The sequence below is a fragment of the Ruminococcus sp. zg-924 genome (genome assembly GCF_024433635.1).
In the GTDB taxonomy this organism is placed as follows: Bacteria; Bacillota; Clostridia; order Oscillospirales; family Acutalibacteraceae; genus UBA7067.
This window is the reverse complement of the sequence record NZ_WNJZ01000001.1, coordinates 57,672-115,342: the sequence shown is the minus strand read 5'-3', so window position 1 is coordinate 115,342 and position 57,671 is coordinate 57,672. Positions and strand designations below refer to the sequence as shown.

The following is a 57,671-nucleotide window of genomic DNA, read 5'->3' as shown; positions in this document are numbered from 1 at the left end:
TGTAAAAGCTGTTGTAGCACTCATATAGCTTCGCCGGTGTGATTGCAGCAATTGACTCAACGGTTCCCGCTATATCAACCTTTACAGGGTGGTTGTGGTACATTCCGCCAAGCAGGTTGAACATAACTCGCCAATCAGGCGCATCGTCATACATTCTTATTTCCTGCCCGATAATGCCCTGCTCCTTAGCAACTGTTTCATCTGTAAAATAAGGGCTTTGAACAAAGCTTAAGAGTATTCTCAGGTTCTCCTCAAGCTTAGTTGAGCAGGAAAAAAGGTAGCAGGTTTTTTCAAACGAAGTATAGGCATTTGCATTTGCTCCGGTCTTTGCATATTTTGTAAAGGCGTCGCCGTCCTCGCTTTCAAAAAGCTTATGCTCAAGATAATGTGCAATACCGTCGGGCGAGATTATCTCTTTGCCGTCTGCAACAAAGTGAGTGTTCACCGAGCCGAAGTTCGTGCCGTACACAGCATAGGTGGACTTATAACCCTCCTTTGGAAACACATAGACGGTAAGCCCCGATTCATGGTCTATCTTATAGTATTTTTCATTAAGTCTGTCATTTTTAATCTCGGTTATCTTTGCGCTCATTCTATACCCTCCTTGCCGTCAGTCAGAACATAAACAGCCGCAAGCTCTACGCATTTAGCCGCTTCAACAATCTGCTCCTTTGTAACGGCACTTATCCTCTGAGCCGCCTGAGCAGGCGACAAAATTTCCTTTTCAAAAAGCTGTGAGGAATAAAATTTATCAATGCCCGAAACACTGTCTGTCACCATTCCTGCACTGTCGCCAACCGCAAGCTTTGCAGCGCTTATCTCAAATTCAGTAATATTGCCAAGCTTAATCTGCTCAAGCTGATTTAAAATTTCCTTCTTTGCCTTTTCAATATTCTGCTTTTCAACTCCGCTGTCAACAAGAATTATACCCTTCTGGCGGTTGTAGCTTGCCGCACAGTAATAGCACAGGCTCTCTTTTTCACGCACGTTTGTAAAAAGCTTTGAGCTTGGCGTTCCGCCCAAAACAAGCGTCATAAGCTTTGCGTGGTCGGCTCTTTCGTCCCCTGCCGTAATATTACAGCTAAAGCCCAAAACAAGCTTTGACTGCATTACCTCCTGAATTTCGGTTTCCTGTTTTACCTCGCCGTCAAATATATACGGCTTTATCACACCGTTTACAGGCTTTCTTTCAATCCTTTTAAACTCGGCATTTAGCGCCTCGCCTATTCCCTCGCTGTCAAGCTCACCTACTACTACAATATTTACAATCGCAGTTTCAAGCACTCGCCTCCACGCCTTGTAAAGCTGCTCAGGCGTAACGCACTGCACCTGCTCATAAGTTCCAAAGCGGCTTATACCAAATCTGTCATTCTCACACATCAGCCTTATGCACTGCTTTATAGCATAGCCCCTCTTTTCGTTAGCCTCAGCCTCAATAAGCTCCAAAAGCTGTCTGCGTTCCTGTTCAACATCATATCCTGCAAAAGCCTCCCCCTCAAGCTTCGGCTCAAAAATCATCTTGCACAGCAATTCGGCAAGCTCCTTTGAAAGCACCTCGCCGTTAAGCGTGTATCTGTCGTCAAGTCCCGAAACCGACAGCGTAATAGCCTGGAAATCGCCCATTTTAACACATTCGGCTGTCAAGGCGGCTCCGTAAAGCCTGCTAACCTCACGGTTCAGGCTGATATAATCGGGGTAATCCTTGCAGCTTCTGCCCAAAAGCTGAGTGAGCAGTGCATTTTCAGCGGCTGTTTCCTCCTTAAGCGGAACAAACATATTTACCGAGATTCTGCCGGATTTAAAACGGTCATCTCTGACGCTGTTTAAATAGATACCGTGACTAAGCTCACGGCGTATTAATTGTTCCATATTTATTATCCTTTCAAAATTTCTTATTTAAACTCTATTATAATATAACACAAATGTACCAAAGATAAAAGACGAGATTTTAAATTTTTACAAAAAGTAACCGCCCGACTCACATTCAGGTAAGCCGGACGGTGATTTGATTTTTATTATTTAATTAAAAAAGTTGTTGAAGAAATCCTCAAAACTATCTCCACTTTGGCTGTTTCCGCCGTTGTTTATATTATCGTCATTAAAGCCGTTCGATGTATCCGCAGATTCAGGAGTGTATTCTTCCAAAACCAGCTGAATATCCGCTGTTTCTCCGTTGCGGCTAACAGTAACCGTTACGGCGTCTCCAACGCTCTTATCCTTTATAGCTGCGTCGAACTCAGAAGATGTGCTGATTTCCTTTCCGTCAACCTTAACGATTCTGTCGCCTCTCTTGAAGCCTGCCGATTCAGCCGCACTTCCTTTTTCAATACTCTGAATATATACGCCAATTTCGTTTACACCGTACATCATCGCAGTCTGGGAATTAGAAATATCAAGAAGTGAAAGACCTGTTTCTACAACACCCTTTACATAGCCGTATTCGGTAAGGTCACCGATAACCTTTGCAACGTCGTTTACAGGAATAGCAAAGCCAATTCCTTCAACCTCGGTAGCAGAGGATTTTGCAACAACAATGCCTATAAGGTTGCCGTGGTCATCAAAAAGTCCGCCACCTGAGTTACCCGGGTTAATCTCAGCATTAGTTTGCAGAAGGTTCATTGTTACTCCGTCTATTGAGATGTCACGGTTGAGTGCGCTTATTATACCCTCTGTTACAGTGCCGCCGAGCTGACCGAGCGGATTGCCGATAGCAACAGCCTTTTCGCCAACCTTAATCTCGTCGCTGTTGCCCAGTGTGGCAGGTGTAAGACCCGTTGCCTCTATCTTGATTAGTGCAATGTCAAGCGTAGGAGCGGCTGTGCCTACAAGCTTAGCGTCATAGCTTTTGCCGTCCTTGGTAGTAACTTTAATTGTACTTGCGCCGTCAATAACGTGATTGTTTGTAACAATATATCCGTTTTCACTAACTATTACGCCGCTGCCGGCTCCCTGCGTGATATAGTTTCTAAGGTAGTCTCCTGTTGCAACAGACTCTGTAATAATCTCAACAACGCTGTTTTCTGTTTTTGCAACAATTTCCTCGGTTGACATTGAACCGCTGTCAGTAGAGCCTGTTGAAACGGTTTCGACCACCTTCTGAACTTTCATACCGCTGTCCGAACCACCGTCACCGCTGAGTGTTGTCGCAAGCATTCCGCCGCCGAAACCAAGCACGCCGGAGCCTAAGACGCACACCGCAACAACTGCTGCCATAGCGCCCTTGCCGTGTTTCTTCTTCTCTTTTTTCTTCTTTTTGCCTGTATCGGCATTTTGCGTTGGCGTGTAGTAGCTCTGCGGTGTTGTGTAATAACCGCCTTGTTGATTAGCGCTTTGCTGTGTACTTGAATATGGGTTCTGATTATTGTTTATATACTTTGTGCTTGAAAAGCCGCCTGACGGCTGGTCACTTGGGGTATATCTTCTTCGGTAGTTACCGTCTTCATCAAAGAAACCTCTTGAGGCTGTACTGCCCTCACCGCTTGCAGTATTATCACCGGAATAGCTTGAACTGCTGTAAATATTGTTGTCGCCATCAGCGGCTGAACTGTAACTGACGTTATCTGTTTTTTCACTTTCACTGTTGCCATTGCTGAAGGAATTAAAATTATCATAGTTATCGTTATACTCGTTGCTCATATTAAGCACCTGCACTTTCATTGTTATTATTTGCCGTTTTCCTTTCGACGAGATAATAATACCCCGTTTTAATTACATAATTTTGAAAGTAAAATTAATTATCACTAAACATAATAATAACAATTTATTAAGTTAGGGAAATTTGTTCAAAAACAGCTGTTCTTATATTCTCGCAACGCCTGTTTTTCTTGCAGCATCAACCACAGCGTCAGCAACAGCCTTGCCTATTCTGCTGTCAAAAGCCTCAGGCAGAATATACTCTGCGCTAAGCTTATCATCAGCAACCAAAGCCGCAATCGCCATTGAAGCCGCAACCTTCATCTCCTCGTTAATCTCCCTTGCACGGCAGTCAAGTGCGCCTCTGAAAATACCGGGAAATGCAAGAACGTTGTTTATCTGATTTGGGAAGTCCGACCTGCCTGTGCCGACAACCGCCGCACCTGCCGCTTTCGCCTTGTCCGGCATAATCTCAGGCGTCGGGTTAGCCATAGCGAATACAATCGGCTTTTCAGCCATTGATTTCACCATTTCCTCACTTACTACATTCGGAGCAGAAACACCAAGGAACATATCAGCTCCCTTCATTGCATCAGCAAGAGTACCCTTGATTTTATCTTTATTAGTAAGAGTCGCCATATATGCCTGCTCGCTGTTAAGCTCGTCCATACCCTCGCAGATAATGCCAAAGCGGTCAACCATAATAAGGTTTTTAACGCCCATATTGAGCATATGCTTTCCTATTGCAATGCCTGCCGAGCCTGCGCCGTTAATAACAACCTTTATCTCGTCAATCTTCTTGCCAACTACCTTAAGCGCATTAATTAAAGCTGCCGCAACAACAACCGCTGTTCCGTGCTGGTCATCATGGAACACGGGAATGTCGCAGATTTCCTTAAGGCGTCTTTCAATTTCAAAGCATCGAGGCGCTGAAATATCCTCAAGGTTTATGCCGCCGAAGCTTCCGCTTATAAGATACACCGTCTTTACAATGTCCTCAACATTTTTTGAGCGCACGCAAATCGGAAATGCGTCAACGTCTGCAAACTCCTTGAAAAGCGCACACTTGCCCTCCATAACAGGCATACCTGCCTCAGGGCCTATATCGCCAAGGCCAAGCACTGCTGTGCCGTCTGTTATAACGGCAACAATATTGTTTCTTCTTGTAAGCTGAAAAGACTTATCATAGTCCTTTTGAATTTCAAGACACGGCTGAGCAACGCCCGGAGTGTACGCAAGCGACAAATCCTTTGAGCTGTTGATTTTCACCTTTGATACAACCTCAATTTTCCCGTTCCATTCATAGTGTTTTTGAAGTGATTCTTCCCTTATATCCATAATTACAAATCCTTTCGCAAATAAAATAGTCTTTTAAAAGTATATACCAAATACAGCCAAAGGGCAATACAAATTTGACTTTGTCCTAATAATATATTACAATAAGCTATGCGAGCAGGCTGAACAGCTGCGGACAGATGCGAAAGCTACTGCCCGAGGAAAGTCCGGGCTCCTCAAGGCAAGAATAACGGCTAACGGCCGCCGGGGGCGACCCCAGGGAAAGTGCAACAGAAATAAACCGCCCGCAAGGGTAAGGATGGAAAGGCGAGGTAAGAGCTCACCGGCGCTGCGGAGACGCAGCGGCCATGTAAACCCTATTCGGAGCAACACCGTGGAAGACATATACGTGCCTTGCGTGTCTTAGGAGGTGGCGTTGAGCAGATTCGGCAACGGTCTGCCAAGATAGATGGCTGTTCTCGACAGAACCCGGCTTACAGGTCTGGTCGCATACTAAAAAATAATGGCTTAAGGAACAATTTAAACACAACTGTTCTTAAGCCCTTTTCTTTTATGCAGAAATAACCGCCCAACTACCAAAAGTGGTTGGGCGGTTATAAAGTTATTTGTTCAAAAATGATTTAACAAGGGTTTCAAGCAAGTCATCCCTGTCAATCTTGCTGATAATGTTGCGAGCATTGTTGTAGGTGGTGACATATGTTGGATCCTCAGAAAGAATATAACCTACAATCTGATTAATCGGGTTATACCCCTTTTCCTTAAGTGCGTCATATACAGTTGTCAATGCTCTTTTTATTTCCTCATCCTTTTCACCGCCAAGTGAAAAAACCATTGTCTTACTGTACACTTTAATTCCACCTCCAAGCTATTTTCTCATATACAAGTATTATAATCTATTTTTCCATAAAAGACAAGCTTTTTGTTTGGAAATTTATATATTTTATCTCAACTTTACGCCGATTTCTCCGAGCTTGCCGATAATGCCGTCCATAATCTGCTGAACCTCAGCCGAAGAAAGCGTTCTTTCGTTGGACGAAAACTCAAAGCGAACCGTAATGCTATGAACCGTTTCGCTGTCATAGGTATCGACAATCTTAGTGTTCTTCAGAATATCTCCTGCATTCTCCCAGCAGCGCTTTAAGCTTTCAAAGAACATACCCTGCGGAATTTCAAGGCTTAAATCGTAATCCATCGGTGGGAACTTTGACGGCTCCTCGTATGAAATACTAAGGTTCTCTGAACGTGCAAGCTTCTCCATATCAACCTCAGCAAACACAACGCTTGCCTTCTTGTCGATTTTCTTGCCTACCGACGGGTGAACAATACCCATAGTGCCGATAACTTCACCGTTCATAATAATCTCGTTGCAGTTAATCGGGTGAACGTAGCTGTGAGCAGGCTCGACCGCCTTAAATGAAAGAGCTGTGTGCTTAATATCATCAACCGCAACAGCAAGCATATCTCTAAGCTCAAGATACAGGCTCTTTAAATCCGTTGTCTTGCTGAAAAGCGTAACAGCAAGCTTCTTCTTCTCAATGCAGAGGTTGTTTTCATCAAGTCCCTCTACAACTCTGCCTATTTCAAAAATACCAAACTCAGGCGCATAAGATGAATTCAATTTCACCTGACAAAGCTGCGTCGGAATTATTGAATTTCTTATTGTTTCAATATTCGGGTTTGTGGCGTTTGCAAGCTTAACATTGTCCTCAACAGGAATACCCAAAGCCTTAAGCTCATCATTATACGCCCAAACATATGAGTGAACCTCATGCAGGCTGTATCTCTTAACAAGAATATCCTTTATTCTGTCCTCAGCGCTCTTAACAACGTCTGCTCTGACAGGATAAAGCGGTGAGCGGGTTGTATTTATCTCGAAGTTGTCATAGCCGTAAATTCTTGTTATTTCCTCAATAATATCCGCCTTTAATGTAACGTCCTTTGTCGCTCTCCATGACGGAACGGAAACCTTGAAGCTGTTATCATTCAGCTCAACGCCAAAGCCAAGACTTGTAAGAGTTTTTACAATAGTATCATTGTCAATCTCGATTCCCGTGTAGCGGTCAACAAATGCCTTGTCAAATTCAAGAGTTACCTTATTATATGAAAATGCGTATTCATCAGTAAGACTTGAAACAACCTTAACGCCGCCGTCGTATTTCTTAAGAAGATATAAAAATCTGCCGATAGCAACCGTTGTCATCTCAGGGTCAAGGCACTTTTCGTATCTTATTGATGCGTCCGTTCTGTGTGAAAGGCGAACAGTTGATTTACGAATAGAAACAGCGTTGAATGTAGCTGACTCAAGAGTAAGCGTTGTAGTATCGTCAACTATCTCAGAATCAAGACCGCCCATAATACCTGCTATTGCAACAGGAGTATCGCCGTTACAAATCATAAGCGTATTCTCGTCAATATTTCTGTCAACACCGTCAAGGGTTTTGAACACAAACGGCTTGTCGAATCTCTTGATTCTTATCTTCTCAACCTTGCGTGAGTCAAATGCGTGCATCGGCTGACCCATTTCAAGCATTAGATAGTTTGTCAAATCTGCAAGGAAGTTTATCTTTCTCATTCCGCAGTAGTAAAGCCTTATTCTCATATTTACAGGGCTAACATTTCTTTTGATATTTTCAACCTGCAAGCAGCTGTACCTTTGGCATAGAGAATCCTCTATCTTCATATCAATTTTTGCAAGCTCATTGTAAGCGTTCAAGTCCTCAATTTCAAGAGGCTTAAGCGGTCTGCCGGCTAAAGCGGCAAACTCTCTTGCAATGCCGTAATGACCCCAAAGGTCAGGACGGTTTGTGAGGGATTTGTTGTCAACCTCAAAAACAATATCGTCTATCTGATAAACGTCCTTAATGTCCGTTCCGTTCGGAATATCGTCCGTTATCTCCATAATACCTGAGTTATCGTCACTTATGCCGATTTCAGACTCGCCGCAGCACATACCGTTTGATACATAGCCTGCAAGAGGACGAGGTGCAATGGTTATTTCACCAAGCCTTGCGCCAACCTTTGCAAAGGCTGTTTTCATACCTACTCTTACATTCGGTGCGCCGCATACAACATCAATCAGCTCCGGCTCGCCTGCGTCAACCTTTAACAGGTGAAGCTTCTTTGAGTCCGGGTGATTTTCAACCGACTTAATCTCTGCAACAACAACACCGCTTAAGTCTGAGCCTTTGAAAAAAATCTCGTTTTCAACCTCTGCGGTGGAAAGAGAAAATCTGTGGATAAGATCAAGCTTGTCAAGACCGCTCAAATCAACGAAGTCCTGAATCCAGTTCATAGATAAAAACATAATTATTCTCCTCCCTTATTCGTCATCGGTAAACTGTGAAAGCGACTTTAAGCTTCCGCTGTTCAAATCTCTGATATCCTTAACACCGTACTTCATCATTGCAAGTCTTGTAAGTCCAAGACCAAACGCAAAACCTGTGTACTTCTCAGGGTCAATTCCACCCTCTCTTAATACGTTCGGGTGAATCATACCGCATGGGCAAAGCTCCAGCCAGCCGCTGTGCTTGCACGACGGACAGCCGTCACCGCCGCAGATAAGGCAGCTTATATCAAGCTCAAAGCCCGGCTCAACGAACGGGAAAAAGCCCGGACGAAGGCGAACCTTAATATCCTTCCGGAACACCTCTGAGAGCATTGTTTTCATAAAGAAAATAAGGTTGGAAATTGAAATATCCTTGTCAACCATAACACCCTCCATTTGGAAGAAGGTGTTTTCGTGGCAGGCGTCTGTTGCCTCGTTTCTAAAGCAGCGGCCGGGGAAAATGGCCTTAATCGGAATATCGTTCTCAATAAGGTTCTTTCCGTATTTTTTAAGAATAGCGTTCTGAGCCGCTGATGTCTGCGATTTCAAAAGCTGACCGTTTTCAAGGTAGTAAGTATCCTGCATATCTCTTGCGGGGTGATGCTTAGGAATGTTGAGTGATTCAAAGCACTCATAGTCCGTTACAACCTCAGGGTAGTCCTCAACAGTAAAGCCCATTGACTTAAATATAGCCTCGCACTGTCTTTGCACAAGAGTAATCGGGTGATAAGAACCTCTTTGTGCGTTGACCGGCGTTGAAACGTCAAACCTCGGCAAAGACGCAATTTCACGCTCAATCTCCTTTTCCTTTAGCTGAACGATTTTTTCGTCAATCTTATCCCCTGCAAAGGCTTTAAGCTTGTTCACCTGAGCGCCAAGAGTCTTTCTCTCCTCATGAGTTAAATCCTTCATACATTTTAACAGCTGCGTAATGCTGCCCTTCTTGCCGAGAAAAGCTACCCTTACCTTGTCAAGCTCGGCAAGGTCTGATATTTCTGAAAGCTGCTTTTCCAATTCGCTTTTTAAGCTAATAATTTTGTCGTCCATATAATACCTCCTAAAAAAATAAACCCCTGCGTAAAACTACGCAGGGACGGAAATTCCGTGGTACCACCCTGATTTTTGCTAAAGAGCAAACACTCCTGCGGCATATAACGGTGCCAACCGTTGCGGCCTACTTGCCAAAGCGTTAAGCCGCACCGCTCAAAAGTGAACTTCACCGACCTTGCGTGCAAGAGCAATCACAGCCTTAGTTGCTCTCTCTCTGCCCACGGCGTATTAGTACGGCTACTTTCTTTATCAATGCGTTTTGAATTTCAAAAATAAATATAACATTAATTCAACAAAAATGCAATAGCTTTGTGTTATATTTGTTGAATTTGGGCAAGTATTGTGATATGATTTAATATATCGTGCATATGCACAATACAGCTATTAAAATAAAATAAGGACGGTAACGCTATGGACACAATGGTTGAACAGGTTGTAAAAAAGAAAAAGGACAAAAAAGATTTGCTGATTAAAATAATTACAATTTCAGCACTTATACTCATACCCTTCACCTGCTTTATGCTTGCGCCTATTATCAATTTTTACTTTATTATGATAGGCTTCTTTCTGCTTCTCGGCGGAATCTACGTTGCGTGGTTCATTTTTTCAAATCTCAAAGTTGAATACGAATACAGCTTTGTCAGCGGCAGTATGACAATTTCAAAAATTATGTCAAAGCGCAAGCGCAAGAATATAATTTGCTTTGAAACCTCAAAGATTGAGGAGCTTATCGAATATGATAACAGAGATTTTGACACACGCCTTTACTCACATATTTATAGTGCCTGCGGTGTTGACAGTACGGATTACAAAACCTATGCCGCAGTAATTACCACTGAAAAGCACGGCAGAAGTGTGTTGCTGTTCACCCCAAACGAAAAGCTTTTGCAGGCAATGAAACCGCATTTGCCAAGACAAATTGTAGTAAACCTGTTTTACAAGAGATAAACTTAACTAATAAGGTGTGGGGTACTCCCGCACCTTATTTATATATAGGACAAACTTTAAATCCGCTTATGCCCTTTCAACAAAACCTACACTTTTTCTTTGTGCAAAAAAACATTGCTTGTTTTCAAATTTGTATGCTTAACCAAAAATTTATCCTCAAGCTATGCAATACGCCCCTAAAAACTCAAAGCTTTTATTGGTAAAATAAATAAATTAATTGAAGCTGAAAACTCTTTTATTGTATGACAAACAGAAATTTTCTCAAATCGTGTATTTTATGTTAATTTTAGTTTGACAGACTAAAAAAAGGGGAATATAATACTTCACATAGTCGGTTAGACAAATGCACTTACCGTATTTATAGAAAGGAAGGCACAAACTACCATGGCAACAAAGAAGACAACAGATACAGAAGAGAAGAAGACAACAACAAAGGCAGCTGCTGCTAAGACAACTGCTGCTAAGACAACTGCTGCTAAAGCAACAACAGCTAAAACAACTGCTGCTAAAGCAACAACAAAGACAGCTGCTAAAACAGAAGAGAAGGCAGCTCCGGCTAAGAAGCCTGCTGCAAAGAAGCCTGCTGCAAAGAAGACAGCTGCTAAGGCAGTTCCGGCAAAGGTTTATATTGAGTTCAACGGTGCTAAGGTAGCAGTTGATGAGATTATTGAGAACGTAAAGGCTACTTACAAGGCAAACAACGGCAATGACGATATCAAGAGCCTTGAAGTATATGTAAAGCCGGATGAGAGCGCAGCTTACTTCGTAGTAAACGGCGAGCTTGAAGGCAACAAGATGGACGTTTATTTTTGCTAATTGACAAAACTAATTAATGTTAATTAAGTAAATTGTTAACCGACACAGGGATGGAGCTTTCCATCCCTTTTATTTTTATAACAAAAACTCCGCACGAATAAACGCACGGAGTTTTTGTATTGATTGTCAAAGGGGAAAAATATTAAGAAAATGTCAAAGTTAATATGTGGAGTTACTGCTTGGTTCCCTCAACAACAACATCGTTGCCACCGAGAGTAATTTTCATAGAAGTACCCACCTGTGTGGTTTTTGAAAATACATTTGTCTGCACTTCCTCGAAACCGTTTTGAAGCAAATATTCGCCGTATGTGCTTAAATCGCTGTCTGTAAGATTTTCATACTTATACGTGTATTTAGTAGTGGTTATATTATTAATTGTCGATTTGTCTGATGAAAGCTCTAAATACACCTTGCTGCCAACAACAGCTGTAATTGAATCTACCGAAATATCTTCGTATTCATATTTTGCAGGCGCATTATCAACCACCGTACTGCTTTGCTGCGATGATTCTAAGGACGAATTTGAGGTGCTGCAAGCGCAAAGTGAAAACGCCATTAAAACAACTAAAGCAAAAGCAATAACTCTGCCGAGGCTTAGTTTATTGAACATTGCAATCACCCCTATCTTTTTCATCTATATAATATCACAAACAAAATTGTAAATCAAGAGTTTTTTTGTATAATTTTGTCATTTTTTAAAACTTTTAAGCCTTTCGTACATACTCTCGTCAACAATTGCCTCAATTTCAAGACCGTTTTCTGTGTAGCTTTCCGATATCAGCGTGCCGTCACGGCGTATCTCAGCTGATAATCCAACCTTGTCAAACGGCAAAACCCAACACCCTTTTTTCACCCTTATCGGCAGATTTTCGTCAATGACCTCAAGCAGACGTTCAACGCCCTGCCCTGTTTTTGCGCTGATACGAACACTTTTTCCTATAATCGGAATTTCGTCAAGTCCCTGCACCCTGTCACATTTATTAAGCACAGGAATTATCGGCGAGCCGCTGCACCCGAGCGATTCAAGCAGGCTTTGCGTTACCTCAAGGTGAATTGAGGCTTCCGCCGACGATGCGTCACAGACATTCAAAATAATATCAGCCTGTGCCGCCTCCTCAAGCGTTGACTTAAACGCCTCAACAAGGTGATGCGGCAGACGTCTTACAAGACCAACGGTGTCGATAAGCATTACCGTAACGCCGCTTGGCAGCTTAAGTGCTCTTGAGGTCGGGTCAAGCGTCGCAAACAGTTTGTCCTGCGCCAACACACCTGCGTCAGTCAGATAATTCATAAGCGTTGATTTTCCGGCGTTAGTATAGCCGACAATTGCAACAGTTATAACGCCGTCCTTTTTTCTGCGCTTTTTAAGCTGTTCACGGTGATTTTCCGACTCTTTCAAGCGTTCCTTAATCTTCTCCATCTTTGTGCGAATATGGCGTTTGTCTGTTTCAAGCTTAGTTTCACCCGGACCTCTTGTTCCGATACCGCCGCCAAGCCTTGACATAGCCGTACCCTTACCGGTAAGTCTGGGCAGCATATATTTAAGCTGAGCCAGTTCAACCTGAAGCTTACCCTCTTTAGACCTTGCTCTTTGAGCAAAAATATCGAGTATGAGCATTGTACGGTCAATAACTCTTACATCTGTCTTATCCTCAATATTTCTTATCTGAGTCGGCGTAAGCTCACGGTCAAAGATTATCAAGTCAATGTCATTGTTTTTGCAATACTCCGCAATTTCCTCAAGGCAGCCGCTGCCAACACAGGTAGCTGTTTTAACAGCCTCTCTCTTTTGGATTATATGCGACAGCACGTCTGCACCGGCCGTTTTTGCAAGCTCATAAAGCTCTGCCATTGACGACTCGGCATCATATTCGCCTGTGTCAACCGCAACAAGCAGCGCTTGCTGTCTTATTTCTTCGTTCTCGTAAAATTCCATTTATTACTCCTTGTTTTTGAGTGAATTTGCAATAAAATAAATTAGGGCTTAGTAACATCATAGAAAACATTATTTTCTGAAATCAGTTTAACACAATATCGCACTATTAGCAAACAAGTTTTTAATAACAAGCACAAACTATACGCATCTTTTTTTAACGGTTGTGGGCAAAGCCCACCTTTATTGCAAAGCCCATCTTTATTGCAAAATCGGGGTTTACAAAATTGTATTTATATGGTATAATTTCAAATTGAACGCCGCCGTTCGGATTTTGGCGTATGCCCAAACGGGAGTCACCGACCTTAACCTGAGCTGTTCGGCGAAATATTAAAAAAGGTGGAATACAAAATGCTTAAAGAAGAAAAGCAGGCTATAATGGCTGAATACGCAACTCATGAGGGCGACACAGGCTCACCTGAGGTTCAGATTGCTCTTCTCACAAAGAGAATCAACGACCTCACAGAGCACCTCAAGGTTCACAAAAAGGATCATCACTCAAGAAGAGGCCTTCTTAAGATGGTAGGTCAGAGAAGAAGCCTTCTCAACTACCTTACAAAGGTTGACATTGAGAGATACCGTTCAATCATTTCAAGACTTGGCATTCGTAAATAATTGCCTTTTTCAGGGCAGTCGGCTCTTCGTCGTCTGCCCTGTTCGTCTAATTTTAATTATTACAGGGACAGCCCGTTAAATCACTTTTCGGCGGCACCCGGTTAGCAGTGAAACACAGGCTTATTACACTGAACCCGTGTTTTATTGCTAAGCGGTGCTCCCTGTAAAATATATTATAACCATTACAGGAGGAATTCTAATGTTTGAAAACTATAAGGTTTTTAAGACAGATTTTGCCGGACGTCCGCTCGTAGTTGAAACCGGCAAAATTGCACAGCTTGCCAACGGCAGCTGTCTTGTTCGCTACGGCGAAACAGTAGTAAACGTTGCTGTAACAGCATCTGAAAAGCCACGTGACGGTATCGACTTTTTCCCGCTTTCAGTTGACTTTGAAGAAAAGCTTTATTCTGTCGGCAAAATTCCCGGCTCTTACCTTAAAAGAGAGGGAAGACCGTCAGACAAGGCAATACTTGTTTCCCGTGTAATCGACCGTCCTATCCGTCCTCTCTTCCCAAAGGATATGAGAAATGACTGCTCGGTTGTCTGCACAGTTATGTCTGTTGACCCAGACTGCTCACCTGAGATTACCGCAATGGTAGGCACATCAATTGCATTAAGCATTTCCGATATTCCGTGGAACGGTCCTATTTCAGGCGTTAGCGTTGGTCTTGTTGACGGCGAATACGTAATCAACCCGACCTCGGCACAGAAGGCAAAGTCAGAAATGGCTGTTACCGTTGCATCAACCGACAGCCGCATTGCTATGATCGAAGCAGGCGCAAAGGGTGTTAGCGACGAGGTAATGTACAACGGCATTATGGCAGGTCACGAGGCTAACCAGCACATCATTGAGTTCATAAAGGGCATTCAGGCTGAAATTGGCAAGGCAAAGTTCACCTACCCAAGCAACGAGCCTGACCATGATATGTTTGAGGCTATCAAGGAATACGCTATTGAGGATATTAAGGTTGCTCTTGACACAGACGATAAAAAGGTTCGTGACGCAAGACTTTCACCAATATATGAGGCTGTTCACGCTAAGTTTGACGAGATTTATCCGGACAGCGAAGCAAAGATTGACGAATGTCTTTACAAGACGCAGAAATTCGTTGTTCGCCGCTGGCTTTTGGACGAGCAGAAGCGTGTTGACGGCAGAGGTATGAACGAAATTCGTCCTCTCGCTGCTGAAACATCAATTCTTCCGAGAACCCACGGCTCAGGTCTTTTCACAAGAGGTCAGACACAGGTTCTTTCTGTTGCAACACTCGGTCCTATAAGCGACCAGCAGCTTCTTGACGGCATTGACGAAGAAGAAACAAAGCGTTATATGCATCACTACAACTTCCCGTCCTACTCTGTAGGCGAAACACGCCCAAGCAGAGGTCCGGGCAGACGTGAAATCGGTCACGGTGCACTTGCTGAAAGAGCACTTGTTCCGGTTATCCCGTCAGTTGAGGAGTTCCCGTATGCTATCAGAGTTGTGTCTGAGGTCGTTTCCTCAAACGGTTCAACCTCACAGGGTTCAATATGCGGCTCTACACTTGCTCTTATGGACGCAGGCGTGCCGATTAAGGCTCCTGTTGCAGGTATTTCCTGCGGTCTTATCACAGAGGGCGAACGCTGGATGACAATGGTTGACATTCAGGGTCTTGAGGACTTCTTTGGCGATATGGACTTCAAGGTAGCGGGTACTCACGAAGGTATCACAGCAATCCAGATGGACTTAAAGATAAGCGGTCTTACACCTGAAATGGTAAAGGAAGCGCTTGAAAAAACACATAAGGCAAGAATTTATATTCTTGATGAAATAATGCTCAAGGCTATCTCTGAACCAAGAGAGGAGCTTTCAAAGTACGCTCCGAAAATGCTCTCAACCCTTATCCCTGTTGATAAAATCAGCGAGGTTATCGGCAAGAGCGGTAAGGTTATCAAGGAAATTCAGGCTGAGTGCGAGGTTAAGGTTGATATTGAAGAGGACGGTCATGTATTTATCAGCGGTCTTGACCGTGAAAACTGCCAGCGTGCTCTTGATATTATCGAAACAATCGCAAGAGATCCTGAGCCGGGTGCTATCTTCAAGGGCAAGGTAACAAGGCTTATGGACTTTGGCGCATTCGTTGAAATCGCACCGGGCAAGGAGGGCTTGTGCCACATTTCACAGCTTGACGTCAAGAGAACAGAACAGGTTTCAGACGTTGTAAACGTAGGCGACATCATTATGGTTAAGGTTCTTGAAATTGACGATAAGGGCAGACTCAACCTTTCAAGAAGAGAGGCTCTTATTGAGGTTGAGGGATTAACTCCTGAAAATGATGTTGAGCCAAGACGTCCTCAGGGTGACAGAAGAGGCGGACACCGCTACAACAGCAGAAACAACAGAAACTGATAAATTAAATAAAGCTTATAAACTCAGGGCTGCATTAACGCAGCCCTTTCTTTTTATCCTGCGCACCAAAAAAGGCTTTCTCCTGTTATGCGCATATACTCTAACATTACAACTCCCAAAAAATCGCTGTATTAAGCTCTGCCTTATCTCTATCATATTAACCCTATCCTTATCAATACACACCTGCACAAGTCGCAATCCGCTGAAGCTTCCTGCAAAAACACCACTGTCATCTATCCACAGAAACGTCTGTTCAAAAGCAGCGGCACGCAACAGAACCCAAAACATCAAAATAGGCACAGCTATGCTCAGAATTATAGAAACCGCTGCCGCTTTGCCCTCACTCTGAAAATAAAACGCAGCAGCAACAGCCGAAACAAGCAGTAATGCAGGCAGCATTATAAACGAAAAGACACTTCCTTTATTGGGCGTTACAATGTCGCTTTTTGGCTTTTTCAGCCTGCCCGTTTTAACAGAGATAAGCTCTCTCTCTGCGCCAAGGCACTTAAAAAGCGACGACAGCACAAAAACCTTTTTTATGCCAAGCACTCTGCACAGTATTCCCTGTTCCATTGTCAATGCCGATATTTCTGCCCTCGGTTGAACTGCTGAAAAGCGCCATACAAATCCTCGGCTTATTTTTATTGACTCATCATTTTTTACTATCCTCATTTTCAAATGCTTTAACAGCTCATATATAAAAGCAAAGGCGTATCCTGCCGCAATTAATCCCGAAATGTACGCAGCCGCAGGCGGCAGCACCTTAGATACTATGCCCGACCACAAATCCACACCGCCGTAAAAGCCCTCGCTTAACGCTCCGCCGATAACAGGCGCTGTTTTTCTTAAAAACGGTATTATCAACAGAAGTCCCGAAAGTGCGCTTGTGGCGTCAGCCGCTGCAACAAACGAATGAAATAAGCCTGCCCTTATAACTGTTCCGTAAACGCTTAAAAGCGGCAGTTCCATATGTCTTTTCCTAATATATTCCACAACACTCAGTCGTCCTTCTCCTGTACTTATGCATAATGTGCATGCGCCGAAAATCGCCGTAATTGCCCCCTGTCTGATTGCCGCACCGACAAGCCTTTTTTCATATATAACTGTTTTTGTACGGTAAAAAACTCCCTTCTCCGCTATAATTTTCCCCTTACATATTCTTACATTCCTGCACCTGTACCTCAGCACAGCATAAACCACAACAGCCGCTGCAAGCAAAACATTCATTCCGCCTGTTGTAAACATTTCTAAAATCCCCTGTGGCCTTACGATAAGATACTGTAAAATCGGTATAATAAGCAAAAATGCATAGCGGTAGAGAAATTCCGCTACGGTAATTAAATGTATTTCAATTTTTCTGCCGCACATAAGTTTCTTACTCGGCTTTTTCAAATTTGTTCTCCTCCGCACAGCTAATTATTTTTTCAGCATCTGCAAAGCTAAGCCCGTATATCAAGACTTTGCCCGATGATGTAAACACCGACACAGTACAAATTCCAAAAAGTCTTGACAGCGGCGTTCTCTTAGCCTTGCAATAACGCACAGCCGCAAGCGGTACAACCGCAGTTTTTCTTATAATAACCCCCTGCTTAATAATCATTGTACTGCTCTGTGTCCGAACAGACAGCGAATCTGCAAAGCGTTTTATATACAGTGCTGTGAAAATATATACTGCCAAAGCAGAAAACCCGAACACAGCGGCAAAGACAAAACTTACAGCCGCTATCGCACCTGATAAAAATGCCAGTAAAACAAGAAGCGCCGCCGCTTTTAATTGAAGCAGCAGCGCATATTTTTTTGAAGCCTCAATAATCATCGTATCACCGATAATAGTTTGCTCAAAAATTATGATCTTATTTTATTTCAAACTCTCCTGCCGACTTAAGCAGCTCAAAAATCTCGTCCTTTTTAGCGCAGGCGTCATTGTAGCCGTCCTCATGAAGCTGTTTAAGCTTATCAGCATCCTTTTCAAAGCGGCTTATTTCAATTGGCTTTTGCGGCCTTACCGCAACAATACTGCCGTTTTTTTCCTCTCTTTTGATAAGCTCAAGAGCAGAGTTATATTCCTTGTAGCGGTTTTTGTTTGCCTCAACAAAGTACGGATATTTCCTATACTTCAGCTTTAATGCACCGACTACTGAAGAAGGCTTTTTGCGGTAGCTTATATCACGGGTAAGTACAACAAGGTTTTTGCCGTTGCCGCTTTTTATGCTTTGCCTTATCGGAATAGAGTCGGCAATGCCGCCGTCAAGATATTTCTTTCCGTCAATCTCTTGAATACGTGAAATAAGGGGCAGTGACGATGATGCAAGCACCTTGTCCATATCCACCCTCAAATCCTTTATTGGAAGATACTCCGCCTTGCCCGTTTCAAGATTTGTAACAACGGCGTAAAAGTTTGTTTTGCAGCGTAAAAATGCGTCATAGTCATATATATCAAGCTGCTGCGGAATCGTGTAATAAACAAACTCCGCACCAAACATATCGCCCGTCTTTATCAGACTGCCAACACTGCAATAGCGCTTGTCGCCAATATAATCAACCATAACTCTTATAGCTCTGCCCTTTTGTCCTGACAAATACGAGCACGCATTGCCCGAGCCGGCTGATACTCCGTAGCAGTCCTTAAAATAAATATCGTTCTCATTCAAAAAGTCAAGCACACCTGTTGTATATGCGCCTCTCATACCTCCGCCCTCAAGCACAAGCCCTGCGTTGTAATACATTTAATCATCTCCTGAATAAATTATATCACTTTTTGCGGCAGAGTACAACGCTAATCAAGGCAGAGCTGTAAAGCCCTGCCTTGTTATGCTCTGCGCAAGTGATTTTTGCGGTGTGCTCCTCTCTGACTGTAAAGCGGTTACAGTCGAGCTTACCGCAGTGTTGCCAAACTATGCAGCAGGGATAATTTCGCCTATTCCGCTTATACCCGGATTCATATTTGCGGCATATTTCTGAACATATATACTGTCAAGCAGGTTGACTCTTCCGTTTTTGTCAACGTCGCCGCACTTGCTTTTATCCTCGTTAAGCTCAATCATCGACAAGCTTATTTTTTGTATTTCAATAGCGTCCCTGAGGTTTACCTTGCCGTCCCTATTCAAATCGCCGTATATCAGCGGCGTTTTAACCTTCACCTTACAGTTGGTTGTTACACCGTTATAGGTTGTTGCCGTAATGGTCGCTTCGCCAGCTGAAACGGCAGTTACCAAGCCACCGGCACTCTTTACGCTTGCTACACTCGGATTGTCGCTTGAATATGTAATATGGTACGCACCCTCACCGTTTGAAAGCGAGCTGTTCAGGTCAAAGGTTTCGCCTATTCCAAGCGTAAGGCTTGTCGCATTTAGAGCAATTGAGGTTGGCGCTTTCTTTACGGTTACAGCACAGCTTGCTGTCTTTCCGTTATCAGTCTTAACCGTTATTTTCGCAGTTCCCGTTGCTCTTGCTGTAACCTTTCCTGTTTGATCTACCGTTGCTACGCCGGCGTTGCTGCTGCTCCAAACAATTGTTGATGTTGTGTTTGACGGAGTTACAGTTTCAGTTAAGGTGTAATTTTCCCCTTCGCCCAGGGTTATGGATGTTTTATTCAAGGTAATGGACAAAGCGTCTATTGAGCTGCTGTTCGCACCCACAGTCGCTTTGCTGTCGCCGCTGACATTCACCATCTTTCCGCCGCTGCCAAAGATAACATTTTCGGAAATTGTGCCTGCGCTTGAAGCTCCTGTTACGCTTATTCCGTGATTTCCTGAGTAGGATAAGAAATTGCCCTTTATGTCGCCTGCGCCTGCGCCGCTTGAAACATTAATGCCGTTTGATAACGCCTTGTAAACCGTATTGTTAATTATATTTCCCGCATTAGCGGCGCTTGACCCGCTTGTAATGCTTATTCCGTGGTTACCTGCATTGTTTATAGTATTTCCGTTTATCTCTCTGATACTGCCGCCGTGTGAAGCGTGTATACCGTTTGATGCGGTTGAGTCAATTATGTTGTTATATATCTTCCCTGCAACAGCGTTGTCAACACTGATACCGTAGTTATTTGAGTTTTTCACAGTGTTGTTGCTTATTTCGGTAACATTGCTGTTTTTATAAACATAAATTCCGTTTACGCTTGAATTTTTAATGCTGTTTCCACTTATTAGGTCCGCTTTGCCTTCAAGCACCTGTATTCCGTGATAGTTCGCTTTGTTAAGGGTATTTTCAGAGCATAATATTGTGTTTGATTTTACCGAGGATGCTCTTGTGTCCACAAAGCGAACACCGTGCCCCTTTACATCAATTATGTTATCCCTGACTGTAACGCCGCTTATGTAGTAATTTCCCTTGGCAATTCCACCGCTGTGGTCCTTAGAATTTTGGGCATAAACCTTTGGAATGTCATAACCTATCGCAAATATTCCGCCGGATTCATACACGGCATATTTATCATTAATATAGCCGCATCTGCTAAGCTCGTTATCAGCTATCAGGATATTCTGATTTTTATTTTCCGTATATTTATCAGTAACGTGCGCCGTCGTCTTTCCCTCAGAGGCAAGGTAGCTTGCGTTATAAACTCCTTTTCCCTCATTCATTACCGAATACACGGCTATACCTCTTGGGGCATTGTCAATTTTATTTCCCGTAATTTCACAATTAATCCAGTTTAGCCCCTGAATTGCAACACTGCTCATATTGTTAAAGGTACAGTTTTTTATCTTAATGCCGTCAAATGGATTGTTGAGTATAGCAGTATGACTTCCGATTCCTCTCGGGCACTCGCTAAAGCTGCACTCCTCTATTAAAACATTTTTCATCGGAATATCCTCTGACCTGTACCCCGGAAAATGCGACTGCACAAGAACGTCAAGCTGAATTGCCTCGTAGCCCTCAAGAGAAGACGACGGTGTAAGAACCTGATTTGAAAAGTCACAATTCTTAATTGTCAGGCCATCAACACCTGCAACCTCCATTATATGTCCGTTATCAACATTTTTAAGCGTCTGATTGATAAGTGTTATATTTGTAGCGTGGGCAAATTTTATAATAGTATTTCTTGTACAGCTACCGTCAAGAGTTCCGCCGTCTATCGTAATGTTGGTATATGCTCTGTAACCGGTAACGCCTGTGTCGGCGCTGTCGTTGCTGCCCGTTCTTATTATATTTGCGGCACAACTGCTGTCACGCACAAGAGTTACTCCGGTAAGTGATAGATAGGTGTTGCTGTAAATCTTAAGACTTCTGCCGATAACGTACTCTCCCTTTTCCACAATAACCTTATATACATTATCGGCGGTTGCATTGTTCTTTGCAATGTCAAGAGCACCTTGAATGGCGTTATACGCTCCATTTAAATCTATTTCAGCGGCAGATACTTTTATCGTACTCTGTGACGCCGCACTATTCCGCGTATTTTCTGAAGCCTCAAAAGCGCCTGCTGTAATCGGTGCAGCCAACAATACGCTTGCTGTCATCAAAAGCGACAACACCTTCACTATACAGCTTTTAAGCATTTTCCTCATATGCTATTTCTCCCTTTACTCTCACTCTATCTCCTCTTATTATATAATACCGTAAATCCGCAAGCAGTCTAAGCGCAGATAAACATTTGCGTCCAATACAAAATACCGTCTTTCTTAAAGCAGGCAACGCCTATACCGTTGAATTCGGGATTTAATATATTCTCCCGATGTCCCTGAGAATTCATCCACGAATTCATTACCTCCTGCGGTGTGCTTTGTCCCGCCGCAATATTCTCTCCAACTGTTCTCCATTGTATGTTATTTTCTTCTATCAATGTAAAGCAATCGCTTCCGTTCGGCCTTGTGTGCGAAAACACCCTTGAAATTTCCTCAGCCCTAATCTGAGCAACCTCTGTTACATCGCTCCTCTGTGTAAGCGGCGAAAGCTCAACCTTGCTTCTTTCAGCATTTACCAGACTGATTACCTCGCTTGCGTATTTTAAGTTATAGTCGCTGCTTGGAATATCAGGGTCTGTTGAAGGCTCGACCGGCTCAGTAGCAGGAACCTTTTCGCCTATTCCGCTTATACCCGGATTCATATTTGCGGCATATTTCTGAACATATATACTGTCAAGCAGGTTGACTCTTCCGTTTTTGTCAACGTCGCCGCACTTGCTTTTATCCTCGTTAAGCTCAATCATCGACAAGCTTATTTTTTGTATTTCAATAGCGTCCCTGAGGTTCACCTTGCCGTCCTTATTCAAATCGCCGTATATCAGCGGCATTTTAACGGCTACCTTACAGCTTGCTGTCAAGCCGTTATAGGTTGTCGCAGTAACAGTCGCTTCACCCACTGAAACGGCAGTTACCAAGCCGCCTGCCTTTTTAACGCTTGCTACGCTCGAATTGTCGCTTGTGTAATAAATTGCATAAGATGCTTGTCCGCTTGGAAGCGAGCTGTTCAGGTCAAAGGTTTCGCCTATTTCAAGCGTAATTCTTGACGCATTTAGAGTAATTGATGTCGGCGCTTTCTTTACGGTTATTTTGCAGGTGGCCGTTTTGCCGTCCTTTTTTGCGGTAATAGTTGCTGTTCCCGTTGACTTTGCCGTAATTCTTCCGCTTTTTGATACTTGAGCAACGCTTGTGTTACTGCTGCTCCAACTGACATTCTGATTAACATAGCTTGGCGAAACGGTTGCAGCTAATGTGTATTCCTCATGAATACCCATTGTCATTGACGTCTTGTTTAGCTTAACGCCCGTTGCCTTAACCGTACCAAGGCTTTTAAAGCTGACTCCGAAAGTCTCACAGTAAAACTGCGCTTCTGTGTTATTATAGCCCTGAACAGTAAAGCCTGACGCCTGCTCAATCTGACCCGATTCTTCGTTTATGTCATAGCCAAATGCAATGTTCTCGATTGTTCTAACCGTTTTAGGTAACTTCACCGTTTTAAGCGAATCACAGGCGCAAAACGCCAGAGCTCCGATTGTTGTTACACTGTTAGGAATATTTATACTGCTCAGATTCTCCGCATAATAAAACGCAAGCTCATCTATAACCTGAACAGACTCAGGCAGGACAACCGACTTAAGATTAAGCTGACCGTAAAATGCAAGTCCGGCAACAAGTCTTGTGCCGTCTTTAATTGTTATTTTTGTATTTGCCGGCATCTCACCCTTGTAACCGTATGCAATGTCGCCAATATAAATCATACCGTCCGGCTGATTACTATACCATGCTGTATCAAAGAACGCTCCTGCACCCATTCTTGTAATACTGCTCGGAAATGAGATTTCTTTAAGAGAGGTACAACCGACAAACGCCGCTTCACCGATATTTTTTACGCTCTCCGGAATTGATACGCTTGCAAGATTTGTAAAGTTGGCAAAAGCTGCGCTTGCAATGCCTTTAGTACCGTCTTTAATCGCAATCTTTGCGTTGACCTTCATATCGCCGATATAGCCTATAACCACTTTTCCAAGATACACCGGTCCGGCACTGTTAGATTTATACCATAATGTATCATCAAAAGCACGTTCACCTACAAACTCAATATTACTGCTCCAGTCTTCTATATGGTCCAAATAACTGCAACCGGCGAAAGCAAAGTTGCCGACACTTTTCAGCTTTGATTCAGGAATGCTTACAAGCATAAGATTTGTACATCCCGCAAACGCATAATTTCCAATACTGACAACGCTTTTGGGTAGTGTTATTTCCGATAAAGAAGTGTTGTCGTAAAAAGCTGTATCGCCAATGCTTGTAACAATTACGCCGTTAAGCTCGTCGGGAACATAAACGTAGTCTATATCACCTACAAAATTAACTATTTCGGCGCTGCCGTCACTTTTAACGTAATATTCATAGTAACTGTCATCCTGAGCAGATGAAGCAACGTGTATATCTCCCCTGCCGGATGCAACAGCTGCAAGACAGTCACTTGACACACCCAACGGTAAAACCTTTTTTGTGTCCGTGTCAAGCGCTGCTGTACCGACTGCACCTGCGCAAATAACGCTTGCCGCCATTAATGCCGACATAACCACGGCAGTACAGCGTTTTAATAGTTTTTTCATATACTTAGTCCTCCTTATTATAAACATTACTTTTTATTTTTATTATACAAAGTTATTTATACACAGTCAATATATTTTGAGTTATATTACATTTATTTTTGTTTGTTAAATATATAACAAAAAAACGGCCAAAGAAATTTCTCTTTTCCTTAGCCGCTTATGTTATGTTAAGTATTTAAATAAATTCGCAACACTCTCACAAAGCTTTAAAGCTTACCGTTATCTTAGTACCCTTTTGATGCTCGCTTTCAATATCTATCTTCGCCTCGTGCTGCTCGGCGATATGCTTAACTATTGCAAGCCCAAGGCCCGTTCCGCCTGTTTGCTTTGAACGGCTCTTGTCAACTCTGTAAAAGCGCTCAAACACCCTGTCTATATGCTCCGACGGAATTCCTATTCCCGTGTCCTCAACAGCCAGCACAACCTTGCCGCCAACAGGCTCAACACTCAGCATTACTTTTCCGCCGTGCTTGTTGTATCTTATCGCGTTATCACAAAGATTATAAACAAGCTCGTACACCATCTCTCGGTCACCTTTAATTTTGCACGGCTTGGAGCTTACCTCTATGCTTACCTCGTTCTTTTTAGCGTTCATCTCAAGCGAATCACGACATTCTGACAGCAATGCCTCCATATCAATGGTTGACAGCCTGTCCTGCTCGCTTGCCTCCTCCTCAAGGCGTGAAAGCTTGATAATGTCGCCGATAAGCGTAACCAGACGCTTTGCCTCCTTGTGGATTTTCGATGCGAAGCTTTTAACATCCTCGTCCTTTGCAATACCGCTTTCTATCATCTCGGCATAGCCGGAAATTGACGTTAAAGGCGTTTTAAGCTCATGTGAAACATTCGCCGTAAACTCCTGCTTCATCCTCTCGACACTCTTGTGATGCGTTATATCTACAATAAGGCAGACAACGCCTGTCTGAACATTATTAACAAAAACAGAGTTTGTGATTATTTGCAGGTTCTTTTCCCCGTGCTCTATCTCACAAATTGCATTTTTTCCTTTCTTAGCACGGCTTATGCAGTCCTCAAACTTCTCCCTCTCAGTTGCCGCAAGTCCGACAGGGTGAAGCGGAACATTGCGCTTTGTGTGCATAATTTGCTGAGCACTTTCGTTGTGCATAATAACTCTGCCGTCAGTGTCAAGAAAAATCAGACCCTCGCTCATATTTGCGGTTATAGTCTTAATCTTCTCGTTTTCAGCCAAAAGCTCCTCGTTCTTGCGCCAAATTTGCTCTCTCTGCTGTTCAATAGTTGTTGACAGCGGTGCCAGCTCATCATAAGCTATACGCTCCGTATTCTTAGCCATATTGACAATAGGCTTTGTTATGTGCCTTGACATTCTCTTTGCAAGAAACCAGCAAATCAATATAATTGCGCTTCCGATAATCACAACCGCTGGAAGTATACTGTTGAACATTGACAGCACACTATACATATTTTTAGACACTCTTAAAATATCGCCGTTTTCAAGCTTAACGGCATAGTAGTACATCAAGTCGCCCGTTTCGTTGGAATAACGGCTGCTTATTCCTACACCGTTTCTTTCAGCGTCAATACATTCAGGGCGGTCACTGTGGTTGTCCATTTTCTCTTCTTCAAGACCTTTTGTATTTTCATACAGCACTTTTCCCGAACTATCAATAACCGTAATGCGGTAATCGCCACCCTTATAGCTGTCAAGCTCCGAGTAGGAAGACATTTTGTTACAGTCAACCATAAGCACCTGAACGTAGTTCTTTATATCGTCCTTAAGCTGTCCCGACATCAAAAACCAAAAAATAATACTTATTGCAAAGCAGGTTAACAAAAGCGAAACAAGACCTACTAATGTCAGATTTTTTGTCAAGCTTGAGCTTAGGTTCACGCTTCTTGTTGCCGTCACTTTATCCTTATTCACCAATCTTATACCCCACGTGTCTTACCGTTACAATATAGTTACCTGCCTCGCCAAGCTTTTGGCGCAGAGTCTTGATGTGCATATCAACAGTACGGCTCTCACCCTCAAAATCATAGCCCCACACCTTGCCGAGAAGCTTTTCTCTTGACAGGGCAATATCCTTGTTTGTAATAAGGTACTTAAGCAGTTCATACTCCTTATATGTCAAAACGCAGGTTTCTCCGCCGACAGTTACCTTGTGCTTGTGGTCGTCAATTGTAATGTCCTTATATATAATAGTCTGAACCTCCTGCTTATTCTCACAGCGTCTAAGCAAGGCTTTAACTCTTGACACAAGCTCCATTACTCCAAACGGCTTTGTTATGTAGTCATCCGCTCCCATATCAAGACCTTTAACCTTGTCTATCTCACTCGTCTTGGCAGTCACCATAATAACGGGTATTCCTCTGGTTAGCTCCTTCTCTCTTATCCTGTGCAGAATAGCAAGACCATCCTCACCCGGAAGCATAATATCCAACATAACAAGCTTAGGAAGCTGTTTTTCAAGCGCTGCAAAAAACTCCTTGCCGTTTGAAAAAGCCTGCACCTCAAACCCGCTGTTCTTTATTGCATAGCTTTCCATCTCTCTGATATCGTTATCGTCTTCAACAATATAAATCATAACGCTACCTCATTTCAAATTATATACTTAATTAATTATAGCACAATAATAAAGCTGTTGGGTAAAACTTAGGTAAAATCAAACTCCATATATCTTCGATATGTTTTAAATCCAATTGCTTCATAAAATTTAAGCGCATCTTCATTAAACTCCCACATATCCAATTCGATTTTATCAAGCCCTTTCAACTTTGCCTGCTCCTTAATAAATTCAAACATTTCTGTTGCAACCCCCCGGCGTCTGTATTTTTTGTCTACACCAAATTCAACAATATGATAATATTTTCGCTCTAAATTGTACGGCGACAACGGTTTTGTAATATACTCAACACAAGCAAAGCCACATATATCACCGCTTCTTACTGCAACAATTACATCTGTATCTTTATTTTCCCATATTGCAAATATAATATCCTGCATTTCCTTACAGAATCCGCCTCTGAATATATCCGGTCTTCCCTTGCAATGCAGTTCATTTACTTGTTTTCTAAGCTCGTTTACCTTTCCTAATTCTTCAAATTTTGCATATCTAACCATAAAATTTCTCCATTAACTTTTACACATAATCAGTAATTGCAAATTGAAAGAAAGCTTATTACAAAAATTTATCTGATATTTTTCAATTGCTGTCTTTTAATGCTTTTATCCAAGAACTAAATTCCCACCTCAAAGGCTCGCAGTTATCAATGTTAGCTCTTAATTCATTTTGATAAGCTATGTACTGTTTATAATCATCGCACCTGCTCCAAGGAGTAGACAGACGCTTAACTGCAAATTCTTTTTCCGCTATTTCCATCACATAATTATCCAATGGAACGTGAAGAAACATGAAAATATCCTCAAAATCACATATTTGAAGAATATACAAATACTTAAATGTCATATTAATCCATTTTTGTGCCTGGCCAAAGCTAAATGTTATATTTTTGTTTTTATATAACTCCCTGATTTTGTCACAGGTTTTTTTATGCCACACATCAAACTGCTCTTGGGTGGTAATATTGGAATTGCAAACGCTTTTAATTTCTTTTTCAAGTAGTGTATGTACTTCATCACGAAGCTTATCCCGTGCATTCTGTTCCATACCATTGAATCTTATAGTTCTGTTTAAATCACGATACGCCCTATTGCTTGACGCTTTATAAGGATTTTCGTCAGAACCAAAATAACATACTTTTAAAAACTCTAATATATCTTCATCTATTAATATTTTCATCATTATTCTCCTTTTATTAAACTAAATATAATAACTTTAATCCTCTTTACAAGACATCACACAAACCGTTTCAACATGATTTGTAAACGGAAACATATCAAACGGTCTAATAAAATCCGCCTTATAGCCATTCTTGGTCAGAAAATACAAATCCCTCTGCAATGTTTTCGGATTGCAGGAAACATATACAACCCTTTTCGGCTTTATTTTTATGAGCGATAGCAAAAAGCCTCTTGAACAGCCTGCTCTTGGCGGGTCGGCTATAACACAATCAAGATGCTCTCCGTTTTTTGCAAGCTCCTCAATATACCGCTGTGCGTCATCATTTACAAAGCTTATGTTTTGAACATCGTTAAGCTCTGCATTCTCCCTTGCGTTTGAATATGCGTCAGGGTTTAATTCAACGCTCAAAACCTCGGCTCCTGTCTGTGCGGCGGCTATTATCCCGATTGTGCCTACTCCGCTGTACGCATCAAGCACTTGCTCACCTTTTTCAAGCCTTGCCCTTTCAATTGCACAGGTGTAAAGTCTTTCGGTCTGAGTCGGATTTATCTGATAAAACGACTTTGCTGAGATTTTAAATCTCATTTTGCAAAGGCTGTCTGTAATATATCCTCTGCCAAAAATTATGCTCTCCTCACCGTCAAGGAAAACACCCTCAGGCGTTTTATTTACAATCTCGGTTATCGTTGTTATGTCCGGACACTGCTCAATAATATGCTTTATGAAAATATCGTCCGGCTTAAAGGTTCTTTTTGCGCACACAAAGCAAAGCAAAATTTCTCCGCTTTTATTTCCTGTTTTAATCAGCATATGCTTCAAATTGCCGCTGCCGTTTTTTGGTGAGTAAATTTTTATTTTGCTGCTTTGCAAAAGCTCTGTAACCGTTTTGGCAATTTCGCAGGCTCGCTCGTTGTTTATCAAACAATCAAAGCACTCAACAACACCGTTAGTTTTCGACTGATACAACCCGCATACAACTTTCCCGTTTTTCGCTCTCTTAAACACAAACTGCTGCTTGTTGCGGTAATGGCAGGGGTCGCTCATACCTACAATTTTCTTCACCGTTCCAAACTGCCGCAATAGCTTATACACCGTATTCTGCTTCCATTTAAGCTGCCGTTCATAGTTCATATTGCTGAGCTGACAACCACTGCACTTTTTAGCGGCAGTGCAAACCTTTTCCGCTTTATTCTTAGCTGTATTCATATTGCCTTCTCCGCTCAAAATTATTTATCATAGTACATTCATTTTACCATAAACTTGTCAAAAATAAAAGTTGTAAAATTACTGTGAACACTTGTAAAAGCCAAAGATTTTGCAGAGCAAAAGTGATATTATTGAGTACACGGATTTTTCCCTGATTTACATTAGGACAATCAGCCTTTTATTCACAATTTATTTATTGACACAGTGTCAGAAATTCTGCATAATAGGCTTATACAAGGTTTTAATTTTTTAAAAGAATTAATCTTCTTACCGATTATAATATAATAGTATATTGAAGACTTATGACTTTGCAATTTTAGGAGGGATTCCCTTGCGAATTGGTTTGGATATAGGTTCAACAACGGTAAAATGCGTTGTTCTGGACGATAAAAACGAAATAAAATACAGCACCTACGAGCGGCACTACTCTCAGATAACAAGCAAGATTGCCGAAATACTTGAGCGTGTAAGAAACGAGATCAGTGGCAGTGAAAATGCTCTTGTTGCAATTTCCGGCAGCGCAGGTATGGGTGTTGCCGACAAATGCGGCATCGACTTTGTGCAGGAGGTTTACGCTACAAGAGTTGCCGCAAACACCTTTATCCCCGGCACTGATGTAATAATTGAGCTTGGCGGCGAAGATGCAAAAATACTCTTCCTTACAGGCGGTATGGAGGTTCGTATGAACGGTTCCTGTGCCGGCGGCACGGGCGCATTCATAGACCAGATGGCAACTCTGCTAAATGTTCCTCTTGAAAAAATGGACGAGCTTGCAGCTCAAAGCGAAAAAATCTACACAATAGCAAGCCGCTGCGGAGTTTTTGCGAAAACTGATATACAGCCGCTTTTGAATCAAGGTGCAAGAAAGAGCGACATTGCTGAAAGCATATTTGCGGCAGTTGTCAATCAAACCGTTGCAGGACTTGCTCAGGGAAGGGAAATTGAAGGCAAGGTAGTGTACCTTGGCGGTCCTCTTACATTTATGAGCCGTCTGCGCAGACGTTTTGATATGGTTCTTAACACAAACGGCATATGCCCTGAAAATTCGCTTTTCTTCGTTGCTTCGGGTGCGGCATTATGTGCAGAAAACACAATAGACTTTGACAAAATAATTGACGCCGTTAAGCACTACAACGGCAGCGGCAACTTTGCCTTTAATAAACCGTTATTTGAAAATCAGGCGGAGTATGACGAGTTTTCACGCCGCCACAGCTCAGCTACCGTTGAACAGGGCGACCTTAAGAGCTACAAGGGTAAGGTATTTGTCGGAACAGATGCAGGCTCTACAACCGTTAAGTCCGTTGTAATGGGCGAAAACGGAGAGCTTTTGTATTCAAAATATCAGCCGAACAGCGGCAACCCTGTTCCGCTAATCAAAGAATTTTTAGAGGAGCTGTACGCAGCTGCTCCTGATATAGACATAGCCGCAAGCGCAGTAACAGGCTACGGCGAGGAAATCATAAAAAATGCGTTCTGCTATGATTACGGCATTGTTGAAACAATCGCACACTTCACAGCAGCAAAACGCTTTATGCCGGACGTTGAGTTTGTTATTGACATTGGCGGACAGGATATTAAATGCTTTAAAATACACAACGGCGCAATCGACAACCTCTTCTTAAACGAGGCTTGCTCGTCAGGCTGCGGCTCGTTTTTACAGACCTTTGCAAACGCACTCGGCTACAAGATAGACGACTTTGCAAAACTTGGGCTTTTCGCAAAGCAGCCTGTTGACCTTGGCTCACGCTGTACCGTATTTATGAACAGCTCTGTAAAGCAAGCTCAGAAGGACGGAGCTACAATAGAGGATATTTCAGCAGGTTTGTCCGTCAGCGTAGTTAAAAATGCACTCTATAAAGTAATAAGAGCATCCTCCCCCGATGAGCTTGGCAGAAAAATTGTTGTTCAGGGCGGCACGTTCTTAAACGACGCTGTTCTTCGTGCATTTGAAAAAGAAATGAACACACAGGTTGTTCGTCCGACAATATCAGGTCTTATGGGAGCATACGGCGCTGCGCTTTATGCAATGTCAAAAGACAAGGCAGGAAAGAGTTCAATTTTAACTCCTGAACAACTTCAAGGCTTTAAGCACGAAATACAGGTTGTGTCCTGTGGACTTTGCTCAAACAACTGCCGCTTAACAGTTAATAAATTTGCTGACGGCAGAAAATTCATCGGCGGCAACCGCTGTGAACGCCCAATCACAAAGCGTTCTCCTGATAAGTCCTTAAACATTTACGATTACAAGCTTGAGCTTCTTAAAAGCTACAAGCCTATAAAGGGTAACCGTGGCAAAATCGGCATACCTATGGCGCTCAATATGTATGAGCTTCTCCCGTTCTGGCACAGCTTCTTTACAAACCTTGGCTTTGAGGTTTCTGCTTCGCCTGTTTCCGACAGAAAGCTCTACGCAAAGGGTCAGCAGACAATCCCGTCAGATACAGTCTGCTATCCTGCAAAGCTTGTTCACGGGCACATCCAAACGCTTATTGACAGCGGCTGTGACACAATCTTCTACCCCTGTCTTTCCTACAACCTTGACGAGGGCTTAGGCGACAACCACTACAACTGTCCTGTTGTTGCATATTACCCAGAGGTTATCGCCGCAAATATGAAAGACATCAAGAAAATTACATTTATAAAGGAATACCTTGGTATACACCGCAAAAAGGACTTTCCGAAAAAGGCTTGTGAGATGCTAAATAAATACTTCGATGGCATAACCATTAAGGAAGTTAAGGCGGCGGCAAAGGCTGCATATGAGGAATATGACAGCCATATGAAAAAAATCCGCACAAAGGGCGAGCAGATTATCGCTCAGGCAGAAAAAGAGGGCAAGGACATTATCGTGCTGTCCGGCAGGCCATACCACGTTGACCCTGAAATTAACAAGGGTATCGACAAACTGATTGCAGGCTTCGGTGTTGCAATCGTTTCAGAGGACGTCGTTAGCTGCAATGTTGACAAGTTCCCGACCACTGTTTTAAATCAGTGGACATATCACTCCCGCCTTTATGCGGCAGCAAAATATATAGCAGGCAGGGACGATATGAACCTTGTTCAGCTTGTTTCCTTCGGCTGCGGCGTTGACGCAATCACAACCGACGAGGTAAGAGCAATCCTCGAATCAGAGGGCAAGATATACACGCAGATTAAAATCGATGAAATCACAAACTTAGGCGCAGTCAAGATAAGGCTCAGAAGCCTGCTTGCTGCCGTTGAAGAGCAAAGAGAAGCAAAGAACAAAATCTGACTGCTTAAAGGAATGATATAAATGGCTAAATTAGAATATGATAAAACAGGCAGGCTCCTCTTCACAAAAGAGATGAAGGAGGAATACACAATTCTTCTGCCTATGATGGCGTCTATTCAGTTCCGACTGATGAGAAACGTATTTGATATGTATGGCTACAAAACGGTGCTTCTTGAAACAAGCGGCCCCGAAATTGCTCAGGTTGGCTTAAAATATGTTCACAACGACACCTGCTATCCTGCTCTTCTTGTTATCGGGCAGTTTATCCACGCACTGCAAAGCGGAAAATATGACCTGCACAAGACCGCACTTATGATAACTCAAACAGGCGGCGGTTGCCGTGCGTCAAACTACATTCACCTGCTCAGAAAGGCTCTGAAAAAAGCGGGGCTTGAATTTGTTCCGGTTGTTTCCCTCAACCTTTCAGGTCTTGAAAAGAACAGCGGCTTTTCTCTTTCACTTCCAATGATTCGTCGTCTTGTAGGCGCACTTGTTTACGGTGACACTCTTATGTGCCTGAGCAACCAGACAAAACCGTATGAGGTAAACAAGGGCGAGAGTATGGCTCTTGTTCAAAGTTGGAGCGACAAACTGACAAAGATGTTCAAAAACGGCAGAGGCTTTGCTGCGAAGGAACAGGAGGCAATTCTTGATAAAATCGCCAAGGACTTCAGCGAGCTTAAGCTCAACCGTGTGCCAAAGGTAAAGGTCGGCGTTGTCGGCGAGATATACGTTAAATATGCGCCGCTTGGCAACAACAACCTTGAGCAGTTCCTCGCCGAGCAGGACTGCGAGGTTTGCGTACCGGGCATTATGGGCTTTGCTCTGTTCAAGGTTGACAACCGTCTTGAGGATATCAAGCTTTACGGCGGCAATATGATAAAGTACAAGGTTATTAAGATTCTCTACGATTACCTTGAAAAAATGGAATCTATGATGATAAAATGCACCGCAAAGTACGGCTTTACTCCTCCCGGAAAATACAGCCACACAAAAGAACTTGTTAAAGGTGTTATCGGCTATGGCAGCAAAATGGGCGAAGGCTGGCTCTTAACAGCCGAGATGCTGGAGCTTACAGAAACAGGCTACCCGAACATTGTCTGCACTCAGCCGTTTGGCTGTCTGCCAAACCACATTTGTGGCAAGGGTATGATAAGAAAAATCAAGAGCATAGACGACCGTGCAAACATTGTTGCAATCGACTATGACCCCGGCGCACCGAGAGTTAACCAGGAAAACAGAATCAAGCTTATGCTTGCTGTTGCAAAAGAAAATATGCACGCGGAGCTTGAAAAGAACAAAAATTAAAATACCTTACAGCAAAGGCTCCTACAATTAGTGGGAGTCTTTTTTATCTATTTACTAAATTTTCGCAGTAACCTTGCACAAATATAACGTGTTAACTTTAGTCAATTTATCTCAATGGGAAATTTTCACTTTACCTGATTGAAGTTACTTTTTCACAGTGCTATAATCTCATTGGCAATTAAATAAACGAAAGGATGATAATATGAATAAGAAAATTATCACGTCAATCCTATGCGCTGCTTTAGCAGCGTTAAGCGTTACGTCATCTTCGGCAGCTCAGCCGATAGAAAAAAATGAAGCCGTTGCCTCATCATCATCATCAAATTACATAATTCTAAAATCAGAAGCACTCCAAAATAACTACTCATATTTCTTTAAGAGCGGGGCAAATCTGCCGAATGATACCGTTGCGGAGTTCCGCAATGTAAACACCGGAGAGACGGTTCTTAAACAGAAGTTTGATTTTAGCGGCGAATCTACGTCATGCTATCTTCCTGATCCAAACGGCTATCATTATCGTGTTAACGGCGGCGGCAGTCTCAGCCGTGTTATCAACCTAACTCAGGCAGGCGGAAAGTATCAAAAAATTAGGCTAAAGCTTTCCGATTTTTCCGACTATTTTATGAGCAACGGAAAACGTGAAGCAACCATTCTCGGAAACAAGCACTATTTCAATTTTTCTGACGAGGGCAACGGATATTCCTCTTCACTGGTATTTATCAGCGGCGGCGCTATGACTTCCGTAGCACCCGATATCGCCGGTATGGCTGAAATATATGTAAGCACAAAGCTTGGCGAAAAGACCACGTTTATTACAAGCTTTTCATACACCTCCTCCACAGATATGGAAAGCCGCACCGGAACTGCCGGCACTGATTTTACCGGACTTACTATCGGTGACGTTGACAAAAACGGCAGCGTAAGGCTTTCTGACGCTATATTAATCCAGAAATACATACTTGACTTGAGCAGCTTTGACAGCCTTTCAAAACGTAACGCAGACGCCAACCAGAACGGCAAAGTTAATCTTCTCGACGCAATAGCCGTTCAGAAATATGCAATAAAATAATAAAGGAATTAAACATATGAAAAAAAGAATTCTATCTGCGCTGCTATGCGCTGTTTTGGCGGCAACAAGCATTGCAACAGCTTCTGCAGCCGACACTTCATCTTCACCAAACTACACTGTTTTAAACTCAATAAAATTGAATAAAAATCAAGCTTACTTTTTCAAGTCCGGCACAAACATTCCTGAATCGCTTGAATTTTCGTTCTACGACATTAATACCTATCAATTAATCCATTCGCAGGATTTTAATTTTACGTCTGACTTTTTTCCCGTACGCTTGCCAAACGCTAAAGGTTATCACTACCTTTCAGACGGTTGCGGCTCGCGCTACTCTCTCATAAATTTTACCAATACAGACGGCATATACGAAAAAATCAAGGTAAAGCTTTCTGACTTTTCAGATTACTTTAACAGTAACGGAACACACACACAGGAGCTTTTCGGTGATGTGCATGACTACAACTTCACAAAGGAAAGCCACAATTACTATTCGTCGTTGGTTTTCATAAGCGGCGGGGCTATAACAGCGGCGGCTCCCGATAAAAACGGTATGGTTGAGATTCACGTAAGCAAGAAGCTGGGTGTAAAAACATCTTATATGACAAACTTCAGATATAAACACTCCGGAGGCGGCGGAAGAAGCGGCGCCCCCTTCTGCGGCTTCACAATCGGAGATATTGACAAAAACGGCGAAATTTATCTTAATGACGCAATTCTGATTCAGAAAAAAACGCTGAACTTGACAACCCTTGATAAGCTTTCATCACGTAATGCAGACGTTAACTTTGACGGAAACATAAATCTTATAGATGTAATTAAGGTTCAAAAATATAATTTGGGTATTGAATAAACAATTAAATCATATACCTCAACAAAACAGAGCTGCGGTATGATACTCTTTCATACAGCAGCCCATTTACTTTTATGATATATCCAAGAATTGCAAAAAATTCACAATTTATACATATTTATTCACTTTACTCAACATAATCTCGGCGTATTAATAATTGAATTCGCCACTTTAGTATGGTAAAATACAATACAATGTTTGGATAATAAAGAAACAAGGAGATTTTAAAAATGAAAATGAAAAAGATAGTAGTATCATCAATTCTGTGCGCTGCTTTAGCTGCAACGAGCATAACTTCGTTTTCCGCAGCACAGTCAAAAGAAGATATTGAGTCCGGCATTACCTTTGATGACTTTTTCTATGGCTACAAAGTTTTAGCAGAAGAAAACCTTCCCGATAACTACGTTAAGTTCTACACAAGCGGTAATCGTATTGACCCAACCTCAGGTGTTGAATTCACCGACCTATCTACCGGACAGGTAGTTCTCAGCCAATACTTCAACACTTCCTACGGCTCCGTTACCCAGTACTTGCCAAGTGCGGCGGGATATTCTGCCGACACCAAGCTTAATAACAGCAGTGGCTCAATAAACACCAACTTAAACTTCACCCATACCGGCGGTTTATACCAAAAGGTAAGAATAAATCTGAACAAGGGTTCGGATTACTTTACCGCAAATGGCACATATGTTAAGATGACAAACAATACTCCGCACGAATATAATTTCACAAAGGAATTTAACACCGGCTACACCTCATCGCTGATTTTCTACAGCGGAGGCGCTATTACCGCAGCGCAGCCCGACAAGAACGGCTATGTTGAAATTTATGTAAGCACAAACATTGGCGAACCGGTATACTTTACAACAGATTATTGCTATTCATCGCCATTAGTTAGTTCAAGCGGCGGCGGAGTAACAGGACAGCCTTTCACAGGCCTTACGATTGGCGATGCTAACAAAAACGGATATGTAGATCTTGTAGACGCCATTTTAATCCAGAAGTACGCAAACAATGCAGTAACCTTCGACGAGCTTGCTCTTCGATGTTCCGATGTAAACCGTGACGCAAGCACCAATTTACTTGACGCATTAAAGCTTCAAAAGTTTCTTATAAAATTAAACTAAGAGAAAGCAATTTAATACTTTAAAAAATATCAGATAAAAATTCACAATAGAAATAACCTCCCATAGCAGGATAAATAAAACTGCCATGGGAGGTCTTTTTATATTTCAGTTCAATCTTTAATAATATCCATGCTGCGCTGTCTGCGACGGCGGCGCTAATCTTATTTTCTTTATCACTGCGGTAAAACAGCCATAGTCTTTTGAACAAACCGGTTATAATTCTACAGCTTATATTTTTTCCAACATAATAACAACACCCCCAACAGAGCTTGTCCGTTGGGGGTGTTTTGCAGCCCTCTGATAATAACAGCAAGGGCATTTATTATTTTTCTCTTTAGTTCAATTAACCCTTAAGTGCTGCCTGTGCTGCTGCAAGACGAGCAATAGGAACTCTAAACGGTGAGCAAGATACATAGTCAAGACCAATCTTGTGGCAGAACTCAACAGAAGACGGGTCGCCGCCATGCTCGCCGCAGATGCCAAGGTGCATCTCAGGACGAACTGACTTACCAAGCTTAATTGCCATTTCCATAAGCTTGCCAACGCCTGTCTGGTCGAGCTTTGCGAACGGATCATTCTCAAAGATCTTAGCATCGTAGTAAGCACCGAGGAACTTGCCTGCGTCGTCACGTGAGAAGCCGTATGTCATCTGAGTAAGGTCGTTAGTACCGAAGCAGAAGAACTCAGCTTCCTTAGCGATATCGTCAGCTGTAAGAGCAGCTCTCGGAATTTCGATCATTGTACCAACTTCATACTTAAGCTCAGCGCCTGCTGCTGCAATTTCAGCGTCAGCTGTTGCAACAACAACATCCTTAACGTACTTAAGCTCCTTAACCTCACCAACAAGCGGAATCATAATCTCAGGAACAATGTTCCAGTCCGGATGAGCCTTCTTAACATTGATAGCTGCACGGATAACAGCAGCTGTCTGCATCTTTGCAATTTCAGGATATGTTACTGCAAGACGGCAGCCACGGTGACCCATCATCGGGTTAAACTCGTGGAGAGAAGCAATGATAGCCTTAATCTGCTCAACTGTCTTGCCTTGTGCCTTTGCAAGAAGCTCAATGTCAGCCTCTTCTGTCGGAACGAACTCGTGAAGCGGCGGATCGAGGAAACGAATTGTAACCGGGTTGCCCTCAAGAGCCTCATAAAGAGCCTCAAAGTCGCCCTGCTGAATTGGGAGAATCTTGTTGAGAGCAGCCTCTCTCTCCTCTACTGTATCTGAGCAAATCATCTCACGGAATGCGTCAATTCTGTCACCCTCGAAGAACATATGCTCTGTACGGCAAAGACCGATACCCTCTGCGCCAAGCTCACGAGCCTTCTTAGCGTCAGCCGGTGTGTCAGCGTTTGTTCTAACCTTAAGAACTCTGTACTTGTCAACCCACTCCATAATTCTGCCGAATTCGCCGGCAATCTGAGCGTCAACTGTCGGAATGATGCCGTCATAAATCTTACCTGTTGAACCGTCTATTGAAAGGAAGTCGCCCTCGTGGTACTCTTTGCCGGCGAGTGTGAACTTCTTGTTAGCCTCGTCCATAACGATTTCTGAGCAGCCTGATACACAGCAAGTACCCATACCACGAGCAACAACGGCTGCGTGTGATGTCATACCGCCACGAACTGTCAGGATACCCTGAGAAGCCTTCATACCCTCGATATCCTCAGGTGAAGTCTCAAGACGAACAAGAACAACCTTCTCACCCTTAGCGTTCCACTCCTTAGCGTCCTCAGCTGTGAATACAATCTTACCGCAAGCTGCACCCGGAGAAGCTGCAAGAGCCTTAGCAACCGGCTCAGCTGCCTTAAGAGCCTTAGCATCGAACTGCGGGTGGAGAAGTGTGTCGAGGTTTCTTGGGTCAATCATCAAAACAGCTTCCTGCTCTGTAATCATACCCTCGTCAACAAGGTCACAAGCAATCTTAAGAGCAGCCTGTGCTGTTCTCTTACCGTTACGTGTCTGGAGCATATAGAGCTTCTTGTCCTCAATTGTGAACTCCATATCCTGCATATCTCTGTAATGATTCTCAAGAGTGTTGCAGATGCCTACGAACTGATCGTAAACCTCAGGCATAACCTCCTTGAGCTGATCAATCTTCTGCGGTGTTCTAACGCCTGCAACAACGTCCTCACCCTGAGCGTTCATAAGGAACTCACCCATAAGGTGCTTTTCGCCTGTTGCCGGGTCACGTGTAAATGCAACGCCGGTACCTGATGTTTCGCCCAAGTTACCGAAAGCCATCATCTGTACGTTAACTGCGGTACCCCATGAATACGGGATATCGTTATCACGGCGATATACGTTTGCTCTCGGGTTGTCCCATGAACGGAAAACAGCCTTGATAGCGCCCATGAGCTGCTCCTTAGGATCAGTTGGGAACTCTTCGCCGATTTTCTCTTTATATTCAGCCTTAAACTGCTCAGCAAGAGTCTTAAGATCCTCTGCTGTAAGCTCTGTATCCTGTGTAACGCCCTTCTCAGCCTTCATCTTGTCGATGAGCTCCTCGAAGTACTTTTTGCCGACCTCCATAACAACGTCGGAATACATCTGAATAAATCTTCTGTAGCAGTCCCAAGCCCAGCGTGGGTTACCTGACTTAGCAGCCATAACCTCAACAACTGTTTCGTTAAGACCAAGGTTAAGAATTGTATCCATCATGCCCGGCATTGAAGCTCTGGCACCTGAACGAACAGAAACGAGAAGCGGGTTCTCTGTGTCGCCGAACTTCTTGCCTGTGATTTCTTCCATCTTTGTGATGTACTCCATGATTTCAGCCTGAATCTCATCGTTGATCTTCTTGCCGTCCTCATAGTACTGTGTGCAGGCCTCTGTTGTGATTGTGAAGCCCTGCGGTACCGGCAAGCCAAGGTTCGTCATCTCAGCAAGGTTTGCACCCTTACCGCCGAGAAGCTCTCTCATCTTTCCGTTACCCTCTTTGAACAAATAAACATACTTTTTGCCCATTGGAATTACCTCCTGTAAATTTTGTGCATCAATAAACACATACAAAAATATTGACTTCTCAGTCCAATTCGTATTATAACAAATTTTTATTATTTTGGCTATACCTTTTTTAATATTTTTGCAGATTTTTCCAATAAAAACAGCCTAAATTAGATTCCGCTCAATAAATAATTACTGTTAAAATGTATGAAAATGGCGAAAGCTTTAATTTAACACTTGAAAAATCCGCCATATACTGAGATAATAATGTTATGTTTCTAATGGTAGAATGTAATTTTTGCGGTCAAAGTGACCGTCTTTCTTAAAAGGAGAGCTTATAATGAACAGGCTCAGCGCAATTATCCTTGCCGGCGGTGAGGGTAAAAGAATGAAATCAGACAAACCTAAAACTCTTTCCGAGGTTTTGGGCAGACCGATACTCAATTGGGTTCTCACAGCGGTTAAGGATTCCGGCATAGACAATATCTGTGTTGTTACCGGCTACAAAAAGGAGTATATTGAGGAATACTTAAAGACTCTGCCCTATCCGGTTGAGACAACCTTCCAGAGTGAACGCCTCGGAACAGGTCACGCCGTTATGACAGCCAAGGACTTTCTCACAAAAAACGGCGGTGATGTAATTATCTTAAACGGCGACACTCCGTTTATGGACAGCAAGACAATCAAAAACTCGCTTGAACAGCACAAACACAGCAAGTCGAGCGCAACCGTAATCTCGGCAAAAATCGACGACCCGACAGGCTACGGCAGAATTGTGCGTGATGAAAACGGTGGACTCCGGGCTATCGTCGAGCACAAAGACGCTGATGAGGAAACACTCAAAATCAATGAGATAAACTCAGGCGGATACTGGTTTAATTCCGAGGATTTATTAAGCGTTTTATATAAAATCAAATCCAACAACAAAGCAGGCGAATATTATTTGCCCGACGCAATAAAGCTTCTTCTTGAAAAGGGCAAAAACGCAGGCGCATACACAGCTGAAAGCTCTGACGCAGTATTGGGTGCTAATGACCCGCAGCAGCTTTTGGAGCTTAACCAAATTGCAAAAAGCCGACTTGGCATTTAAAAAAGCACATTATGCAGAGCACTGCATTTTATAAAAAAACAGGGGGTAATCACAAATGAATTTTCACGGAAAGGATATTAAAATCTTCACCGGCAGTTCAAACAAGGACGTTGCACAGGGTATTGCAGGTTGTCTTGGCTTGCCGCTTGGCAAATCTGACTGCTCAACCTTCAGCGACGGTGAGATTTCAGTTTCTCTTCACGAATCTGTAAGAGGCAGCGAATGCTTTATCGTTCAGTCAACCTGCGCTCCGGTTAATGACAACCTTATGGAGCTTTTGATTATGATGGACGCTATGAAGCGTGCTTCCGCCGCAAGAATAACTGCGGTTATTCCTTATTTCGGATATGCAAGACAGGACAGAAAAGCTAAAGCTAGAGATCCAATCTCTGCAAAGCTTTGTGCAGACCTCATCACCTGCGCAGGTGCAGACAGAATCCTTACAATGGACCTTCACTGCGCACAGATTCAGGGCTTCTTCAATCTGCCTGTTGACCACCTTCTCGGTGCACCGTTGCTTGCTACTCACTTAAAGGAGCAGATAGGCGCAAACACAGACGAATATGTTGTTGTTTCACCTGACCTCGGCTCAGTTACAAGAGCAAGAAACTTTGCTGCTAAAATCGGCTGCCCCCTTGCTATTATCGACAAGCGCCGTCAGAGAGCTAATGTTTCAGAAGTTATGAACATCATCGGCGACGTAAGAAACAAGAAGGCTATCCTCGTTGACGATATGATCGACACAGCCGGCACACTGTGCAACGCTGCAAACGCCATTGTTGAAAAAGGCGGTGCAACAAGCGTTGTTGCCTGCGCTACACACGCAGTTCTTTCAGGTCCTGCTATCGAGAGAATTGAAAAGAGCGTTATCAAGGAGGTTATCCTCCTCGACACTGTTCCGGTAGCTGACGAGAAAATGATTGACAAGTTCACAATCCTCCCGACAGCACCGGTCTTTGCAGAGGCTATTGAGCGTATTTACGCTGACAAGCCGGTTTCCCCGATGTTTGTCTGATAAGCTCATAATTTAAAAATTAATTCTAAAACGACGAATTTAATGCGATAATGCCTTCATACGGTTTTATCGCATTTTTGTCGTGCATATATTGGAGTGACCTTTATGATTAACCCCTTTAAAAAAACAAGCGGAATAGATTTTCTTGTTGTCGGTCTTGGTAACCCCGGCAGAGAATATGAGAACACACGCCATAACGCCGGCTTTATGACTCTTGATTGTCTTGCGGAAAAACACTCAATAGACGTAAGCCGTCTAAAATACCATGCGCTGACAGGCACAGGCACAATAAACGGCAAAAAGGTTATGCTTTTAAAGCCGCAGACTTTTATGAACAACAGTGGCGAAGCGGTAAGAGAAGCAATGAATTTTTACAAATTATCACCATCGCAGGTTGTTATAATATCTGATGATATATCGCTTAAGCCCGGCAAGCTCAGAATCAGACGTAAGGGCAGCGACGGCGGACAAAAAGGACTTCGCAGTATCTTCAACCTCTGCACAAGCAGTGAGTTTCCAAGAATAAAAATGGGAGTCGGCGCAAAGCCGGAGTTTTTTGACCTTGCCGATTGGGTGCTCTCAAAATTCACAAAGGAAGAGATGAAAAGCTTTTCAGACGCCGCAAGCTCCGCATGCGACGCCGCTGCGCTCATAATCGGCGGCGATATTGACAAGGCAATGAACCTCTATAACTCGTAACAAGGATTTTACTATGAAATTTATTCAAACCACTACCTCGGCTCTTAAGGAATACAAGAGCCTTAAGTCAGCCCTGCGTCTGAAACATTCAACCGTTGTGGCGGCAGGACTGACAACTCAACTGAAAGCAAATATTATTCACACCCTTTGCGCCGACTACGGCTCAAAGGCTTTTGTCATTGTGCCGGATGAATCACAGGCACAAACCCTTGCCAACGATTTGGCTTCAATGGGTGGCAAGCCTCTTGTGTACCCTGTAAGGGATTTCAATTTCAGAAATATGCAGAGCATATCAAAGGAATACGAGCACAGCAGAATTAATGTTCTTTGCAAAATGGCAAGCGGCGACTACACCGCAGTAATCGCCTGTATTGACGCAGCGGCGCAGTACACAATACCGCCATACGCACTCAAAAAAGCCACTCTTAAGCTCTCCTGCGGCTCCGTTACAAGCGTTGAGGAGATAACAGGCGCACTTGTGCTTGCAGGCTACGAAAGAGCAAGTCAGGTTGAAGGTCCCGGACAGTTTGCCGTAAGAGGCGGAATTATCGACTTCTTTATGCCCGACAGCGACAATCCAATTCGTGTGGAGCTTTGGGGCGACGAGGTTGACACGCTCAACTATTTCGACATTGAAACACAGCGCAGAACCGATTTTATCGAAGAAATAAGTCTTACCCCATCTGCCGAAATTATGGTTGAAAGCACTGATGCTCTCGCAGATAAAATTGAGCACAAAGCACAGCTTTTAAAGGGCAAAAATGCGCCAAAGGCAAGACAGCTTCTTTTTAAGCAGGCAGACGATATAAGAAAAGGCGTGTTTGTCGGTTCTATGGACAAATTCGTCGGTCTTGCCTATGAACAAACCGCAACTCTTTTTGACTACGCCGACGACAACACAATTTTCTTTATGTCCGAAACCTCAAAAACACGTGAAAGATTCAATTCATACACACGTCTTTTTGAGGAGGAGCTTAAGGAATGCTTCGCCACAGGTATTCTGTGCCGTGGCTTTGAAACATATTCGATTGATAAAATTGAGATAAACAGTATTCTCAACAACAACCGCTTTGTATATCTTGAAAACTTCGCCACCTCAGGCTATGAGCTTCCTATAAACGATATTGTCACCTTCAACCTGAAACAGCTCTCGCTCTGGAGCGGCTCTGTTAAAGTATTGGTTGATGATTTACAGGAGCTTCACGGCAAAAGCGGCAGTGTTGTGATACTCGCAGGAACAGAAAAAGCGGCAGTATCATTATGCGAGGAATTAAATGAAAAGGGCTACAAGGCTGAGTTTGCAAAGGATATTGAAAAGCCTTCTGACGGTAAAATATATATCCTCCCAGGAGGATTGTCGGCAGGCTTTGAATATCCTCAGACTAAATTCACGCTTATCACTCACGGCATTGCACGAAGCACGCCCAAGCGCAAACGCAAGCGTGACAAAAACTCTCAGCAAATCTACTCCCTTTCAGAGTTGTCAAGCGGTGACTATGTTGTTCATTCAACGCACGGTATCGGCGTATTCAGAGGCATACACAAAATAGAAATTCAAGGCGTTATCAAGGACTACATCAAGCTTGAATACGCTAAAGGCGACACGTTGTACGTTCCCGTAACACAGCTTGACCTTATTTCAAAATATATCGGACCACGTGAAAACTCGGCGGTAAAAATCAACCGTCTCGGCAGCGGCGACTGGCAAAAGACAAAGGCGAGAGTTCGCAGAAACGTAAAGGACATCGCAAGCGAGCTTACAAAACTGTACGCAGAGCGAATGGCTGCACCGGGCCACGCATTTCCGCCTGACGGAGAGTGGCAGCGTGACTTTGAAGCGAGCTTTGAATACGAGGAAACAGACGACCAGCTGCGCTGTATTGATGAAATAAAGGGCGATATGGAGCGCACAGCGCCGATGGACAGACTTCTGTGCGGCGACGTTGGCTTTGGAAAAACCGAGGTTGCACTGCGAGCCGCATTCAAGTGCGTTACCGATTCAAAGCAATGCGTTCTCCTCTGCCCCACCACCATACTTGCATGGCAGCACTATCAGACAGTAATGAACCGCTTTGAGGGCTTTCCTGTCAGGATAGAGCTGTTAAGCCGTTTCCGCACACCGAAGCAGCAGTCGGAAATTATAAAGCAGCTTGCAAGAGGCGAGATAGATATGATAATCGGCACACACAGAGTTGTGCAAAAGGATATAAAGTTCCGTGACCTTGGTCTTGTTATCATAGACGAGGAACAGCGCTTCGGTGTTGCTCAAAAGGAACGCTTCAAGGAAATCTGTAAGGATGTCGATGTTCTCACCCTCTCGGCAACGCCTATTCCGAGAACGCTCAATATGGCTATGAGCGGAATAAGAGATATGAGCACGCTCGACGATGCACCGCAGGACAGACACCCTGTCCAGACCTATGTTCTTGAGCACGATAACGGAATAATTGCCGAAGCAATCCGCCGTGAGCTTCGCCGAGGAGGACAGGTTTTCTACCTGCACAACAGGGTTGAGTCGATAGAACGCTGTGCAGCTAAGCTTGTTTCGCTTGTGCCGGAGGCTAAAATAGCCATAGCGCACGGAAAAATGCAGGAAAACGAGCTTTCGGACATTTGGCAGCGTATGCTTGAACAGGATATAAACCTGCTTGTTTCCACCACGATTATCGAAACGGGAATCGACTTACCAAATGCCAACACGCTGATAATTGAGGACGCCGACCATATGGGACTTTCACAGCTTCACCAGCTTCGTGGGCGTGTAGGCAGAAGCGCAAGAAGAGCATACGCCTACTTCACCTTCCGTCCTCAGAAGGTACTGACAGAAATATCTCAGAAGCGCCTGAACGCTATAAAGGAATTCACAGAGTTCGGCTCAGGCTTTAAGATTGCTATGCGTGATTTAGAGCTTAGAGGCGCAGGAAATGTTCTTGGAGCGCAGCAGCACGGTCATATGGAGGACGTAGGCTATGATATGTACCTAAAGCTTTTGGGCGAGGCACTAAAAGAAGCCAAGGGCGAAAAGAAGGACGACTTCACCGAGCTTGAATGTCTTGTAGACGTTCAGGTACAGGCGCATATTCCTGAAAGCTACATTGAATCCCTCGGACAGCGGCTTGACATTTACAAGCGCATTTCCGATATCCGCACACAGACGGACGCACGTGATGTTGCCGATGAGCTTATCGACCGCTTCGGTGATCCGCCAAAATCGGTTTTGGGTCTTATCAACGTAGCGCTGACACGCTCAATGGCGGCTTCAAAGGGAATTTACGAAATCAAGCAGCAGGGCACAAGTTTACTTCTGTATATAAACAACATCAAAAACCCGTTTGTCGGCGATTTGATAAGCCGTTTTAAGGGCAGTGCATTTTTAAATGCCGGCAACAAGCCGTATGTTTCAATAAAATTTCAAAGCGGTCTTACGCCTAACGAGATGCTAAAGCTCGTATTTTTCGACAATCAGCAGCAGAAAAATGTAAAATAACAGACAAAATTATGAATAAGTTTTGAACAGCTGTGATTTTATATAGACAAATTGATTAAAAAAGAGTATAATATTATCGTTTTTTACCGAAGAAAGGACGGACAATAAAATGAAAATAGTAAAAAAAGCTGTCGCAGCAGCTCTTGCGGCAGGAATGATCATCACAGCAGCCGGCTGTGCCGACACAAGCTGGTCATACAAGGACGATAAATACACTCTTCCAATCGGAACCTATATCTACTATATGACAGGCGCATACAGCTATGCTCAGCAGGAAGCTCAGAAACAGGTTGAGGTAGCAACAGACGCTGACGGCGCAACTCAGCCGACAGAAGCAGCCGACGTAATGTCAGCTAAGATTAAGGATAATGACGATAAGGAAGTAACCGGCAGAGATTATATGCTCAACACCGCACAGCAGAGCAGCAAAACTCTAATCTACACACTCGAAAAGTTTGACGAGCTTGGTCTTAAGCTTACAGATGCTCAGCAAACTCAGATTGATTCTCTCGCATCACAAGGCTGGATATACAGCGGCGCATCATATGAAAAGCTTGGTGTTTCCGAAAGCTCCTACAAGCTAGCATATGCCGAATTCAGCACAAAGTACGAGGCTGTGTTCAAGGCTATGTACGGCGAAGGCGGTGAAAAAGAGGTTAGTGATGATGATCTGAAAAAGTACTACACAGCAGAATATGTCGACTACTCATACATTCCAATCAACCTCTACAAAACCTCTGAATCAACAGACGCAACATCAGATTCAAGCTCAACAGCGTCAGAAGCCTTAAGCGATGACGAAATCAAAAAGATTCAAACCACCTTTGACGGCTATAAGAATCAACTCAACAAGGGCGAAAAAACCTTTGACGAAATTGACAAGGCGTTTATGGAGTATCAGTCGCTCGACAAAAGCACAGCTGTTTCAGCTCAGGAAATCCTTGACAACTCAAGCGCGCCGACAGATATAATAAACGCTGTTAAGGAGCTTAAGAACAATCAGGCTGAGGTTATCACAGTCGGCGAGGGCAACACAGCAGTTATGTACCTCGTTTACAGGGGCGATATCAGCACAAAGACAAGCAACCTTGACGATGAAAACACACGCTATTCTGTTCTTACAAATATGAAGAAGGACGAATACAACGATTATATGGACACTCAGGCAAACAAGCTTGAGCTTACCGAGAATGAAGCCGCTCTTAATCAGTTCACACCGGAAGAGATTGAGAAAAAGCTCAACGAGATTAATAATTCAAGCTCCTCTAATTCTTAATCAATAAAAATTTCACCCCGACAGCAGTGCAAATCGCAAGCTGTCGGGGTTTTCTTATGCATTGTTAATAACAAAAAACAGCGCCGTTTATAATTTTAAACAGCGCTGTAATTTTTATATTTAATTATTTATCAAGGTCAACCGGAGAGAGGTTCCAGATACCGTCGGCATAATCCCTTATTGAACGGTCAGCTGCAAATATGCCTGCGTTTGCAATATTTATAAGCGACATTCTGTTCCACTGCTCCTTGTTCTCAACATAAAGAGCTGACGCTCTCTGCTGTGCGGCGGAGTAATCTGCAAAATCAGCCAATACCATATACGGGTCAACATTCATCAGCGAGTTTGCAATAGTGCCAAAGCGTGTGTCATTAATCTCGTCAACCGCACCCCTGAGAATGTGGTTGTTCTGATAATAAACCATCGGATTGTAGCCGCTTCTCTTGATATTCTCAACCTCAGGCGTTTTAAGACCAAACAGGAACATATTCTCGTTTCCGACAGCCTGATTAATCTCAACATTTGCGCCGTCAAGAGTACCCATTGTGATAGCACCGTTAAGCATAAACTTCATATTACTTGTACCTGAAGCCTCTGTGCCTGCAAGAGAAATCTGCTCGCTTATTTCACTGGCAGGAATAAGCTTCTCAGCCAGAGTAACACGGTAATCCTCAAGATATACAACCTTAAGCTTCTTATTCACTCTGTCATCCTTTTCAATCTTGTTGCTGAGCGCAATAATGAATTGGATAATCTGCTTTGCAAAGTAATATCCCGGAGCAGCCTTTGCACCGAAGATATATGTTTTCGGCGTGAAGTTTGCATTCGGATTTTCTCTGAGCCAACGGTAGGTTGTTAGAATGTGCAGGGCGTTCATAAGTTGTCTTTTATATTCGTGCAAACGCTTAACCTGAACGTCAAAGATGGAATCAGGGTCAACGGTTACGCCGTTGTGCTTTTTGATGTAGTCAACCATCTTAAGCTTATTCGCTCTTTTAATCCTTTCAAGACGGTCCAAAACACTCTTGTCATCCTTATATGCCATAAGCTTTGAAAGCTGTGAAGCATTGTCAATATAGTCTGTGCCGATAAGCTCATTCAACAAATCAGCAAGCTGAGGGTTCGACTGATTCAGCCAGCGGCGGTGTGCAACACCGTTTGTAACGTTAGTGAACTTATTTGGGTAAACAGTGTAGAAATCGTGGAATACGGTGTCCTTAAGTATTTCACTGTGAAGCGCAGAAACGCCGTTTACCTTGTAGCCTGCAATAACAGCAAGATTAGCCATCTTAACAACGCCGTCATTGATAATAGCCATTCTGTCAATTTTGTTGCCGTCAACGCCCCTTGAGCGCATCTCGTTGTAGAATCTTCTGTTAATCTCGGCAAGTATCTCATAAATTCTTGGGAGCTTTGTTTTAAACATCTGCTCCTCCCAGCACTCAAGAGCCTCCTTCATAACCGTATGGTTAGTGTAGGCAATAGTGCGGTTTACAATATCCCAAGCCTGATCCCAGCCGTAGCCGCAGTCATCCATGATTATTCTCATAAGCTCAGGCACAGCCAGAACAGGGTGAGTATCATTTAAGTGAATTGTAACAAGCTCCGGAAGATTGTCAAGGGTATTATAATTTCTCAGATGACGATTAATAATGTCCTGAATTGTAGCAGATACAAGGAAATACTGCTGATTAAGTCTAAGACTTTTGCCCTCAGGATGGTTGTCGCCCGGATAAAGAACCTTTGTAATAGACTCAGCCATAGCGTTCTGCTCGATAGCACGCAGGTAGTCGCCGTCATTGAACAACTGCATATCAAAGCTGTTTGATTTAGCCGCCCAAAGTCTTAAGCGGCTGACGCCCTTGCCGTCATTACCTGCCACCATCATATCATACGGAATAGCAACAACATTGTAGGAATCAACTACATCAACCTTGTGCAAGCCGTCCTTCCATTCCTCAACAACTCTGCCATTGAATTTAATTGTAATAGCCTTTTCGGGGTGGTCCTGAAGCCAAACAGAGCCGCCCGGCAGCCAAAAGTCCGGCATCTCTGTCTGCCAGCCGTCAATAAGCTTCTGGCTGAAAATGCCGTACTCATAACGAAGTGAATATCCCATTGATGGGTATGCCTGTGACGCAAGCGCATCAAGGAAGCAAGCAGCCAACCTGCCCAAGCCGCCGTTGCCAAGACCTGCGTCAGGCTCCTGCTCGTAAACATTGTCAAGCTTAACGCCGAGGTTCTTAAGAGCTGTATTCATAGTTCCCTCAAGACCTAAGTTGCTCAGGTTGTTTTTAAGAGAACGTCCCATAAGAAATTCCATGCAAAGATAATACACGGTTTTCTTTTTCTGCTCAACTGCCTTTCGTGAAAATTCAGTATAGCCTGCTGTAAGCAAATCCCTAACAACAAGAACAACAGCCTTGTAGTAATGCTCGTCAGTGGCATCCTTCTGCGATACACCGAAATTGTGGCTGAGCTTTGTCAGAATAAGCTCCTCAGCCTGCTTTGGCGTCAATTTGTAATCCATATTTTTCCTCCTTTGACACTGCCTAAAAAAAGTGCCCGAAATAAAATTTGCTATTATATTATACACTATTCCCACCTCAATTTCAACAAAAAATAGCAGTTTTAGCGTAACATTTTTGTAATTTTACCGTTTAAAAATCTATTTTTTCTAAATTAGGCAATTATTAAAGTCATAACACACAAAGAATATGCAATATTTTTATTAATATTCACAAACAAGCTATTTTGCTAGCCACTGCAAACTGCACAAAATAATAAAAAAAGTAAAATTTTGTCTGAATTTCAAGAAAATTTGCTCAAAAACTCTTTACAAATTTTTAACTATTATATTATAATACTATAATAGGGTTCAGTATGTGAAAGGACTGATTTTTGTGATTGAAAAAACACGAGTAAAGCTTAGAATTGTCGGCAGTGAATTTGTTGTTTCAGCTGACGAGGACAAGGACTATATTGTAAAAATAAGTAATAAGGTTGATTCGCAGATAAAGGAGATTCTGCGTGAAAGCGACTCAATGACCGTTGCAATGGCGGCAATATTGGCGGCTCTCAACTACTGCGATGAGCTTGAAAAGGAAAAAATCATCACAGAGGAACTGCTCAAAAGAACCGAAACAAGTGAGTCACTGGCGTACAGAACAACAGGCGAGCTTGAATATCTCAGAATAGAAAACAAACAGCTTCGTGAGGAAAAGCTCGGACTGCACAAGATTATTGAGGAGCTTCAGTCCGGCACCGGTGATGTTGAACAGCAGCCTCAGCAGCCGGAGGAATCGCCTCAGCAGCTTAGAATACCTCTTCCGGGACCCGACGATGAACAGCCAAATGCAAAAGATGAGCAGGTTGTGCCTCAGCTTGAAGCTGAACAACCGAAGCCGGCAGAACCTGAGATAACACAGGAAAAGTCGGAAGAAGCCGAACCTAAGCAGCAGTCAAAGTATGAAGAACCAAAGACTGAAAAAGTGCAGGAACAGCCTGACAAGACACAGCAGCCGGCAATACAGCAGGAGCAAAAGCCGATGCTTACAGCAAGACAAATGCTTGAAGAAAAGCGCAAAGCTCTCTTAGCACAAAAGAACGCCTTACCAAACGCAGGCGCAAAGAGCCAAAACAGGCCAAAGCCGTTTCGCCCTGTACCAAGCGCAAAATCCGGCGGCGGAGCGTTTGCCGGCAACAGGAAAATAGACCCGAAGATAAACTACCGAGATAATGACAAAATAAGCGACAGCTTCCGCAGAAACGATTTTGCGGAGATTCCCTCTGAGGAAGAAATGCTCAGCTTTTTTGACCGCAGATAATTATGGGTAATAACATTGAAATTCTTGCTCCCGCCGGTGCCTTTGAAAGCGTGAAGGCAGCCGTTTGCACGGGAGCAAGCGCTGTCTATATAGGCGCTCAGCGTTTCAGCGCAAGAGCCTCAGCTGCAAATTTCAGCGATGAAGAAATTATATCGGCGGCACGCTACTGCCACGAACGCAGCGTAAAGCTTTACCTTGCCATCAACACCCTTATAAGAGATGACGAGCTTCAATCGGCACTCAAAACAGTTAGCCTTGCCTGCACTGCAGGAGTTGACGCTCTTATCGTTCAGGATTTGGGGCTTGCCGCAATTATAAGAGAAGTTGCTCCCGATATGCCGCTGCACGCATCAACTCAAATGTCGGTACACACACCCAAAGGAGCCAAGCTTTTACATTCTCTCGGCTTTAAAAGGGTAGTACTTGCCCGTGAGCTTTCAAGAGATGAAATAGCTGAAATAGTTGCTTCCTGCCCAATTGAAACCGAGGTTTTCGTTCACGGTGCACTTTGTATGAGCGTGTCGGGGCAATGCGAATTCAGCGCACTGCTCGGCGGCAGAAGCGGCAACAGGGGCCGCTGTGCTCAGCCGTGCAGACTTCCGTTTGCTCTCGACAACGGCAAGGGTAACGGTTCCGCACTCAGCCTTAAGGATTTATCGCTGTTGGAGCATATAAAGGAGCTTGAGGAAATTGGCGTGACCTCGGCTAAAATTGAGGGCAGAATGAAACGTCCCGAATACGTTGCAGCGGCAACTGACGCCTGCATAAGCGCCCTTAACGGCGTACTTGATGAAAGCAAGAAAAACAGGCTTGAATCTGTCTTTTCACGTAGCGGCTTTACAGACGGCTATTACTTCGGCAAAATCGACAGCAATATGTTCGGTGTTCGCTCAAAGGAAAATGTAACAGCCGCAGACAGCAAATTGTTTACACAGCTTAAAGCACTCTACAAAGACGAGCGTCAGCATTTACCCATAACCTTTAAATTTACTCTTAAGCATGGTGAAAACGCAGTCCTTGAGGCGCACAGCGGAAGCTATAACGCGTCAGCTCAGGGAGATATTCCGGAAGCCGCATTCAAGGTTGCGCTCAGCGAAGAAAAGGCGGCGGCACAGCTTAAAAAAACAGGCGGGACTCCGTTTGCGCTTGATGAGATTAAGCTTGAAATTGAGGACGGGCTTGCCTTTCCCCTCTCGTCGATCAACGCAATGCGCAGAGATTGCCTTAACAGCCTTACAGAGCAATATGCTAAAGTCATTGATAAGCCGTTTAAGCCACTCCGTCTTGACAAAACAAAGCCGTACAAGACGGATACTAAACAAAAAATCAGAGCCAGATTTACAAGCTGTGACATACCAAATGAGCTTTTGGGATGTGAATTAATTTATGTACCGCTTTTTTCCCCCAACAAGAATATAAAGCAGCTTCTTGAGCGTGGGTTTAATATAGGCGTTGAAATTCCACGAATGATATTCGGCAAAGAAAAAGCCGTTATCAAGCGTCTGAGCGAAATAAAGTCGCTCGGCGTGAATCACACACTGGCGTCAAACCTCGGTGCTGTGGAGCCTGCGAAAAACGCAGGACTTACAGTACACGGCTCGTTTGCGCTCAATGCCTTTAACACGCAAACTCTTAATAAGCTTGAACAAATCGGAATTGCCGATATTGAGCTTTCACAGGAGCTTACCGCAGAGCAGATGAAGTCACTCGGCGGCAACATAAAAAGAGGAGCCGTAAGTTGCGGCAGACTGCCCCTTATGGTTACAAGAGCTTGTCCTGCCAAAAACGGCGGCCAGGACTGCAAAAGCTGCAACAAGCAAAGATATATAATAGACCGCAAAAGAAACAGGCTGCCGCTAAAATGCGACGGCTTCAGTACAGAGGTTTTGAACCCTGTCCCTACCTATGCACAGCATATTTTTGAAAATGCAGATTATCTCGACTTTATAACCCTGCGTTTTTCACTTGAGGGTAAGGACGAAATAATAAAATTATACAGTGCTGTCAGGAATAGCTGTCATCTCAGCGGCGATTATACAAACGGACTATATAAAAGAGGAGTAATATAAAATGGAAACAGTAAAGATAAAAAAGGTAAGAGAAAACGCAGTTATACCGCAAAGAGCAACCGAAGGTTCGGCAGGAGCCGACCTTTGCGCCTGCATATACGAGCCGATAACGATAAATCCTGGCGACCTTGTAAAAGTGCCGACAGGCATTGCAATAGCACTGCCCAACCCACAGCTTGGAGCATTTTTATTTGCAAGAAGCGGTCTTGGCGTTAAGCACGGCATCTGCCTTTCAAACGGAGTCGGCGTTGTTGACAGTGACTACCGAGGGGAAATCTCTGTTGGGTTATGCAACGTAGGAAATAAGCCCTACACAATAGAGCCGAGTGAGAGAATAGCACAGATGGTTATAATGCCGGTTGCGCTTCCACAGCTTTGCGAGGCGCAGGAGCTTGACAAAACCGACAGAGGTGAGGGTGGTTTCGGCTCAACAGGCAGATAATGCTAATATAAGCCTATGATTAGCATAAAACACGAGTTAGTTCTGTGAAGATATAGATAAAAGCTCATTTTTAGGTTATTATTACTATGAATTTTAGATAATATTTGTTGAAAAATCCAATCCGAAAATTTTGACTATCTAAAGATTATATGGTAAAATAAACAGTGATGAATATATCGGCATTTGAATTTATTGTTATTATTTCCATCAGTTTTATGAAAGGATTGCTATGAGCAAGGTTTTGGTTGTTACTTCCGGCAAGGGCGGAACCGGCAAATCAACGGTTGCCGCAAGTCTTGGCGCAGCGTTCGCCAATAGGAATAAGCGAGTATTGCTGATTGACTGCGATTCGGGAATGAGAGGACTCGATATTATGCTCGGCGTGAGCAAAAGTCTTGTGTTCGACATTGCCGACGCTGTAAGCGGAAACTGCAAAACGGAGCATATTATTTATCCGTGCGCTCACACAGAGGGTCTTTTTCTTGTACCGGCACCGCAAAAGGCGGAGGACGAATTAAGCCCCGAGGTGCTCAGCCAGTTTATCGACAGCGTAAAGAATCAGTATGATATTATCATTATTGATTCTCCGGCAGGAGTCGGCAAGGGTTTTGAAACAGCCGTTTATCCGGCTCAGGCTTGCTTAGTTGTTGCAAACGCCGAACCTACAAGCGTCCGAGGCTGCGCAAATGTACGCAAAAGACTGATGGAGCTTCAAAAAGAGAACATAAGACTTGTAATAAATCGACTGTCGAAACGTAATTTTTTCAAGCTGAATTTCTATCCTGATTTAGACGCAATAATTGACGAAACGCAAATTCAGCTTATAGGTGTTGTTCCGGAAAGCGCACAGGTTGTGGCGGCAATACAAAAAGGGATAGTTTGCACAGCTGACAGCAAGGCGCTGACTGCATTTGATAGGATTGCAGGACGTTTAGAGGGCGAGAGTCTTCCTTTGGCGGTGTGTTAATCAAACAGTACCAGCAGATTATAGGATTTGAAATAAATGTGAAAACAATATAACGGAGGGATTTCTATGAACATAGCGTTGATTGCTCATGATGAAAAGAAAGAATTAATGGTGCAGTTTTGTATAGCATACTGCGGAATTTTAAGCAAACACAACCTTTGTGCAACAGGTACAACCGGCAAAATGGTGTCGGAGGCAACCGGCCTAGGCATTACACGCTTTTTGGGCGGCTCACAGGGCGGCGACCAGCAGATTTCCGCCAGAATAGCATATGACGAAATTGATATGCTCCTTTTCTTCCGTGACCCGCTCCACCCAAAGCCGAATGAACCTAACGACATCAATCTTTTAAGACTCTGCGATATGCACAACATTCCTGTTGCAACAAATATAGCAACAGCAGAGGTTTTGATTCACGGTCTTGAGCGTGGAGATCTTGATTGGCGCAACATTATAAAGCTTTAACTTTTTAATATCAAAACAACAATCCGCAGCAAAAGTTGCCGGTGTTTCTGACCAAAGGCTCAATGGCAGAGTATTTACCGGCTGTGTATTGCTGCGAAATTTTTTGGAGGATATGCATTGCATTACAAAAACGTCAAAGGCATTTTATCACCCGATAACGGTATGAATTTATACCGAGGCTGCCAGCACGGATGCATTTATTGCGACGCCCGCAGCCGCTGCTACCAAATGAACCATGCTTTTGAGGACATAGAGGTTAAAGCAAATGCGCTTGAGCTTCTTGAAACCGCCCTTAAACGCAAGCGAAAAAGGTGTATGATTTCAACCGGAGCAAGTATATTCCTCTTGAATATAAGCTCCGGCACACAAGGCGTTCTCTTGAGCTGATTGAAAAATACGGCTGCGGTGCTGTTCTTCACACAAAATCGACTCGCTTATTAAGAGATCTTGACTTGCTTGTCAGGATAAACAGTAAAACAAAATGCGTTGTTCAAACAACACTGACAACCTATGATGAAAATCTTTGCAGAATAATTGAACCTAACGTCAGTACAACTGCCGAGCGTGTAAAAATGCTTGAAACCCTGCGTGACAACGGTATTCCAACCGTAGTCTGGCTTACTCCGATACTGCCGTTTATCAACGATACTGAGGATAATATAAACGGAATAATCGACTGCTGTGTAAAGTCCGAGGTTTATGGGATAATCTGCTTTGATATGGAACTCACTCTCAGGGAGGGCAACCGTGAGTATTTCTATGCGGCGCTTGACAAAAGCTTTCCGGGGCTTAAGGAAAGATACATCAAGACCTACGCTCAAAGCTATGACTTACCGAGTCCTAAAAACCAAGAACTTATGACTTTGCTATATCGGCGATGCGGTGAAAACGGTATCAAAACAGACATAAACGAAATATTCGCATATCTGCACCGTTTTGAGGATAAGCAGTCTTGCCGTCAACTGAGCTTATTTGACGAGCTTTAAAATCTGAATTTTAAATATAACATAAAATTGGCACAGGTGTAATCCTGTGCCGATTTTTTTAAGCATATATTTATTTTTTAAATCACAGGCAGGTGTATCCCATAAGATACTCGTCAACCTCTGCGGCAGCATCTCTGCCCTCTCTTATCGCCCAAACTACAAGCGACTGACCTCTTCGCATATCTCCTGCTGCAAACACCTTTTCAACACTTGTGCTGAATTTGCCTTGCGGTGTTGCGACATTACTGCGGTTGTTTGTGTCAACTCCGAATGCCTCAGGTATATACTGCTTCGGACCTAAGAAGCCTGCGGCAATCAAAACAAGCTGCGCTTCAATGAACTGCTCGCTGCCCTCAACTTCCTTCATCACGTTTCTGCCTGCTTCCTCGTCATATTCAAACACAAGGTTCACAGTTACAACGCCCTTCAGCTTACCCTCTTCGTCCTTTACAAACTCCTTAACGGTAGTCTGATAACGGCGTGGGTCAGAGCCGAACACCGCAATTGCCTCCTGCTGACCGTAGTCTGTCTTGCAGACCCTCGGCCACTCAGGCCACGGATTATTTTCTGCTCTGCTGTCAGGCAGCTTCGGCATCATCTCAAGCTGAACAACCGCTGAGCATCCCTGACGTATTGCAGTACCAACACAGTCATTGCCTGTGTCACCGCCGCCTATAATAACAACGCTCTTATCCTTTGCGGAAATATAATTTCCATCCTCAAAGTTGGAGTCGAGCAGGCTCTTTGTTGTAGCCTTTAAATAATCAACGGCAAAGTAAATTCCCTGTGCATCTCTGCCCGGTGCGTTAATATCCCTTGGATTTCCTGCGCCGCAGCAAAGCACAACAGCATCATATTCGTCAAGCAATGAACGGGCATCAATATCTTCTCCGACATTAGCATTTGTCACAAAGCTTATACCGTCTGCCTTCATAAGCTCAACTCGTCTGTCAATAACTTGCTTTTCAAGCTTCATATTCGGAATACCGTACATCAAAAGTCCGCCGATTCTGTCGTCCTTTTCATAAATGGTAACACTGTGGCCTCTCTGGTTAAGCTGAACAGCACACGCCATACCGGACGGACCGGAACCAATAACGGCAACCTTCTTGCCTGTTCTCAGCTGCGGCGGATTCGGCTTTATTTTGCCCGTAGCAAATGCATTTTCAACAATAAAATTCTCATTTTCCTTTACGGTTACCGGACTTCCGTTCAAGCCACAGGTACACGCAGCCTCACACAAAGCAGGACAAACCCTTGAAGTGAATTCAGGAAAATTGTTTGTCAAAAACAGTCTGTGTGCGGCGGCGTCAAACTCGCCCGTAAAGATTAAGTCATTCCATTCAGGGATAAGGTTGTTAAGCGGGCACCCTGAAACCATTCCCATAATCGGCTGACCGTTCTGGCAAAACGGAACGCCGCAATCCATACACCTTGCCGCCTGCTGACGTCTTTCCTCAAGCATCATCGGTGTGTGAAATTCGTTATAATTCTTTATTCTTTCAAGAGGACCGGTGCCCTCGTTATCTCTTCTGATATAATCCAAAAAACCTGTTGGTTTTCCCATTGCAGCCGCCTCCTTAAGATTTTGTATTCATATAGAACGCTTCAATTTTCGCCTGCTCCGGGCTCATACCCTTTTCCTCCATAAGGAAGATAGCCTGCATCATCTTTGCGTAATCGTTCGGGAGCACCTTCTTGAACTTAGGCAGGTACTTTTCAAAGTTATCAAGAACCTCTCGTCCCTTTGGCGAACCTGTTGCCTTAACGTGCTCTGCGAT

At 43.5% G+C, this 57,671-nt stretch carries 43 protein-coding genes, 1 other RNA gene, 1 pseudogene and 1 other annotated feature (2 of these 46 cut by a window edge); of the genes and pseudogenes, 21 read left to right on the top strand and 24 right to left on the bottom strand.

Going from position 1 to position 57,671, the window contains the following annotated elements; all coding sequences use genetic code 11:
• From yfmH to GMA13_RS00455, 4 genes are all read right to left on the bottom strand, one after another.
• A protein-coding gene (gene yfmH / locus GMA13_RS00470; RefSeq protein WP_255882208.1) for an EF-P 5-aminopentanol modification-associated protein YfmH crosses the window boundary here: on the bottom strand, nucleotides 1-592 show its 5' portion. The gene continues 692 nt to the left of window position 1, outside the view; 592 of the gene's 1,284 nt are visible here — the first part of the coding sequence; the start codon lies at nucleotides 590-592; its stop codon lies off the left edge, out of view.
• On the bottom strand, nucleotides 589-1,869 hold the full coding sequence (gene yfmF / locus GMA13_RS00465) for an EF-P 5-aminopentanol modification-associated protein YfmF (protein ID WP_255882207.1): 1,281 nt from the start codon (nucleotides 1,867-1,869) through the stop codon (nucleotides 589-591). Before yfmF ends, yfmH begins: the two co-directional genes overlap by 4 nt.
• A 150-nt stretch (nucleotides 1,870-2,019) precedes the next feature.
• Nucleotides 2,020-3,636, bottom strand: coding sequence for a S1C family serine protease (locus tag GMA13_RS00460; RefSeq protein WP_255882206.1), 1,617 nt, complete (start codon nucleotides 3,634-3,636; stop codon nucleotides 2,020-2,022).
• A 162-nt stretch (nucleotides 3,637-3,798) separates the two neighbouring features.
• Nucleotides 3,799-4,971: an NADP-dependent malic enzyme gene (locus GMA13_RS00455; RefSeq protein WP_255882205.1), complete on the bottom strand. Its 1,173-nt coding sequence runs from the start codon at nucleotides 4,969-4,971 to the stop codon at nucleotides 3,799-3,801.
• Nucleotides 4,972-5,082: 111 nt separating this feature from the next.
• Here GMA13_RS00455 and rnpB point away from each other — a divergent pair.
• Nucleotides 5,083-5,421: RNase P RNA component class A (gene rnpB, locus GMA13_RS00450), an RNA gene on the top strand.
• Between the two features lie 109 nt (nucleotides 5,422-5,530).
• Here rnpB and GMA13_RS00445 read toward each other — a convergent pair.
• The 3 genes from GMA13_RS00445 to pheS all read right to left on the bottom strand — a co-directional run bounded on the left by GMA13_RS00445 (nucleotide 5,531) and on the right by pheS (nucleotide 9,301).
• On the bottom strand, nucleotides 5,531-5,776 hold the full coding sequence (locus GMA13_RS00445; protein WP_370687028.1) for an IreB family regulatory phosphoprotein: 246 nt from the start codon (nucleotides 5,774-5,776) through the stop codon (nucleotides 5,531-5,533).
• A 93-nt stretch (nucleotides 5,777-5,869) separates the two neighbouring features.
• Entirely contained in the window at nucleotides 5,870-8,233 is a 2,364-nt protein-coding gene (gene pheT, locus GMA13_RS00440; RefSeq protein WP_255882204.1) for a phenylalanine--tRNA ligase subunit beta, read from the bottom strand.
• A 15-nt stretch (nucleotides 8,234-8,248) separates the two neighbouring features.
• Nucleotides 8,249-9,301 (bottom strand): phenylalanine--tRNA ligase subunit alpha, encoded by a 1,053-nt coding sequence (pheS, locus tag GMA13_RS00435; RefSeq protein ID WP_255882203.1) that lies wholly within the window; start codon nucleotides 9,299-9,301, stop codon nucleotides 8,249-8,251.
• A gap of 39 nt (nucleotides 9,302-9,340) precedes the next feature.
• Nucleotides 9,341-9,566: a binding site (T-box leader), on the bottom strand.
• 149 nt (nucleotides 9,567-9,715) lie between these two features.
• Between pheS and GMA13_RS00430 the strand changes: the two genes are divergently transcribed.
• Nucleotides 9,716-10,252 carry a DUF6106 family protein gene (locus GMA13_RS00430; RefSeq protein ID WP_255882202.1) on the top strand — a complete coding sequence of 179 codons (537 nt, stop codon included), beginning with the start codon at nucleotides 9,716-9,718 and terminating at the stop codon, nucleotides 10,250-10,252.
• Between the two features lie 384 nt (nucleotides 10,253-10,636).
• Nucleotides 10,637-11,068 carry a DUF6465 family protein gene (locus tag GMA13_RS00425; protein WP_255882201.1) on the top strand — a complete coding sequence of 144 codons (432 nt, stop codon included), beginning with the start codon at nucleotides 10,637-10,639 and terminating at the stop codon, nucleotides 11,066-11,068.
• Nucleotides 11,069-11,240: 172 nt separating this feature from the next.
• Here the strand turns inward: GMA13_RS00425 and GMA13_RS00420 are convergent, their stop codons facing one another.
• The 3 genes from GMA13_RS00420 to GMA13_RS00410 all read right to left on the bottom strand — a co-directional run bounded on the left by GMA13_RS00420 (nucleotide 11,241) and on the right by GMA13_RS00410 (nucleotide 13,290).
• Nucleotides 11,241-11,678 (bottom strand): hypothetical protein, encoded by a 438-nt coding sequence (locus GMA13_RS00420; RefSeq protein WP_255882200.1) that lies wholly within the window; start codon nucleotides 11,676-11,678, stop codon nucleotides 11,241-11,243.
• Between the two features lie 78 nt (nucleotides 11,679-11,756).
• Nucleotides 11,757-13,004 carry a GTPase HflX gene (gene hflX, locus GMA13_RS00415; protein WP_255882199.1) on the bottom strand — a complete coding sequence of 416 codons (1,248 nt, stop codon included), beginning with the start codon at nucleotides 13,002-13,004 and terminating at the stop codon, nucleotides 11,757-11,759.
• Nucleotides 13,005-13,158: 154 nt separating this feature from the next.
• Nucleotides 13,159-13,290, bottom strand: a complete 132-nt coding sequence (locus GMA13_RS00410) for a hypothetical protein (RefSeq protein WP_255882198.1) — start codon at nucleotides 13,288-13,290, stop codon at nucleotides 13,159-13,161.
• 62 nt (nucleotides 13,291-13,352) lie between these two features.
• On the opposite strand from GMA13_RS00410, the gene rpsO reads away from it, so the two are divergent.
• Both rpsO and GMA13_RS00400 read left to right on the top strand, forming a co-directional pair.
• Nucleotides 13,353-13,616: a 30S ribosomal protein S15 gene (gene rpsO / locus GMA13_RS00405; protein WP_255882197.1), complete on the top strand. Its 264-nt coding sequence runs from the start codon at nucleotides 13,353-13,355 to the stop codon at nucleotides 13,614-13,616.
• Between the two features lie 199 nt (nucleotides 13,617-13,815).
• Entirely contained in the window at nucleotides 13,816-16,002 is a 2,187-nt protein-coding gene (locus GMA13_RS00400; RefSeq protein WP_255882196.1) for a polyribonucleotide nucleotidyltransferase, read from the top strand.
• A 15-nt stretch (nucleotides 16,003-16,017) separates the two neighbouring features.
• Here the strand turns inward: GMA13_RS00400 and GMA13_RS00395 are convergent, their stop codons facing one another.
• From GMA13_RS00395 to rlmD, 10 genes are all read right to left on the bottom strand, one after another.
• A complete protein-coding gene (locus GMA13_RS00395) occupies nucleotides 16,018-17,394 on the bottom strand; it encodes a PH domain-containing protein (protein ID WP_255882195.1) in 1,377 nt (458 codons plus the stop codon).
• Nucleotides 17,378-17,818: a PH domain-containing protein gene (locus tag GMA13_RS00390; protein WP_255882194.1), complete on the bottom strand. Its 441-nt coding sequence runs from the start codon at nucleotides 17,816-17,818 to the stop codon at nucleotides 17,378-17,380. Before GMA13_RS00390 ends, GMA13_RS00395 begins: the two co-directional genes overlap by 17 nt.
• A 37-nt stretch (nucleotides 17,819-17,855) precedes the next feature.
• On the bottom strand, nucleotides 17,856-18,728 hold the full coding sequence (locus GMA13_RS00385) for a patatin family protein (RefSeq protein WP_255882193.1): 873 nt from the start codon (nucleotides 18,726-18,728) through the stop codon (nucleotides 17,856-17,858).
• Nucleotides 18,729-18,896: 168 nt separating this feature from the next.
• Nucleotides 18,897-21,509, bottom strand: a complete 2,613-nt coding sequence (locus tag GMA13_RS00380; protein WP_255882192.1) for an Ig-like domain-containing protein — start codon at nucleotides 21,507-21,509, stop codon at nucleotides 18,897-18,899.
• A 68-nt stretch (nucleotides 21,510-21,577) separates the two neighbouring features.
• On the bottom strand, nucleotides 21,578-24,025 hold the full coding sequence (locus GMA13_RS00375) for a leucine-rich repeat protein (RefSeq protein ID WP_255882191.1): 2,448 nt from the start codon (nucleotides 24,023-24,025) through the stop codon (nucleotides 21,578-21,580).
• A 196-nt stretch (nucleotides 24,026-24,221) separates the two neighbouring features.
• On the bottom strand, nucleotides 24,222-25,928 hold the full coding sequence (locus GMA13_RS00370; protein WP_255882190.1) for an ATP-binding protein: 1,707 nt from the start codon (nucleotides 25,926-25,928) through the stop codon (nucleotides 24,222-24,224).
• Nucleotides 25,921-26,589: a response regulator transcription factor gene (locus GMA13_RS00365; protein WP_255882189.1), complete on the bottom strand. Its 669-nt coding sequence runs from the start codon at nucleotides 26,587-26,589 to the stop codon at nucleotides 25,921-25,923. The genes GMA13_RS00370 and GMA13_RS00365 overlap by 8 nt, the downstream gene beginning before the upstream one ends.
• Before the next feature lie 68 nt (nucleotides 26,590-26,657).
• The gene (locus tag GMA13_RS00360) at nucleotides 26,658-27,125 is read right to left on the bottom strand and encodes a GNAT family N-acetyltransferase (protein ID WP_255882188.1); all 468 of its coding nucleotides are present in this window, start codon (nucleotides 27,123-27,125) and stop codon (nucleotides 26,658-26,660) included.
• Between the two features lie 82 nt (nucleotides 27,126-27,207).
• Entirely contained in the window at nucleotides 27,208-27,804 is a 597-nt protein-coding gene (locus tag GMA13_RS00355) for a hypothetical protein (RefSeq protein ID WP_255882187.1), read from the bottom strand.
• A 36-nt stretch (nucleotides 27,805-27,840) separates the two neighbouring features.
• Entirely contained in the window at nucleotides 27,841-29,013 is a 1,173-nt protein-coding gene (gene rlmD, locus GMA13_RS00350) for a 23S rRNA (uracil(1939)-C(5))-methyltransferase RlmD (RefSeq protein WP_255910193.1), read from the bottom strand.
• A gap of 331 nt (nucleotides 29,014-29,344) precedes the next feature.
• On the opposite strand from rlmD, the gene GMA13_RS00345 reads away from it, so the two are divergent.
• The 5 genes from GMA13_RS00345 (at nucleotide 29,345) to GMA13_RS00325 (ending at nucleotide 36,620) form a co-directional block, all read left to right on the top strand.
• Nucleotides 29,345-32,266 carry an acyl-CoA dehydratase activase-related protein gene (locus GMA13_RS00345; RefSeq protein WP_255910191.1) on the top strand — a complete coding sequence of 974 codons (2,922 nt, stop codon included), beginning with the start codon at nucleotides 29,345-29,347 and terminating at the stop codon, nucleotides 32,264-32,266.
• A 21-nt stretch (nucleotides 32,267-32,287) separates the two neighbouring features.
• Nucleotides 32,288-33,574, top strand: coding sequence for a 2-hydroxyacyl-CoA dehydratase (locus GMA13_RS00340; protein WP_255882184.1), 1,287 nt, complete (start codon nucleotides 32,288-32,290; stop codon nucleotides 33,572-33,574).
• A 202-nt stretch (nucleotides 33,575-33,776) separates the two neighbouring features.
• Nucleotides 33,777-34,643 (top strand): dockerin type I repeat-containing protein, encoded by an 867-nt coding sequence (locus GMA13_RS00335; RefSeq protein ID WP_255882183.1) that lies wholly within the window; start codon nucleotides 33,777-33,779, stop codon nucleotides 34,641-34,643.
• Nucleotides 34,644-34,659: 16 nt separating this feature from the next.
• Nucleotides 34,660-35,493, top strand: a complete 834-nt coding sequence (locus GMA13_RS00330) for a dockerin type I repeat-containing protein (RefSeq protein WP_255882182.1) — start codon at nucleotides 34,660-34,662, stop codon at nucleotides 35,491-35,493.
• 230 nt (nucleotides 35,494-35,723) lie between these two features.
• Nucleotides 35,724-36,620, top strand: coding sequence for a dockerin type I repeat-containing protein (locus GMA13_RS00325; protein ID WP_255882181.1), 897 nt, complete (start codon nucleotides 35,724-35,726; stop codon nucleotides 36,618-36,620).
• Between the two features lie 343 nt (nucleotides 36,621-36,963).
• Here GMA13_RS00325 and ppdK read toward each other — a convergent pair whose 3' ends face one another.
• Nucleotides 36,964-39,588, bottom strand: a complete 2,625-nt coding sequence (gene ppdK, locus GMA13_RS00320) for a pyruvate, phosphate dikinase (protein ID WP_255882180.1) — start codon at nucleotides 39,586-39,588, stop codon at nucleotides 36,964-36,966.
• A 319-nt stretch (nucleotides 39,589-39,907) separates the two neighbouring features.
• Here ppdK and GMA13_RS00315 point away from each other — a divergent pair, with 319 nt between their 5' ends.
• The 5 genes from GMA13_RS00315 to GMA13_RS00295 all read left to right on the top strand — a co-directional run bounded on the left by GMA13_RS00315 (nucleotide 39,908) and on the right by GMA13_RS00295 (nucleotide 47,134).
• Nucleotides 39,908-40,657 carry a sugar phosphate nucleotidyltransferase gene (locus tag GMA13_RS00315; protein WP_255882179.1) on the top strand — a complete coding sequence of 250 codons (750 nt, stop codon included), beginning with the start codon at nucleotides 39,908-39,910 and terminating at the stop codon, nucleotides 40,655-40,657.
• A 55-nt stretch (nucleotides 40,658-40,712) separates the two neighbouring features.
• Nucleotides 40,713-41,672 carry a ribose-phosphate pyrophosphokinase gene (locus tag GMA13_RS00310; RefSeq protein WP_255882178.1) on the top strand — a complete coding sequence of 320 codons (960 nt, stop codon included), beginning with the start codon at nucleotides 40,713-40,715 and terminating at the stop codon, nucleotides 41,670-41,672.
• Nucleotides 41,673-41,777: 105 nt separating this feature from the next.
• On the top strand, nucleotides 41,778-42,371 hold the full coding sequence (gene pth, locus GMA13_RS00305) for an aminoacyl-tRNA hydrolase (RefSeq protein ID WP_255882177.1): 594 nt from the start codon (nucleotides 41,778-41,780) through the stop codon (nucleotides 42,369-42,371).
• Nucleotides 42,372-42,384: 13 nt separating this feature from the next.
• Complete coding sequence (mfd, locus tag GMA13_RS00300; protein WP_255882176.1) at nucleotides 42,385-45,858, top strand: transcription-repair coupling factor; 3,474 nt, start codon at nucleotides 42,385-42,387, stop codon at nucleotides 45,856-45,858.
• Nucleotides 45,859-45,967: 109 nt separating this feature from the next.
• Nucleotides 45,968-47,134 (top strand): hypothetical protein, encoded by a 1,167-nt coding sequence (locus GMA13_RS00295; protein WP_255882175.1) that lies wholly within the window; start codon nucleotides 45,968-45,970, stop codon nucleotides 47,132-47,134.
• 124 nt (nucleotides 47,135-47,258) lie between these two features.
• On the opposite strand, the gene GMA13_RS00290 is transcribed toward GMA13_RS00295, so the two are convergent.
• Nucleotides 47,259-49,664, bottom strand: coding sequence for a glycogen/starch/alpha-glucan phosphorylase (locus GMA13_RS00290; RefSeq protein ID WP_255882174.1), 2,406 nt, complete (start codon nucleotides 49,662-49,664; stop codon nucleotides 47,259-47,261).
• Between the two features lie 373 nt (nucleotides 49,665-50,037).
• Here GMA13_RS00290 and zapA point away from each other — a divergent pair, with 373 nt between their 5' ends.
• The 6 genes and pseudogenes from zapA (at nucleotide 50,038) to GMA13_RS00260 (ending at nucleotide 55,890) form a co-directional block, all read left to right on the top strand.
• Nucleotides 50,038-50,961, top strand: coding sequence for a cell division protein ZapA (zapA, locus tag GMA13_RS00285; RefSeq protein WP_255882173.1), 924 nt, complete (start codon nucleotides 50,038-50,040; stop codon nucleotides 50,959-50,961).
• 2 nt (nucleotides 50,962-50,963) lie between these two features.
• On the top strand, nucleotides 50,964-53,030 hold the full coding sequence (locus tag GMA13_RS00280; RefSeq protein WP_255882172.1) for a U32 family peptidase: 2,067 nt from the start codon (nucleotides 50,964-50,966) through the stop codon (nucleotides 53,028-53,030).
• A 1-nt stretch (nucleotide 53,031) separates the two neighbouring features.
• Nucleotides 53,032-53,472, top strand: coding sequence for a dUTP diphosphatase (gene dut / locus GMA13_RS00275; protein WP_255882171.1), 441 nt, complete (start codon nucleotides 53,032-53,034; stop codon nucleotides 53,470-53,472).
• A 229-nt stretch (nucleotides 53,473-53,701) separates the two neighbouring features.
• On the top strand, nucleotides 53,702-54,439 hold the full coding sequence (locus GMA13_RS00270; protein ID WP_255882170.1) for an AAA family ATPase: 738 nt from the start codon (nucleotides 53,702-53,704) through the stop codon (nucleotides 54,437-54,439).
• 66 nt (nucleotides 54,440-54,505) lie between these two features.
• Complete coding sequence (locus GMA13_RS00265) at nucleotides 54,506-54,904, top strand: methylglyoxal synthase (RefSeq protein WP_255882169.1); 399 nt, start codon at nucleotides 54,506-54,508, stop codon at nucleotides 54,902-54,904.
• Nucleotides 54,905-55,021: 117 nt separating this feature from the next.
• Nucleotides 55,022-55,890, top strand: a pseudogene (locus GMA13_RS00260) (radical SAM protein).
• Nucleotides 55,891-55,972: 82 nt separating this feature from the next.
• Here the strand turns inward: GMA13_RS00260 and GMA13_RS00255 are convergent.
• Both GMA13_RS00255 and gltB read right to left on the bottom strand, forming a co-directional pair.
• On the bottom strand, nucleotides 55,973-57,457 hold the full coding sequence (locus GMA13_RS00255) for a glutamate synthase subunit beta (RefSeq protein ID WP_255882168.1): 1,485 nt from the start codon (nucleotides 57,455-57,457) through the stop codon (nucleotides 55,973-55,975).
• A 13-nt stretch (nucleotides 57,458-57,470) separates the two neighbouring features.
• A protein-coding gene (gene gltB, locus GMA13_RS00250) for a glutamate synthase large subunit (protein ID WP_255882167.1) crosses the window boundary here: on the bottom strand, nucleotides 57,471-57,671 show its 3' portion. It continues 4,362 nt past the right edge of the window; 201 of the gene's 4,563 nt are visible here — the last part of the coding sequence; its start codon lies off the right edge, out of view — the gene reads right to left on this strand; the stop codon is at nucleotides 57,471-57,473.

Coding starts and splice junctions, on each gene's coding strand:
- GMA13_RS00265 (WP_255882169.1), top strand. CDS start 54,506: ATGAACATAGCGTTGATTGCTCATGATGAAAAGAAAGAATTAATGGTG.
- GMA13_RS00270 (WP_255882170.1), top strand. CDS start 53,702: ATGAGCAAGGTTTTGGTTGTTACTTCCGGCAAGGGCGGAACCGGCAAA.
- GMA13_RS00280 (WP_255882172.1), top strand. CDS start 50,964: ATGGGTAATAACATTGAAATTCTTGCTCCCGCCGGTGCCTTTGAAAGC.
- pth (WP_255882177.1), top strand. CDS start 41,778: ATGATTAACCCCTTTAAAAAAACAAGCGGAATAGATTTTCTTGTTGTC.
- GMA13_RS00380 (WP_255882192.1), bottom strand. CDS start 21,509: ATGAGGAAAATGCTTAAAAGCTGTATAGTGAAGGTGTTGTCGCTTTTG.
- GMA13_RS00335 (WP_255882183.1), top strand. CDS start 33,777: ATGAATAAGAAAATTATCACGTCAATCCTATGCGCTGCTTTAGCAGCG.
- GMA13_RS00340 (WP_255882184.1), top strand. CDS start 32,288: ATGGCTAAATTAGAATATGATAAAACAGGCAGGCTCCTCTTCACAAAA.
- GMA13_RS00365 (WP_255882189.1), bottom strand. CDS start 26,589: ATGATTTATATTGTTGAAGACGATAACGATATCAGAGAGATGGAAAGC.
- pheS (WP_255882203.1), bottom strand. CDS start 9,301: ATGGACGACAAAATTATTAGCTTAAAAAGCGAATTGGAAAAGCAGCTT.
- GMA13_RS00420 (WP_255882200.1), bottom strand. CDS start 11,678: ATGTTCAATAAACTAAGCCTCGGCAGAGTTATTGCTTTTGCTTTAGTT.
- hflX (WP_255882199.1), bottom strand. CDS start 13,004: ATGGAATTTTACGAGAACGAAGAAATAAGACAGCAAGCGCTGCTTGTT.
- GMA13_RS00315 (WP_255882179.1), top strand. CDS start 39,908: ATGAACAGGCTCAGCGCAATTATCCTTGCCGGCGGTGAGGGTAAAAGA.
- GMA13_RS00330 (WP_255882182.1), top strand. CDS start 34,660: ATGAAAAAAAGAATTCTATCTGCGCTGCTATGCGCTGTTTTGGCGGCA.
- GMA13_RS00375 (WP_255882191.1), bottom strand. CDS start 24,025: ATGAAAAAACTATTAAAACGCTGTACTGCCGTGGTTATGTCGGCATTA.
- GMA13_RS00460 (WP_255882206.1), bottom strand. CDS start 3,636: ATGAGCAACGAGTATAACGATAACTATGATAATTTTAATTCCTTCAGC.
- GMA13_RS00390 (WP_255882194.1), bottom strand. CDS start 17,818: ATGATTATTGAGGCTTCAAAAAAATATGCGCTGCTGCTTCAATTAAAA.
- GMA13_RS00355 (WP_255882187.1), bottom strand. CDS start 27,804: ATGAAAATATTAATAGATGAAGATATATTAGAGTTTTTAAAAGTATGT.
- mfd (WP_255882176.1), top strand. CDS start 42,385: ATGAAATTTATTCAAACCACTACCTCGGCTCTTAAGGAATACAAGAGC.
- GMA13_RS00325 (WP_255882181.1), top strand. CDS start 35,724: ATGAAAATGAAAAAGATAGTAGTATCATCAATTCTGTGCGCTGCTTTA.
- GMA13_RS00290 (WP_255882174.1), bottom strand. CDS start 49,664: ATGGATTACAAATTGACGCCAAAGCAGGCTGAGGAGCTTATTCTGACA.
- pheT (WP_255882204.1), bottom strand. CDS start 8,233: ATGTTTTTATCTATGAACTGGATTCAGGACTTCGTTGATTTGAGCGGT.
- GMA13_RS00310 (WP_255882178.1), top strand. CDS start 40,713: ATGAATTTTCACGGAAAGGATATTAAAATCTTCACCGGCAGTTCAAAC.
- GMA13_RS00360 (WP_255882188.1), bottom strand. CDS start 27,125: ATGGTTAGATATGCAAAATTTGAAGAATTAGGAAAGGTAAACGAGCTT.
- GMA13_RS00255 (WP_255882168.1), bottom strand. CDS start 57,457: ATGGGAAAACCAACAGGTTTTTTGGATTATATCAGAAGAGATAACGAG.
- GMA13_RS00425 (WP_255882201.1), top strand. CDS start 10,637: ATGGCAACAAAGAAGACAACAGATACAGAAGAGAAGAAGACAACAACA.
- rlmD (WP_255910193.1), bottom strand. CDS start 29,013: ATGAATACAGCTAAGAATAAAGCGGAAAAGGTTTGCACTGCCGCTAAA.
- GMA13_RS00385 (WP_255882193.1), bottom strand. CDS start 18,728: ATGTATTACAACGCAGGGCTTGTGCTTGAGGGCGGAGGTATGAGAGGC.
- yfmF (WP_255882207.1), bottom strand. CDS start 1,869: ATGGAACAATTAATACGCCGTGAGCTTAGTCACGGTATCTATTTAAAC.
- GMA13_RS00455 (WP_255882205.1), bottom strand. CDS start 4,971: ATGGATATAAGGGAAGAATCACTTCAAAAACACTATGAATGGAACGGG.
- rpsO (WP_255882197.1), top strand. CDS start 13,353: ATGCTTAAAGAAGAAAAGCAGGCTATAATGGCTGAATACGCAACTCAT.
- GMA13_RS00295 (WP_255882175.1), top strand. CDS start 45,968: ATGAAAATAGTAAAAAAAGCTGTCGCAGCAGCTCTTGCGGCAGGAATG.
- GMA13_RS00400 (WP_255882196.1), top strand. CDS start 13,816: ATGTTTGAAAACTATAAGGTTTTTAAGACAGATTTTGCCGGACGTCCG.
- dut (WP_255882171.1), top strand. CDS start 53,032: ATGGAAACAGTAAAGATAAAAAAGGTAAGAGAAAACGCAGTTATACCG.
- GMA13_RS00430 (WP_255882202.1), top strand. CDS start 9,716: ATGGACACAATGGTTGAACAGGTTGTAAAAAAGAAAAAGGACAAAAAA.
- ppdK (WP_255882180.1), bottom strand. CDS start 39,588: ATGGGCAAAAAGTATGTTTATTTGTTCAAAGAGGGTAACGGAAAGATG.